Origin of the sequence: Enterococcus sp. 6D12_DIV0197 (genome assembly GCF_002174385.1) — a bacterium.
Lineage (GTDB): Bacteria > Bacillota > Bacilli > Lactobacillales > Enterococcaceae > Enterococcus_D > Enterococcus_D casseliflavus.
Window position 1 is genome coordinate 645687 of sequence record NZ_NIBN01000001.1, and the last position, 57671, is coordinate 703357.

Genomic DNA, 57671 nt, shown 5'->3' on the forward strand with positions numbered 1-57671 from the left:
TTGAAGCTTTGGCAGATGGAGCAGTGGCAGAAGGAATGCCGCGGCCGATGGCGTATGAATTTGCTGCTCAAGCGGTATTAGGCGCAGCGAAGATGGTACTAGAGACGAAGGAACACCCAGGTGTCTTAAAGGATCGTGTCAGCTCACCAGGGGGCACAACGATCCAAGCAGTCAAAACCTTAGAGGAAAATGGCTTTCGTGCGGCTGTCATCAAAGCAGTGCAAGCAGCTGCTGACAAAAGTCGGGAGATGTCTTGATCCCCAGTGAGTGAGGAAAAAATCTTAGCAAAACGAAGGAGCGTTTATGAAAGAACTTTTGATTTTTGATTTTGATGGATTGTTAGTCGATACTGAAAGAGTCTATTTTGATGGGTGGTTGGCGCTATTTAAAAAGTATGAGCTTCCGATTACAGCCGCTGATATTTTTGGTTGGCGTGGTCAAAGTTGGCAACAGACTGCCACTAAATTAGCCGACCTCGTAGGCGGTCAGCAGCGGGTGCAGGAATTACGAGCAGAACGGGAAGTCTATATTGCCCAGCAAATAACCGATGGCACCTTCAAAACCAAACCCTATGCGAAAGAAACCATCGCCTTGGCTCGTGAGAAAGGCTTCCAAACGGCATTAGCCACCTCGACGATGAAAAAAAGAGCCTCTGAATTGTTGGCGCATTTCGATTTGTTGCAGGCCTTTGACTATCAGACCTTTGGCGATGACGTCTCCGCCCATAAGCCTGATCCAGCACCGTACTTGCTGACTTTAGAAAAAGCGCAAGTCGCAGCAGAAAAAGCTTTAGTCATGGAAGATTCTCTTGTGGGAGCAACAGCCGCGACGCGTGCGGGCATCGATGTCGTGCTGATTCCCGATCAAAGTTTTGATCAAGTCTATTCCCCAGAGGAAAAAGCAGATCTTCAGTTATATGGCGAAGCTACCTCATTGAAGTATGTGTATGAGTTATTGGCAAAGGATCAACTGAAATAATACCTAAAAAAGCTTCCTTTTTCGTTGCAGAAAAAGGAAGCTTTTTTTGTATAGGAAAGGCCTGTAAAAAAACAGATCAAAGGATATGAGTGGTGTGTTTTTCGCCATCATGGTAAAGTTAAAGAAAGTTTAACAATAAGCGAAAAAAAACAAAAAGTAAAGGGGTTTCATTTTGACAAAAACGTCCATTTGTCAAAAGGACTTTTCTTGGTCGATCGTAGCCGTTGGCGGCGGGGGAAAAACATGGTAAATTATCCTTCGACGAAGAACTAGTGGGGGAAGAAAAAAATGAATAAACTAAAGAATGTTTTCTATTTATATAAACTGGACTGGAAACGAATTTTCAGCAATCCAATCTCTGCATTTTTGATCATTGCCTTAATGATTTTACCCTCGCTTTATGCGTGGTTCAATATCAAAGCCCTCTGGGACCCATACGGCAACACCAGTGAATTGCCGATCGCCGTTTATAGTGCGGATAAAGGGGCAGAATTTCAAGACAAGCACATCGATATCGGTGATGAAGTCATCGACACCCTCCATAAAAACAAGCAGTTGGGCTGGCGCTTCTTGGATTCAAAAGAGGACTTAGTAGAAGGGGTCAAGTCAGGAAAATATTACGCGGGTATTTATCTGCCAGCGGATTTTTCAGATGATCTGATCAGCTTTACCAGCGGGAAAATCGAAAAACCGACCATTGAGTATTACAGCAACCAAAAAATCAACGCCATCGCACCAAAAATCACCGAGAAAGGAGCTAGCAGCCTTCAAGAAGAGATCTCACAGAACTTTATTGAAACCGCCAGCTCTACGTTAATAAAAGTCTTCAATGAAATCGGCTATGACATTGATTCCAACTTAGTCAGCATCAACAAAGTCAAATCGATGATCTTAGATACCGATGACAATTTGGCTACGATCGACGGTTACACGAAAGAGATCGTCACCTTGCACGATAAGTTTCCAGAAATCAAAGAAAAGATCGCAAAAGCCGAAGAATTTACCGATTATATCCCGCAAGTGGATGCCATGGGGGAAAAACTGATTGGCCTAAACGACAAGCTGCCAGCATTGAAGAAAGAAGCCAGCATCATTTTGACCTTGCAAGAGAAGATCCCAGAGATCCAAAATGCCGGCAAACAATTGAAGATGATCGATGATGATTTTGATGACATTGCCAGCACCATGACGGACGGCATCGATACCGCCAAACAAGGACTGCAAGTCATTGAACAAGTGCAAGCCGCGTTACCACAGATCGAACAACTAGGCGACCAAGCCGCCAGCTTCGCCACCGCGACCAAAGATGGGGCGCAACAATTGCAAGATGCCCTGCCAAGTATTTCTAGCAGTGTGAAGGTGACAATTGAGTCGATTCGTCAAGTGGCAACAACTACTGCTGGGTTAACCAGCTGGATTAGTCAAGAACTAACCGATAAAAAATTAACAGATGAAGAACGCCAAGCAATCAGTGCAACGATCACTGACTTTCAAAAGAACATCCAACAACAACAAGCAGCCTTGGATTCCTTGATTGCCTTTTTAACCAATATTCAGAATTCTGGCAGTAACGCCGACCTAGAAGGTATCATTACGCAACTGAGCAATGCCAAAACATCGCTAGGTGTTTTATCTGACCGCTTATCGCAATTGAATAACCTTGTTCAAAATGGGTCTGTTGATGAAATTACAGCGTATCTCGATCAAGTCACCGCAGCTGCTCAAAATGTTACTGATCTTCTGGATCCTAAGAGTTTTAATGTTGATGCCATTACTAAAACCATCAACGACATCCTAACCAAACTAATCGAAACCATCACCACCGCCGAAGATGTCTTGAAAAAAGCCCAAGAGATCGATTTTGACTCGTTGCTGTCTTCCACCAAATCAGTGGTCAGCAATGCCGTGACGATTTTGGAAAAATACCAAAAAGAATTGCCTGCCATCAAGCAAGAATTGCATGATGCCAATACGATGCTGAACGGTCACATGGATGAAATCGTCAATGCCATCAACAAAGGAGCCGACCTATACAACAACGAATTGCCAGTGGTCGAAGAAAAATTAGGGTTGGCCGTAGACTTCTTGCAAAACGATTGGCCAACCATCAAATCAGAAATCAGCTCTACAATGGCGATGGTGGATGAAAAACTGCCAGAAGTTGAAAAAGCCTTGGATGCGGCCGTTGATTTGATCAACAACGATTGGCCGAGCATCAAAGCTGGCATCCACAAAGCCGCTGATGCGATCCGAGCAGGAGAAAATGAAGTCGATCTTGGGGAAGTCATCAAATTATTGAAACTTGATGCCACCGATGAAGCCGACTTCTTCAAACAACCAGTGGAATTAAAAAGCAATGAAATCTATCCAATCGCCAACAATGGTTCAGCTAGCACACCGTTTTATACCGCATTGTGTTTGTGGGTAGGGGCATTATTGTTGTCAAGTGTCGCTACAACGGAGTATCATTTAGAGAAGAAAGACAAAAAACGCTTTACACAACGTGAAACCTTTGTGGCACGAATGCTGACGTTCTTGACGATGGCAGTCGCCCAAAGTTTGATCGTGACCCTAGGAAATATGTTTTTATTAGGCGTTGATGTTCACAACCCAGTGTACAGTGTCTTCTTCGCATTACTCGTCGGACTCGCCTTTATGATGATCGTTTACGTACTGGCAGGACTGTTCGGCAACCTCGGGAAAGGGATCGCCATCATCATTTTGGTTCTCTCCATCTCAGGTGGGGGAGGAAACTACCCGATCCAAGTTTCTGGGAAGTTCTTCCAATTCATTAATCCGCTGCTGCCATTTACCCATGCAGTCAATCTGTTAAGAGAATCAGCTGGCGGGATCTATTGGCCAAATGCCGTGCCACAATTGGTTATTTTAACGATTTTGTTCCTGGTCTTTGGGATCGTCGGTACCTACGCGTATCCTTATCTAGTCAACTCTACGAAGAAATTAAGCGACATTTCCAAAGAAAGTCATTTCTTCCACTAACATCGAAAAGCAGAAAGAGCATTTGTTCTTTCTGCTTTTGTGCCATCACGTGAAATTTCTAATAATCAAAAGAGGGAAAAAGGGCCGTTTTTTCATCTGATTTTCATTGACTTTTCGCGGTTACAAGAGTAGCATACAGTCTTGATAATTCAATATTTGTGAGGATATCGTTACAAGTTTAACGAAGGATTTTTTCATGAAAAGGAGTGTAGAAAAAGTGGAGTATTTGAAACGTTTGTTGGTCGGACGTCCATTGAAATCCGCAGAGAATGATGAACAAAAACTGAGCCGGACGGCGGCCCTTGCGTTGCTATCTTCTGATGCTTTGTCTTCGATTGCTTATGGGACAGAGCAGATCGTTGTCGTATTAGTGGCACTTTCCGCTGCTGCCATCTGGTATTCATTACCGATCGCTGCTTTTGTTATTATTCTTTTGATTTCATTGACCTTGTCTTACCGTCAGATCATTCATGCATACCCTCACGGTGGTGGGGCGTATGTAGTAAGTAGTGAAAATTTAGGGAAAAATGCGGGCCTGATTGCCGGCGGCTCACTGTTGATCGATTATATGCTGACAGTAGCAGTATCCGTCTCAGCAGGGGCAGAAGCCATCACTTCTGCTGTGCCAGCGTTGTTCGGCCATCAAGTGGCGATTTCTGTCGTGATCGTGCTCTTGATCATGATGATGAATCTGCGAGGGCTGCGAGAATCAGCTAGCTTCTTAATGATTCCAGTCTACACCTTTATCGCAGTGATCACAGTCTTGATCGTGGTCGGCTTGTACAACATCGTAACTGGTGCGCAACCGTTGAATGCAACCGCACTGCCAGGCGCTGTCGTGCCTGGGGTATCCGTAGCCTTGATCTTACGGGCTTTCTCATCAGGTTCCTCTTCTTTGACGGGGGTCGAAGCGATCAGTAACGCGGTGCCATTTTTCAAAAAACCACGGGCGAAAAATGCAGCTGCGACCTTGACGATCATGGCTGCGATCTTAGGGTTCTTCTTCGTCGGTATCACTTTTATCAACTATTGGTACGGTATCGTACCAGAAGCAGAAGTGACCGTCCTATCTCAAATCGGCTCTGCTGTTTTTGGTCATGGGTTTATGTACTACGTTTTGCAATTTGCCACAGCGCTGATTTTAGCAGTTGCCGCAAATACAGGATTTTCCGCCTTCCCCGTGTTGGCGTATAACTTAGCCAAAGACAAATATATGCCACACATGTATCAAGACCGTGGGGATCGTCTCGGCTACTCAAACGGGATCATCACCTTAGCTGCTGGTTCCATCGTCCTATTGTTTATCTTCCAAGGATCGACCGAGCGTTTGATTCCGTTGTATTCCATCGGGGTATTCATTCCTTTTGCACTATCCCAAAGCGGAATGGTCGTCAAATGGAAAAAAGAAGGCAAAGGCTGGTTCTTTAAATCGATCGCCAACATCATTGGGGCTTTGATTTCTTTTGCGATCATTGCCATCTTGTTCGTGTATCGCTTAGGCGATATTTGGCCATTCTTCATTATCATGCCGATCCTCTTGTATATCTTTTACAAGATCCATGATCATTATAAAAAAGTCGCAGAACAGCTGCGATTGGAAAAACAAGAAGCACTGCATGTTTATGAAGGAAATACCGTGATCGTTCTCGTCGGAAATGTTACCCGAGTAAATATCGGCGCATTGAACTATGCCCAATCGATTGGTGATTATGTCGTGGCGATGCACGTCTCGTTGGATGAAGATGTGAAGAAAGAAAAAGAGATCGAACAAGAATTTAAGCAAAAATTCCCAGACGTGCGTTTCTCCGTCGTTCATTCTTCGTATCGTTCGATTGAAAATCCCATCTTGCGTTATGTGGATCTAGTCAGCCGCAATGCAGCCAAACACAATTACACAACGACCGTCATCATTCCACAGTTTGTCCCAAGACGTCGCTGGCAAAATATTTTGCACAACCAAACAAGCCTGCGCTTGCGTTTCAGACTCTCTTGGCGTGAGAACATCATTGTAAGTACGTACAGTTACCATTTGAAGAAATAACAAAAACGCTAGTTTAGCGACCTGATTCCCAAAAGAAATGTTTGGGTCAGCCGCTAAGACTAGCGTTTTTTTTTAGCTATAAAACATTTTCAGTTTGATATCCTGATCGTAATTCCCAAACCCCTTGCCAAAGAGGGTACAACCGCCGACATGCTCGGCATCTTCTTTGACTTCCACTTTTAAGTGCCACGTATCTTCGTAGGCAGGTATATCCTTGATCGTAATGTCGGAAAGAGGAACACCTTCCATGTAGGTTCCGTGATCCATGATGCGGATCGTCTTCAATAACCCGTACTGATTGAGATTGTCTGGATACCAATCCGGTGTATACTTGCCGCGAATATCTGCAAAATCCCCTGGGCTAGTCCATGTACCAAGCTCCACACCATTTAAGCTGAAGGTGATGTCTGACGGCCAGTTGTTATTGGAAAAAGGAAATTCAGACGAAACTTCCATTGAAATCTCCATCATTTCAAGTTTTTCTTCTCTTGCTAAAAAGTTTGGCGATTGGTATTCAACAAATCCTTTCGTAAACCACAAGATGCGGGCATCCATTCGTCGAGGATCCATGAAAAACTTCGGTTCATCTACCATTCCCACAAAATCAGCTGAAGTAGCAAGCCCGCACGTTGGTTCTACCGAATAATTTGTATAATGACCGATCGGTATCGCCGTTTCTTTCGTATCAAAGGCATTAAAGATTTTCTCAGGAAAGTTGATATCGATATGATCCACTCTCAAACTGGAAATCTTTTTTTGCCCCACACGCTCTGTTTTGATGATTTTGGCTTCTTCTAATTTTTTGATGTGCATCGTAATGATAGCGCTGCTTAAGCCCAACTCCTGTGCCAACTCTTTGACATTCATCTTGTTTTTAGCCAGCAATTGAATGATTTTGATTCGCACGTTACTGGCAAGTGCCTCATAGACAGGCAATGCTTCTTGATTGATTTCTAATTGCATCGTGTCACCTCCGCTTAAACTGTTTGATTTACTTGAATGTTAACATATTTGCTAATTTGTGTAAATAGCGTTGTTTATTTCGCTAGCTATTAATATATTTATTAATTAATATAGATATTATCCTAAATAAATTAATCAAAATATTGTTGACAGCGATTACAAATCAAGTTATGATTTATTTGTAAATTGAAAGTGTTTGCAAACGCTAGAAATGAATAATGCAATTATAAATGCTGGGATAGCAAATAAGAGAAGGAGGATAGGCGTGTTCGGCTTCAAAGACCAAAATTCAATTTCTATGAAAGAGGGAAAAACATGAAGAAGAAACTTATTATTATTGGTGCTTTAGTTGCAGTCGTTGCAGTTGCCCTTATTGGTTTTAATCGTTATCAGGCAGCGGAAAAAGAAAAATACACGATTAATTTTTGGTCACCCCTTACTGGTGATGATGGCGCTTATATGGATCAGATCGTAAATGAATTCAATGAACAATCAGGTTCCGATTATACAATCAATCATGTGATCACGTCTGATATGTACACTAAATTAAGTACGGTTGTAAGTTCTAAAAGTGGGATTCCAGATTTGACTTTGATGCATTCTTATAAAGTAGAGGAATTTGTCAATTCCGATATTATTGATCCGGTTGATCGTCTGGTTTCTTATCAACCTGAGTTAGAAGAAAGCAATTATTTAGATACGGCGTGGAATGCAGGGAAAATCGGCGATACTCAATATACGATCCCATTAGATATCCATGCCAGTGCCATGTATTACAATCAAGATCTTTTAGAAAAATACAATGTCACTTCTTGGTTAGACGATAACATCGTGACGTTTGATGAAATGATGTCATTAGCAGGGCAGATGGAAGAAGGCGATTATGTCGTAAATAATGCGTTACTTTCTTGGGTTATCTTAGCGCAAATCCGTAACTTAGGCGGCGCGATTTCTGACGATGCTGGGAACCCGACGGTGAATACGCCAGAAATGAAAGAAGCGTTAGAAAGAATTAAAGCGTTAACAGATGCGGGCCTGATGACACCTTATGGAGAAGATGGGTATTTGATGTTCCAAGGCGGAAACGTACTCTTATCAACAGATGGTACTTGGACTTCTACCGCTCATGATGCGGTTGAGGGCTTGAATTGGGGAGTAACAAATATTTATTCGACTTCAGATGACATCGCAACCAACCGAGCAGCTTCTCATATGTTTGGCATGTTGAAGAGTGAAAGCAGAACAGAAGAAAAAGAAGAAGTAATCGCACAATTTTTAGAATTTGTTCGTACAAACTCGATCGAATGGGCAAAAGCCGGTCAAATCGTTGCAAGTAAAGATATTTTAGAAAGTGATGATTACCAACAATACCCACAATCATTCTTTACTTCTACACCAGAGGAAGAAGAAACACTTTACATCTTTGACTACGTTTATTTCTCTTATGTCTTAGAAGCATTAGATGTTTATAGTACAGATATCGCTTACGGTGAATTAGATATGGATGAAGGATTAGAAACGATGCAACAATATGTCGAAGACAAGATTGCAGAAGTAGCTAGATAAGTGAAGGGGGATAATTCTATCCCCTTTTCCAATTTTTAGAAGGGAATGAAAGGAATGAAAAAAAAGAGCATTAACTGGGCATCGATCGCATTCATTGGACCACACATGGTACTCTTTATTATTTTTGTATGTATTCCAACGATCTATGGTATTTATGCTTCATTTACGCAATGGAATTTGATCTCTGATCCAGTCTGGGTCGGTTTTAACAACTATAAAACATTATTGTTTGATAGTTCCTCGACGTTCTATACCCAATTTTGGAATGGTTTGAAAAATACCTTTATTTTCGTTTTGATCATGGTGCCGTTACAAATCATCATTCCACTGATGATTGCAGCTGCATTGCAGCATAAAAAAGTGAAGCTGAAAGGACTTTTTCAAGCAATTCTATATATTCCAGGTCTTATCTCTGTTTCAGCAGGTTCTTTGATTTGGTCATTGATTTTCCACTCTCGATTAGGTGCCGTCAATAATATTTTTGGATTCGATTTCTCTTGGGCTTCGCGACAACCCTATGCTTGGATCTTAATTTTTGTTGTCAGCATTTGGGGAGCAATCGGTGGTAACATGATCATTTATCGCTCAGCTTTAGCGGGTGTCAATGAAGACCTTTATGAAGCGGCAGAGATCGACGGAGCGGGAGCATTCCAAAAATTCTTGAATGTGACCTTGCCATCTATTCGCTTTCCACTTTTATATACGATCGTGATGACAACTGCTGGAGCATTTAATGTCTTTGCACAGCCTTTGATGATGACAGGTGGAGGTCCAAACCAAAGCACGACTGTATTGATGATGTATATCCGCTCATTGGCTTTTAGTCAAGGAGAGTCAATTGCAGGAATGGCTTCGGCAATGGCAGTCATCTTAGGATTGATCATTATGTGTGTGTCCGTATTTCAATATTTTCTTTTAGATAGAAGCAATACTTAAGGGGGCAAAAAAATGAATACACAAAAGAAACATATACCTAGTATGGTCATCGCATATTTGTTTCTGATCGTTTTATGTATCATCTGGGTTATTCCATTGATTTTTAGCTTCGCCACTTCTTTTCGTTCTCAAACCGAAATCGTCTCCACTGGGTTTCGTTTATTACCCGTAAACTGGATATTAGATAACTATGTAGCGATTTTGACTAATACGTCTACTGCACCAATAATGCAGTGGTTATGGAATTCAATGTTTATCGCAGTCACGCACACTGTTTTAGTTGTGATCGTTGTTTCAGTGACCGCTTATGGCTATGGCAGAATGCGGTTTAAATACCGTGATCGTATCTTTTATCTTTTGATGGGGATCTCGATGTTTCCCGGTGTAGTGAATTTGATTCCGTCTTACAAAATCATTGAAACCTTCGGCTGGGTCAACTCTTCTCTTGCCATGATCATTCCAGGCTTAGCAGGGATGGGAAATATCTTTCTTGTGCGACAGTTTATGAAAGGTATCCCGCTTGAATTTGACGAGTCAGCACGAATGGATGGTGCAGATGAATTTACAATTTTTGCAGAGATCATCGTTCCTTTGATCAAACCTGTGTTGATCGTTGCAGGCCTCTTTTCTTTCACAGGTTCATGGAATGATTTCTTGTGGCCAGTGATCGTGTATACGGATGTTAGTAAAATGCCGATCACAGCCGGTTTACTATTACTACAAGACATTTATGGCAACTACCGAATGATTGGTCAATTGATGGGCTCGGCATTGATTGCGATCATTCCCACCGTCATGCTGTTTCTATTTGCTCAAAAATACTTCATTGAATCTATGAACTTAAATGCAGGAATAAAAGGATAGTGAAGATCATGAATCGAAAATTGGAAAGAAATTTACTACGTGCCAGTGCGGTCTGGGATGTCTGTATTGGTCTTGTAACGATGTTTGGGTATTATCCTTGGTTTGAAGAACAAGGGATCGCAGCATTTCAAAATCAAAATCAGTATGAATACTTGCAGTCAAGTCTGGTAGGAATGATATCGAAGGTAGTTATGATCGTTGCGTTAGCGACGATTTTGATGGGCGTTATCAGTTGGATCAACGCGAAGAATATGCGAGACAAACAAATAAACAAAGGAACGATACGTTGGATGATCGCCTGTGTCATCATCCATTTGATCATCTATGATGTGATCGGTGTTGTCCTCTATTTACTAGCTACGACGATGTATATGTCTAAAAACAAAGCAATAAAAATACTAAAAACGGAAAATGGAATTATTTAAGAAGGTGTAGAATTTATGGCAGAAAATTATTTGGAACCGATTGTATTAGAACGTGCAGACCCATGGATATACAAGCATACCGATGGATATTATTACTTCACTGGATCAAAACCAGGGTATCAGGAAATCGAATTAAGGCGTGCGAAAACCTTGAAAGGACTGGCTGACGGTGAAGTAAAAGTCATCTGGACGGCTCATGCCGAAGGCCCCATGAGTGAACTGATTTGGGCACCAGAGATTCATTTTATTCAAGGGAAATGGTACATCTATTTTGCTGCTGCAGATCATGGAGAAGTCAGAAATGATCAGCATCATCATCGGATGTTTGCGATCGAAAATGCGAATGAAGATCCCTTTGCAGGCGAGTGGGTAGAAAAAGGACAGATCAGGACGCAATTTGAGAGTTTCAGTTTAGATGCTACGGTATTCGAACACAGGAACCGATTGTATTATGTCTGGGCACAAGCAGATCCAAACATTCCAGGCAATTCCAATCTTTATTTATCAGAGATGGAAAATCCTTGGACATTGAAAGGAAAGCAGATTCTGCTGAGCATTCCTTATTATGAATGGGAAAAAATTGGCTTCAAAGTGAACGAGGCACCAGCTGCTTTGATTAGAAATGGAAAAGTGATCATTACTTATTCAGCCAGTGCGACGGATGAAAACTACGCGATGGGACTGTTGTGGGCAGATGAGGATAGTGATTTATTGAATGGATATTCTTGGCATAAGTTGAAGGAACCAGTCTTTTCAAGTTCTGAACAAAATTCCCTATACGGACCAGGACATAACTCCTTTACAGTCGATGAGGAGGGGAAACAAGAGATCTTAGTGTATCATGCAAGACCAGAAAAAAATGATTACAGTAATCCTTTAGAAAATCCCAATCGACATGCGTATGTCCAACCGTTTACTTGGAAAAAAAATGGATTACCTGATTTTGGCGAACCCGGTGTAGTCAAAGGATAGATAAAAGAGAGGGAAAAAATGAATACAAAAAGAAAAATGCTCTGTTTAACCATGTCCGTTTTTTTTACTAGTTTATTTCTTGCTGGCTGTCAAACAGGAGATGCTGCTGAGCAACTTTCACAAAAGGAGTGGGAAACAACGACAAAAAATCGAGTGTCGATTCATGACCCATCGATTACTTCTATTCATGTTGGTGACCAAGAGCTGTTTTACGTATTTGGTTCGCATCTCGCCCAAGCGAAAACAGAAGATTTACAAACTTGGGAAGTGCCTTTCACTCACGAATATGAATCAATGGAAGACAATATGATCTATGGTAACACAAAAGAAAATCTAGCTGAGACTTTTGAATGGGCAGGCTATGATGATGCCGATTCACAAGGTGGTTACAGCCTTTGGGCACCAGATGTCATTTGGAATGCTGATTATGAATGGTCAAATGGAGACAAAGGAGCCTACATGCTCTACTACTCAGCTAGTTCTACTTGGCGGCGTTCAGCGATTGGATTGGCCGTAGCTAAAACGATCGAAGGACCCTATAGCTATGCGGATACCGTGATCTATTCTGGCTTTACAGAAAAAGATTCGACAGATGGTAGTGAACGCAATACCAACTATCAAAATACCCATTTGGCCAAATTGATCAAAGAGGGGAAAATCAGTGGGTTCAGTGAAAACTGGGCGATCGAAGATGGTCTGACGTATAACACCGATTATGCACCAAACGCCATTGATCCAGCGTTGTTTTATGATGAAGAAGGGAAACTATGGATGACCTATGGTTCTTGGTCTGGCGGTATCTTTTTATTGGAAGTTGATCCAGCCACTGGAAAACCAATGTATCCTGGGGAAGATAGCACGACGGAAGATGGGCGTATCATTGATCGCTATTTCGGGATCAAGCTTTTTGGCGGCTATCATCAGTCAGGAGAAGGTCCCTATATTGTTTATGATGAGGAAACCGATTATTATTACCTATTCGTCACTTACGGTGGTTTAGCAGCAAAAGGTGGTTACAATATGCGACTATTTCGCGCTGAAAAACCAGAAGGACCTTACCTTGATGCCCAAGGAAATAGCCCAATCTTAGAACAAGGGGACCAAAATTCAAACTACGGCATCAAATTGATTGGCAACTACCAATTCTCGTTTCAACAAATGGGGTATCGAGCAGCGGGACACAATTCGGCGATCATCGATGAGAATGGTCAGTGGTCCTTGGTGTACCATACGCGCTTTAACAATGGAACCGAAGCCCATGAAGTGCGGGTCAACAGAATGTATATGAATGAGGAGGGCTGGCCAGTTCCAGCACCCTACGAGTATCGAGGCAATGAACAAGTAGCGGATGCTTTGACAGAAGATGACATTATCGGGCGCTATGAAATCATTAACCATGGTACCGACAATGGAACGACCATGCTAAAAACGCAGACGATCGAGCTTCAAAAAGATGGAAACGTTACTGGTGACTTGACCGGAACTTGGACGTACGATGCGGGATACTTGGCATTGACTTTTGAAGAAGCTACCTTCAAAGGAATTTTATTAACTCAGGAAATAACAGAATTTGAACAGCAAAAATTAACGTTCTCAACGATTGGCGATAATAATGAGTCCATTTGGGGAATCAAAGAATAGGAGTATAACAATGACGATTAATATTCAAAACACAAAATCAGGAACAACGATCAGCAAATATATCTACGGTCATTTTGCAGAGCATCTAGGCCGTTGTATCTATGAAGGATTATACGTTGGAGAAGATTCGCAGATCCCAAATAAAAATGGGATGAGGATCGATGTGGTTGAAGCACTGAAAAACATTCAAATCCCTGTGCTTCGTTGGCCTGGCGGCTGCTTCGCCGATGAATACCACTGGAAAGACGGGATTGGTCCTAAAGAAAACCGCAAAACGATGGTCAACACTCACTGGGGCAGCGTGACTGAAAACAATCATTTCGGGACCCATGAATTTTTTGAATTGATCAAGCAGCTGGAATGTGACGCGTATGTCAACGGCAATGTCGGCAGCGGAACGGTGCAAGAAATGTCGGAATGGGTGGAATACATCACGATGGATGGCATTTCTCCGATGGCTGATCTTCGCAGAGAAAATGGCCATGAAGATGCGTGGGAAATGAAATTCTTTGGCGTAGGAAACGAAAACTGGGGCTGCGGCGGCAATATGCGGCCAGAGTACTATGCGGATCTGTATCGCCGCTATCAAACCTATGTCCGCCAATACGGTGACAAAAAAATCTACAAAGTTGCTGGCGGAGCGAATGTCGCAGACTATCATTGGACAGAAACGCTGATGAAAAACGCCCATTGGTTGATGGACGGCCTAAGCTTGCACTACTACGTTCATCCGCAGGGCTGGGAAGAAAAAGGGAGCGCCTTGGAATTTGATGAGGCAGAGTGGCAAGTGACCTGTGAAAAAGCAGCCTACATGGATGAATTATTGACCCGCCACAGCGCGATCATGGACCAGTATGACCCAGAACAGCGTGTGGGAATCATTGTTGATGAATGGGGCACTTGGTTCTCAGCAGAACCTGGGACGAATCCAGGCTTCTTATACCAACAAAATACGATTCGTGATGCCATGGTCGCAGCGATCACCTTGAATATTTTCCATAAACATGCCAAGCGAGTGCATATGGCAAATATCGCACAAACCGTCAACGTCCTGCAGGCGATGATTTTGACAGATGGCGAACAAATGGTGAAAACCCCAAGCTATCATGTCTTTGATTTGTACAAAGTCCATCAAGATGCTGAAACCATTGATAGCCATGGAACTAGCAGTGATACCATTACGTATACGATTTCGAAAAAAGAGGATACGATCCATCTATCGGTTTGTAATTTTGCTACCCAAGGCACGGAAGAATTAACCTTCTCCCTGGAAACAGCGATCAATGAAGTGAAAGAAGCTCGTTATATCGTGGGGGACAAAATGAACGCACACAATGATTTTGATCATCCTGAAGATGTGGTGATCCAAGACTTCACCGCTTACGATGTTAAAGAGAACAAAGTCAGCTTGCGGGTGCCAGCAATGAGTGTTCTAACGATCTCATTGACAGTCTGATCCCATGACTTGTAAAGGATGCGAAGTGAAAGATGCTGCTGCAGCAGCACAGGAAGACATTGAATCCTTGATTGCAGAACAACTTTCTTTAGAAAGCGACTTGGCTTCGCCGGAGATCGTCAGTAGGAGAATCGTTGTTTGTGAGACTTGTCCATTGCGATTGAATCATACCTGTACCAAATGCGGCTGCTTTTATCGGTTTCGCGCAAATTTAGCTAAGAAAAACTGTCCTGCAGGAATGTGGGAACAAACAGGACAGCTCGTCAAGTAGCTGTCCTGTTTGTTTCAATTGGTCAAAAGGATTAACAGATAAACTATTTTTTTGATTACGCTTACATAATCGTTGTAGATACGCTATGATTAAACGAAAAACAATGTTAACAAAGTGGAAAGTGAGCGAGTGATTCAATGAAAATAAATCAACCTGCAGCGCTTGCTTATTATGAAGCTGCGAACCATGGCACGGAAGATTTCCCATTAGCATATTATCCTAATTTAGTGAGTGTTTGGCGAGAATTCTTTTTTGTGCCACATTGGCATAAAGAAATCGAAATTTTATGTGTCCATCAAGGACAGCTAGAATTAGTCGTTAATGGAGTCTCACGCAAGATTAAGGCAAATACGATCGTCCTGATTCCTCCCAACACTTTACACACTGCCTATCGAATCGCACAACAAAGCTGCCGTTTTTCGTGTATCGTTTTTTCTGAACAATTAATCACGAGTCGACAATCAGATAGAATTCAAAGCCAACAAATCGATCCTTTTTTGATACAAGAAGGTGTTACTTCTTATGTGGATTTTCCAGATAAAAGTCAACAAAGTCTCACCTTGTTTCAACTATTTGATCAATGCTTTATGGGGAAATCGTCCTATCGTGAATTACGTCTGAAAGGGATTGTTATCCAACTCTTGTCACATCTATTAGAAGTTGGGACCGACCAGCCAGCAAAAAAATCAAGCGAGCGCCTCCAAGAAAAACGGGAAAAAATAGTTTTATCTTATATTCATAGTAATTATCATGAAATGATCCAATTACAAGATTTGGCCGATTCTGTTTCCTTAAGTAAAGAGCAATTTACACGATTTTTTAAACAATCATTTCGAACTTCCCCAATGGCTTATCTAAATCATTATCGCTTGATCCGATCGGCAGAATTGTTGCGAGAGACTGATTTGACCATGGTGGCGATCGCTCAAGCTGTCGGTTTTTGTAATAGTAATCATTTTTCTGTGTGCTTCAAAAAGATGTTTGGTGAGACCCCTACACAATATCGGAAAAATGACATGATTACGATAGAACACGCCATAAAGTCGAAGGATAGCCCTCTGTAATCCAGCTATACTGAAAAAAAGGAGGGTTCAAAAATGTCGTTTTTTTCAATAGGTGAGAATTACCTCGAATTTCAAAATGGAAATGAAGTCGTGCGCATTATTGCTTGGGGCACGAACAGTTTGCGGGTGGTGAGTGCACCGTCTGGTGAACTAGATTTATCCTGCTGTGCATTATTAACACAAGATTCTAAGGCCGAGGTTGCGATTGAGGGGGATGTAGGATCTATCGGTAATGGAAAAATCCACGCAGTAGTCACCAAAGAGTCAGGCTGGAACAACTGTGGCAAGATCACTTTTTACAATCAAAAAGGTGAAGTGATTTTGAAAGAAGCAGCATCTGGCGGTGCGCTCTTGAAAAAGGCGCGGTTTTTCAAGTCGATTATTGGAGGAGATTTTCAACTAAAAGCTACTTTCGAAGCCAATCATGAGGAGAAAATCTATGGTATGGGGCAATATCAACAGGATATTTTTGATCTAAAAGGGTGTAATTTAGAATTAGCGCATCGAAATTCACAAGCTTCGATCCCCTTTTATTTATCAAACAAAGGATACGGCTTTTTTTGGCACAATCCAGCAATCGGTTCGGTCTCTTTTGGTAAAAATACGACCGAATGGCGTGCCGAAAGTACGAAGCAATTGGATTACTGGATCACTGCTGGAGAGACACCAGCTCAAATCGAAGAACAATTTAGCCAAGTGACAGGACGGGCACCTATGATGCCCGAATATGGTCTAGGATTTTGGCAATGTAAACTTCGCTATGCGACACAAGCGGAAGTAGTGGCGATCGCTAGGGAACACAAAGAGCGGAACATTCCCGTTGATGTACTAGTGATCGATTATTATCATTGGCCGCGCTGTGGTGATTTTCGCTTTGATGAAAATTTCTTTCCAGACCCCAAGGCGATGGCAGAAGAAGTACGAGATAAATATGGAATCGAGCTAATGGTATCGATCTGGCCCCAAATCGACACGCGTAGTGAGAATTTTCAAGAGATGAAAGAAAAAGGCTTATTAGTCAAAACGGATCGCGGCATTGATGTACAGATGTTGTTTCATGGGAATAACATTTTTTATGATCCAACAAATCCTAAAGCTCGAAACTATGTCTGGGAGAAAGCATCAAAAAATTATGTCAATAACGGCATTCGCTTGTTTTGGTTGGATGAGGCTGAACCAGAATTTGGTACGTATGACTATGATTCCTATCGTTATTATGTAGGGAGTGTGTTGCAAAAAGGCAATATTTATCCCCGTGAGTATGTTCGTGGTTTTGATGAGGGAGAAGCCTCCTCACAAAAAGAACATTCAATCAAATTGGTTCGTTGTGCTTGGGCGGGCAGCCAACGATATGGGGCATTGGTTTGGTCCGGCGATATTCATTCGACTTATCAAGACTTTCGCAACCAAATCGTTGCTGGCATGCAAATGGGGTTAGCAGGCATCCCGTGGTGGACAAGTGACATCGGCGGATTTCATGGTGGTTCTGTGACAAGTCTAGATTTTCAAGATTTATTGATCCGCTGGTTTCAATACGGGACTTTTTGTCCAGTCATGCGATTGCATGGTTCACGTACTCCCCATAAAAAAATCTTCAAGGCAGATGGTGAAGAAACAGAGCAAACCGGAGCAGCTAACGAAATATGGGCGTTGGGGGAAAAGAACTATGAGATTATGAAAAAATTTATTGGAATTCGTGAATTGATGCGGGACTACTCGCGTGAATTGATGCGCGCAGCTCATGAAAAAGGAACGCCAGTCATTCGCCCAACTTTTTATGAATTTCCAGAGGATCACCAGGCATGGGAACTGACAACACAGTATCTCTATGGTTCTGATATTCTAGTAGCGCCCATCGTTGTAGCGCATGCTACTGAGCGTGAGGTATATTTGCCAACAGGAGCAAAATGGACCGATGCTCGAGATGGAACTATCTATGAAGGTGGACAATGGATTGTCGCACAGGCACAAATTGATTCCTTACCAATCTTTTTACGAGAGGGAAAACAGAGTTACTTGATTCATGAAGTGTAACTGGAAATGGTTACGGTGAGTTGTTTGTAAGACTAGTAGGTACCTTGTTGAGAGGGGAAGAACCATATGAATAGAAAAGCAACACAATGTGCTCAGCACATTGTGTTGCTTTCATTGAGAGGACTATTGTAATGGGCTTTTGAGTAACAAGACACCATGAGTAGGAACCTCAGCATCGGCAATTGTTTGTTCTTTTTGTTGCCATAACTCAGTGCCGCTTTTAATTGGTAGTAAAGCAGCGATCGATTTTGGGATGGTTTGCGTTTGATCAGAAACATTGAAAATGGCATAGTAGACGGCTGTGTCGCTCAACGCCTCCCAAATGATCCACTCTTGATCACGATAGAACTCTTTTTTCGTATGAATTCTTCGATACATTTCTAAGACTTCAGTATTCGTCAATAAACGTAAGGTAAAGGGATCGATGTCTGGTAAAGTACCACCGAACATCAATGGAGATTGGAAGATCGTCCATAAACTCATCAATAAGTATTGCTCGTCTTCCGTAAAACGTGTCCAGCTATCACCACCGCCACCATCAACTGCCCGAATGCCGATATGACCCAACGGCAGCATATCACAGTCAGGCCAGTTACCTGGACGGACGAAAGGTGCCCACTCTGCTGCTCGGTCAAACATGGCGTAAAGGGCGTCCCAATGATCCCAAAAGTCATCCGTCAAGCGCCACATATTGGCATGATTTTGAAAGAAACTACCATTTTTGAGGGCAGCTGGTCCGGGAGACAAAGAAAGGACGATCTCTCGACCCGATCGATCGATCGCACGGCGAATCGCTTTGATTTCTGCTTTATGGGCATCACCGTAAATTTTCGAATCGCCGATATCATCCACCTTTATAAAGTCAACACCCCAAGAAGCATATAATTCGAGCAAAGAATCATAATAAAGCTGTCCTTCAGGCAAGGAAACATCGACCCCATACATATCGGAATTCCAAGGGCAGATTGAATTCATAGCAATGTCCCGTGCCCGTTTATCCGTTCCTTTGATCGGCGTATTTTGATGAACTGCTTGTCGTGGAATGCCGCGCATGATATGGATACCAAACTTCAGCCCTTTTTGATGCAGATAGTCACCAAGTCTTTTGAAACCAGCGCCATCTTTTGCTGAAGGGAAACGGTTCTCAGCAGGAATCAAGCGAGAATAGTCGTCCATACACAACGGATAAAAATCATTGTACCTTGTAGACTTTGCTTCTGGTTCGCTCCATTGAATATCCACGACGACGTACTCCCAACCATAAGCTTTCAAATGCTCTGCCATAAAATCGGCATGGGCGATCACTTCTGCTTCGGTTACAGAAGCGCCATAGCAGTCCCAAGAATTCCATCCCATTGGGGGTGTTTGTGCAAAATGTAAAAAAGACATTGATTTCCTCCTAGTACGTTTTTCTTATAGTATAGTAAGCAATAAAAAAGAGAGGGAAAGTTTTGTCTACTAGAAATAAAAAAGAAAGAAATCGTCAACGAATGAAAAAGGAGTTGATCAATGGTGTTTCCACAAGAAACAAACTATGCGAAGATTACAGCATACTATAGTGTTGCCCTTGAGCGTTTTTCCATGGATCCACATCAACACCCAGCGTGTGAGATCATGTTTGTGACCAAAGGGAAGTGTAAGATAAAGGTGCAAGATCAAGTAATTGTTCTGGAAAGAAATGATTTCGTTTTCATAAACGCGTTTGTGGAACACGCCTTACTCGTTGAAGGAGATTCCTGCACCTTACTGAATATTGAATTTCTTCTGAGTGAGACACCGTCCGGCCTTTGTGTTCGTGATGTTTTTGCATACATCAAAGCAAATGTACAATTGAATGAGCCTTACGCGAAAAGTCGCGATGTCCGCCAATTTGGACAAGCGATCAAGTCATTGCTGCAGCTGCTAATGATCGATGATACTCAAGAGCAACCGTCTGCTGAACGGCAATTTACGATCGAGCTCTTGTTTAAGCGGATGTTGATGGAATTAGCCTTTTCATTACGTACGAAAGAAACCAAACGGGGCAATTGCTATGTGAACGCTGCGGTCAACTATATTCAACAGCATTTTGATGAAGATATTCAAGTCTCTCAAATCGCAGCGGCTGTGGGGATTACGAAAGCCTACTTGCATAAACTCTTTCATGAGCAACTGGGAGTGACGGTCAACCATTTTCTCACTAGTGAGCGTCTGAAGCAGGCAGCATTTTTACTAAGCAATAGTCAGCTGCCAATCGTCGAAATTGCCGCTCAAGCAGGATTCAACAGTAGGCAGCACTTTACCAATACCTTTAAACAGAAAAAAGGCATGAGTCCTAAAGTCTATCGTCAAATCTACACCCATCAAATCAAAGAAGAAGCAGGACAACATATATTAGGGGAACATACAGCTTTTTTAAGAATGAAGTAAAGACATATAGTTAGAAAGTGTGAAGCGATTGAAGATAAAAATGAAACTTATGGTAACGATCATTATTGCGAATGTCGTTACTTCGTCACTGATCATTCTCTTTTTTTCTAATACCGCGAATAAGATCATTGATAAAAATATGGAGATCCAAGCGAAAGAGATCGAGGTCTCTATTTTACGTAATATCCATACGATCAGTACGGATCTTAATCATATCAATTATAAATTGATTATGGATGGCTACGACACGTTGAAAGAGGCCAGTGAACAACCACGGATTACGAGAGACACCTTTGAGAGCATCAAACTGACTATGGAATTGAAGGAGATCGTGGAACCATTGTATCAATTTCAATCTTATTTGCTGGGAATGGCGATTTATTCCAAAGAAAATCGGTTGATGTCGTTTGGGTTAGTTGATCCAGTTGTTGAAGAAACGTTGATTGGTTACACCAATGAGGCCGCTTATGCAAGAGAAATTGATGATTCGACTGTTTATATCAAAAATGAAATCAAAGTCGGACAAGTAGTCCTAGGGCACTTGGTGGGATTTCTTCATACAAGCGAGTTTCTTAATGATCAATTAGAAAACCTCCCAGCTGGGACGCAGATCGCCTTGTTAGATCAAAAGCAAACGGTGCTTGCTGAAGTTGGCACCATTGATGAAGACCAAGCCAATTTGTATGAGAAATCATTCTATAGTGAAGAAGTCGAAGCGTGGTTTCATCTCCATCTCCCCAAAAAACCATTTTTGGGACCGTTGACACAGAATTTGCGACTGATGATTTTCCTGTGTATCGTGATCGTCAGCATGAGTATTTTTGTGGCTACGCTGATTATATTAAAACTGTCGAAACGAATCGATCAATTAAACCAAGCAATGGAGCGGGTCAAGAATAAGGACTTATCGACCACTGTTGAGATTCAAGGAAATGACGAATTAAAACAAATGAGTATAGTCTTTAATTCGATGGTTGCCAATATCAATACTTTAATGGAAGAAAATAAAGCCAGAGAAAAAGAGAAAAAAGAAATTGAAATCGACTTTCTACAAGCTCAAATCAACCCCCATTTTCTGTCCAATACGCTAAACTCGATTACCTGGATGGCTGAATTACAACAGGCTAACAATATTGCCCATCTTTCGAAATCACTTGTATCATTGTTGCATGCCACGATGTATAAGGGACAAGACTTGATTCCTTTGTCTGAAGAAGTAGCCCATGTCAAAAGCTATGTTTCCATCCAAAAAGTTGCCTATATTGATAGCTTTGATGTTCATTGGGCGCTTGATCCAGCGATTTTATCTTGCCGTATCCTTCGATTTATTTTGCAGCCCATTGTTGAAAATAGCATTTTGCACAATTTTGTTGGAACGAATAGCGAAAAAGGGCAAATAAAAATAAGTGGAGAAAAAAAGGGAGATAAGCTTTGTTTAATGGTTGAAGATAATGGCAATGGACTAACAGAAGAAGCGATAAAACAGATAAATGAGCGAGAAAAAAGCAATGGAAAACACTATTCGAAAATTGGTATCCATAATATCGATAAACGAATCAAGCTCTACTATGGTCCAGACTATGGGATCACATATGAAACAGAGTTAGGGGTTTATACCCGGGTCATTATTGAGCTTCCTATGATTGGAGAAAAAGACGATGAAAAAAATAGCCCTCTTAGATGATGAGTTGATTTCACGCAACAAAATAAGTACTATTTTACAAAATTTCCCTCAATTTGAAATTGTACTCAGTACGGCAAATCCTTACGAGTTGTTAAATTATCTGGAGATTTATTCTGTAGATCTCATTTTTTTAGACATGAATATGCCAATTATGAATGGCTTAGCCTTTTTAGAACAATTGGAACTGATCGATCGCACGACTAAAGTGATCGTGATGAGTGGCTACGCCGACTTTAATTATGCGAGTGGTAGCATGAAATATGGAGTCGTTGACTATCTTTTGAAACATGAATTGAGCGAGGAAGTGATTTCGGAAGCGCTGAAAAAAATCAATTTTTTTACAGACGAGCCAATGGCTGCGCCTGCTTACGAGACACCCTCTCTACGAGACTTTTTTCATGGAAATACAAGCTTCTTGATGCAACAGTATCCGCATTTTGTAACTGAAAAAATGGTAGGACTTGTTATGATACCTATCTCTATCAGCAAAAATGTTTGGGACAAAGAAAAGTATAAACGAAAAGTGAGCGCTGTTTTAGAGCAATTGATTTTAGACACAAAGAATGAAACCATAGAAATGCTCTCTTTCGTGACTGATGATGGGAAGCTTTTTATGCTTTACTCGTTTGCAAAAATCAAATCCTATAAAGCGATCAATGATTACTTGGAAACGATCAAAACCAAGTGCTACCATGCTGCCAAGCGCTTACTAGATGTTGAACTTTTTCTCCTGCGATCCCCAGTAAGCAATCAACTGTCGGAGGTATTAGAACTATTTAAGAGCGATGAACGAATCTCAGATTTACTCTTTTTTTCACGTCCGAATGAGTTGCTGCATTTTTCAAGCCAAGAATGCAGTAAAAACGTCTTTCAACAGCATGAGATCGCTTTGTATCTGAAAAAAATCTATTTTTATACCAAATACATCGAACCAGAAAACATCGAATATTATAGTAAAAAACTGTTTGAGTATATAAGAGAAAAACGGGTCGCACGTTCGCTGGCCTTAGAGCTAATTGCACAAATTGATTTTCAAATCAGTTTAGCGATGAGTAATAGCTTTAGACAGCCGATGGAAACGATGATTCAAATCAATTATTATCAACAGTTCGATACGTTACTAAGAATCGAAGCAGATTTTTTTGAAGCCATTTCATTAAGTGTAAAAAATTTCCAAAAAGAAGTCTTTAAGCCTGTTGACGAGCCGGTAAAAAAATGTATTCTTTATCTTCATCAACACTTCAAAGAACCGATCAGCTTGCAGACCTGCGCCGAAGCGATTGATTTAAATTATTCCTATTTAAGTAGGGTGTTTAAGCAGCAATGGGGACAGTCTTTTTCAAAATACTTGTCTGAGTTGCGGATCGATTATGCAAAATTATTGTTGAGTACCTCGTCTTGTAGTGTCAATGAAGTCGCAAGGCAAAGCGGATTTGCGAACTATAATTATTTTTTTCGTGTTTTTAAAGAACGTGTAGGAATCTCTCCATATCAGTTTAACCGCAACATTATGGACTATGAATGAAGCGGATCATGTAAAAATGGTTGGCGAGTAAAAAAAAGAGAGTAGAAGTAAAAATTGTTAATAAAAGCGTTTTCATTTTCGACGTTATACTTAGTGTAACAAGAGTGAAAGGGATGAGAAAATGAAAAAATTAGGTTTGGTGTTTTGTTCTGCAGCATTGATCGGATTGCTCTCTGGATGCGGGGGAGGATCTTCAAGTGAGGGAGATGGAGAGTCGTCAAGCAACCAGTTAAATGTGTTAGTGGTAAAACATGGCTTGACGCAAAAGAACAAAGATATTGAGTGGTTGAACAAACTAGAAGAAGAACTTGAGCTGACCATAAAGTGGGAGGAAGTTTCCGCTGATTGGGATCAGAAAAAAGCCCCAATGTTGGCTTCTGGAGATATTCCCAATTTGATTCTGGGACCAAATGTTGTGACGGATGCGGAATTTGCGAAGTTTCCTGGCTTGTTCACCGATTTATCTGATCACTTAGATGCCCTGCCAAATGTTCAAAAGATGTTTGAAGAAAAACCAGAAACAAAAGCACTTGCTACTCAACTGAATGGAGAGATCTATGGCTTACCAAAATACCAGCGTTTTTGGCCTAAATCTGCTTCTCGTCAATATATCAATCAAACGTGGCTGGACAATCTTGGGTTAGACGTACCTGAAACATGGGATGAACTATTCGAAGTGTTGGTCGCATTCAAAGAAAACGATGCGAATGGAGATGGGGATGCCAGCGATGAAATTCCAATGGATTGGAGTCCAGTTGGAACCGGCGGTTTTGGCTATTTCCAACCAATGCAGCTTTTAGCAAGTACGGGTATCGTTGTTTCTGAAGGAGGAAATACCGGCTACTTTGCTGAAAATGGACAGGTAGGCAACTTCTTTGTTGATGAGCGTTACAAAGAAACAGTGGAATTTTTGAACAAGTGCTGGGAAGCTGGCTTGATTAATCCTAAGGCTTTTTCTCAAGATTATAGTGCCTATCAGTCCACTGGTAGAGGAGAAGGCGAGACGGCAAAAGTCGGTTTTACTTGGGGCTGGGAAGCTTCAGACCGATTTGGTAATCAGTTAGCAGATCAATATACATCAATGGCACCATTGATTCAAAAAGCTGGAGTGGAACCGACATGGAGCTATGAAACCTCGCTTAATTATGGGGTAAACTTTGCCGTTGTTTCCTCTCAAACCAAAAATATGGACGGAGCCTTAAAATTCGTCAATGCGCTATACGATCCAGAAATCGGAATCCAAGCATTGTTTGGGTCATTGGGCACTAACATCGAAAAAGACGGGGACACTTACCGCGTCTTGCCACCTGCAGATGAAAATGTCGATCCAGGGACATGGAAGTGGACAACAACTTGGGCGGACAATAGTCCAATGTATATTTCAGACGCTCTTGATGTCGAACTTGGCGCAGATATGAAAGCGAATGAGGTCCAAGATGAAGTGTTGCATCCTTACGTGGATAAAATCGTTCCTGAAGAACAAGTAGTACCATTCAATCTCTTGAAATTTAGTAATGAGGATGCCACAACACTAGCAAACAACAATACAACGATCCTCAATGAAGCAATGACAAAATTTGCTAAATGGGTGACAAAAGGCGGCATTGAAGATGAGTGGGAGCAATATGTCACAACCTTGCAAAATAGCGGCTTAGATCAAAATATCGAGATCGTTCAAAAAGGATTTGATCAATATTACGGGAATTAAGTGAGTGGTGAGGCTGGTCAGAGTTGAGTAAAGCAATCGCAAGTTCATGCTTGAATAACAAAGACCAGCCATTTACCTAAATCTATCAAAGGAGTGAAGATCATGGACACAGTTCTCGTGAAAAAAAATAATCGGCTACTTTCTCATTTCAGGCGACAATGGCAGCTATGGTTGATGGTTTTACCGGCATTAGCGATCATTTTGGTTTTTAATTACATACCAATGTATGGTATCCAACTAGCATTTCGGGAATTCGACTTTACGAAGGGACTCACTGGTGGCGAATTTGTCGGTTTCAAGTATTTCCAACAATTTTTCGAAAGCCCGATGTTCCAAACCGTGATAGTCAATACGTTGCGGATCAGTGTGACAACGCTGATTTTTGGGTTCATTGCCCCCATTTTATTGGCATTGATCATCAATCAAATCAGAAACCCTAAAAGAAAAAAAGTCATGCAAACTGCGGTTTATTTACCTCACTTCATTTCTACGGTCGTGATGGTAGGGATATTGCAAGTCTTTCTTTCACCAGAAACAGGTGTTTTAGTCAACCTCTTGAACTTGGATTCTTCTGTCAACTTAATGGGGAGCGACAGTACGTTCGTGCCCGTCTATGTCATTTCTGAGGTTTGGCAGCACTGTGGCTGGAACAGCATTATTTACTTAGCGGCACTTTCGAGTATCGATACGCAACTCTATGAATCAGCAGATATCGATGGCGCCAATCGTTTTCAAAAAATCCTCCATGTTGATATACCAGCATTAGTGCCAACGATGGTTATTTTGTTGATTATGAATATGGGTGGGGTTTTAAATGCTGGCTTTGAGAAGATTTTCCTGATGCAAAATAGTTTGAATTTGAGCGTCTCAGAAGTCATTTCTACGTATGTGTATAAAATTGGGATTTTAAACAGTCAATTTAGTTATTCAACAGCGATCGGGCTATTCAATAACATCATTAATTTTCTCTTTTTAGTTTTAGCAAATGGTCTTTCGAAAAAATACACGAACCGTAGTTTATGGTAAAGGGGTGGCTATATGAATCTATCACTAACAAACAAACCTAAATCAGATCTTCTTTTTAACCTAGCGATCATCATACTTTGCTTGAGTATCTTTTTGATTGTCGTCTATCCGCTCTTTTTTGTCGTCATCGCTTCAATTAGTGATTCCAACATGGTTTCTAAAGGATTAGTCACACTCTTTCCTAGGAATATCAGCTTTTTTGGTTTTGAAAAAATTTTACAAGATGCTAGGATCTGGACGGGCTATCGCAATACCTTGATTTATACGTTAGGAGGAACGGCGGTCAATTTAATTTTTACTTTGCCCGCAGCTTTTGCCTTATCAAGAAAGGAATTTAAACCTCGAAAACTTTTGATGTTTCTCTTTACCTTTACGATGTTTTTCAATGGTGGCTTGATCCCTACGTATTTACTTTATCGAGATGTGGGGTTGATCGATAGTATGTGGGTCTTTATTATTCCCTCGGCAGTCAATGTCTATAATTTGATCATTGCAAGAAGCTTTTTTGAGACAAGCATTCCGGATAGTCTCTATGAAGCAGCCGCTCTAGATGGTTGCTCCTATGCAAAATTTTTTGTTACTGTAGCGCTACCGCTATCCAAAGCAGTCATTTCTGTGGTGGGTCTTTACTATTTGGTCCAACATTGGAACGATTTCTTTACAGGACTCGTATTTATTCGCGACTACGAAAAACAACCTTTACAGATCGTTCTGCGAGATATTTTATTATCAAATCAAGCATCTGCAGGTGGTGCGGGCGCTTTGGGTGATGGCTACGGACAACAATATGCAGATCAGATCAAATATGGCGCCATCATTGTTTCGACCTTACCGATTTTGGTGATCTATCCTTTCCTACAGAAATACTTTGATAAAGGAGTCATGATTGGTGCAATGAAAGGGTGAGTACATGAATAAGCTAGTCGATTTACATGTGAGCATTGGGAAAAAAGGCTTACTGTTATTTCTGTTGCATTGCTATTGGCTGCTGTTTACCTTATTCGGCTTAGTTCTTTTCGGACTATTGCCAGCAACCAATGCGGTTTACGAACTTTGCAATGATGAAAAATATCAAGAAGCAAATGCGATAAAATTGTTTCAGTCCTTTGCAAAAAGCTTTCGAAAAAACTTTTGGAGAATGAATCGATTAGGACTCTTTATCCTTCCTTTAGCAGCCCTTTTTTCGATTGACTTGATGCTAATGAGACACTATGTCTTTACCGAAGCCGATACAACTGTTTATTTGTTGATCCAACTTCTGATAGTGATTAGTCTCCTTTTTTTAGCTAATCTCTTTTGGTTTTTTCAACACGAACGAGCTTGGAGACCCATGCTTAAAAAAAGTTTGATTCTAATGCTTGGCAAACCTGGATTGACCGGTCAAATTTTCGTCCTTATGGTCGGGATCAGCTGTTGCTACTACCTACTACCGGGTTTATTCTTCGTATTTGGTGTTACACCGCTGGTTTATTTTCAACTTAATTTGTTTAAACAAAAAGATGCGTATGTCTTTTTACCTAAAAAAAAGCATACGACTGTCTAAGCTCGTACATTTACCATAAAATCTTAAAATAAAAGAACAGGAGAACGAAATGAAAGAATTCGCATTAAACAAGATCCAGCTCACGGACGAGTTTTGGCAAGGATACCAAGAGCTTGTTCGCAAAGAAACGATTCCTTACCAATACCAAGTCCTAAATGATGAAATCGATGTAGATGTTCAAGCAGAACGGGAAGATCCCAATTTGCCAGCTGGGAAAAGCCATGCATTGGCGAATTTTCGCATCGCTGCAGGGCAAATGGAAGGGGAACATTTTGGCTGGTTTTTCCAAGATAGTGATGTCTACAAATGGATCGAGTCGGCTGGGTATAGCTTGTTGAATACTAGCGATCCGCAATTGGAAAAGACAGTAGATGAAGTGATTGACTTAGTTGCTGCTGCGCAAGAAGCGGACGGCTACTTAAATACCTTCTTTCAATTGACCCGACCGAAGTTAAAATACCGTCAGCTGTATTTCAGTCATGAACTTTATTGTGCCGGGCATCTAGTCGAAGCGGCTATCGCTTATGATCAAGCAACAGGCAAGGATAAATTACTGACCGTGGCAGAGAAAAATATCGCCAATATTTGCACGTATTTTGGGCGGGAGCCTGGAAAAATTCAAGGTGCTGATGGCCATCAAGAGATCGAATTGGCTCTGGTGCGTTTGTATGAATACACCGGTAAACAAACCTATTTGACATTAGCTGATTTCTTTCTTGAAGTACGTGGGGAAGATCCTGCCTTTTACGAAAAAGAAATCTTGAAAAACCAAGCGGATGGCTTATCGGATGAAACGCCAAGGGTAGACCTCACCTATTTACAAGCCTACGATCAACCTAAAAAGCAGCATGAAGCCAAAGGTCATGCGGTACGAATGCTGTATATGGCAAGCGGGATGGCAAAAGTCGCCCAGCATACCCAAGATCAAGCATTAAACGACGCTTGCGAAGCGATTTGGGAAGACATCGCCTGTAAGAAAATGTATGTGACCGGTGGCGTCGGCTCAACCGTTCACGGGGAAGCCTTTGTCGGTCCCTATGATTTGCCAAATGATACGATGTATTGTGAAACCTGTGCAGCCATTGCATTGGTCCAATTTTCTTTTGAGCTGTTCAAACTAACCAATGAACCAAAATATTTAGCGACGATGGAACGAGCGTTGTATAATAGCGTCCTTTCTGGTGCGGCAATTGACGGCAAACACTTTTTCTACGTGAATCCTTTGGAGGTCAATCCCCAACGAGATCAGGAAAATCCTGGCAAAGGCCACGTCAAAGCTCAACGACCTGATTGGCTCGGTTGTGCGTGTTGTCCGCCGAATTTTGCGCGGATGGTCGCTTCGCTGCAGCGCTTGGTTTACACTTGCGATCAAGAGAAGCTTTACGTGAATTTATTTGTAGCAAGCCGTTTAGAAGAACCTGATCAATTTACGTTTGAACAAACGGGCGGGTTTCCTTTTACAGAGGACCTCACGATTCGCTATCAAGGCATTCCAAAGACGCTCATCATCCACAAACCTAATGGACTAAGTAAGTTTCAAATCGATAGTGAACACGAATGGCAGGAGACGAACGAGGCAATCATCTTTGAGGCAGTCGAAAACGTGACGGCCAATATCCGTTTTGAACAACCATTGCAAATCTTGCGTGCGAATCCTCAAGTTATTCAAGACATCAATCAAGTCGCATTGCAACGTGGCCCATTCGTGTATTGCATAGAAGAAGCCGACAATGGTCAAGCACTCTGGCGTTGCCGCATCGACCCACAGGCGCTGGAGGCGACCTTTTCGAAAGAGGATACGTTGTTGCCAACTACTTTACGCTTGGCGATCAAAGGCTACCAAAGCGAAGAATGGTCGGGAACAACCCTTTACGAAGAACGAGCGGAAACGGTCATACCTCGTACGTGGCAACTGATCCCATACCATTTATGGGGCAATCGGGGCATAGGCGAAATGCGCGTTTGGCTGCCGCTCGTTGGAAAGGAGTAAGAAGTAAGCAGGGCCAAAGAGCTTCCCTAAACGAAGGCTCTTTTTTCTATGTAAAAATAACGGGGAAAGTTCGCTGTATATGAGTACGTTATTGTATTTTTGATGTACTCAATCAGGTACGCTATAATTATATCAAGAAAAGGAGGAGTGGCAATGGCTAAAACAACGATGAATCCTAGCACTGCTCGTAAAAATTTTTATCAGTTATTGAAAGATGTAAATGAAAAGCATACTGAAATTGAGATTATTAGTGATCGAAGTGGAAACAATGCGGTGTTGATTGGGCTAGGAGACTGGAGAGCGATTCAAGAAACCCTTTTTCTTGAGCAAACAGGTACTCTAGAAAAGGTACGAGACCGCGAAAAAGACGACAGTGGCTTTACGGATATCGATGATATTGATTGGCAAGCTCTTTGATGAGGAGCGATACGGTCACAATCAAAAACTCTGCGAAAGTGGATCTAAGGAAAATCAAACAATCGAATTTAAAAAAACAGTTTGAAGAAGTGATTCAGGCCTTGAAGGAAGATCCATATATGCCCACGCAGTCTTTTGAAAAGCTGAGACCTACACATGAAGGCAGATATTCACGTAGGCTGAGTAGGCAACATCGAGTGGTTTACAAAGTTGATGAGAAAAATAAAGTTGTGGAAATTTATTCTGCATGGACACATTATGAATGAAGTGTGAAGAGCTGATTTTTTAGCTAGTTGACCAAGAGCTTCCCAAAAAGGAGGCTCTTTTTTTTTCTAAACTCAACCTTCTTGGATTTGTTGCATGATTTCTTTAATTTGTTCCTATATTCCGATCTTTGAAAGCGTTATCGTTTTAGTGTAGGAATGTTGGCGAGTTTATGTAAAACAAGGAGGAAAAAGTGTGACAAGGAAAATCAGTAAAGTTGGCGCATCTTTGTTGGTATTAGCAGCGGCAACGGCAATCGGTGGCTGCACCCAAAGTGAGGCGAAGACAACTGGAAAAGTCGTTTACCAAGAAACAGCCAAAAGTACGTTGGAAAAAGCGATGGACAATCAACCGGAGTCGTCTTATTGGTTCCCAGAGGATTTGTTGGCATGGTCTTTTGAAAAAGATCCAGATGCGAAATACAATACCAGCGTTGTTCCATTAGCGGAGCGGGCAGCTAAAGAGACGTTGCCGAAGATGAATGACACGCAAACGGTAGAAACCAAAGTCGTGGCGCTTTCGATCATGAATAGCAGTACGAGCGGCAATGCACCACGAGGGATCAATACCTTTGATGCCAATGTCTTTTCTTATTGGCAATACATTGATCAATTGGTTTATTGGGGCGGCTCTTCTGGCGAAGGGATTATCGTACCTCCAAGTCCTGATGTGACAGATGCTGCTCATAGGAATGGCGTGCCGGTTTTAGGAACGATCTTCTTTCCGCAAACTGCCCATGGTGGGAAGTTGGAATGGCTAGATACGTTTTTAGCTAAGGATGAGGACGGCAATTTTCCGATCGTAGAAAAAATGATCGAAGTTGCCAATACGTATGGCTTTGATGGCTGGTTCATCAATCAAGAAACCGATACGGCGGTCACTAGTTTTGATGATGCAGCGGAAGGTGTCGAACAATCGGGGACTGATGGTAAAGGATTAAATGAAAGCCACGCCAAAGCGATGCAAGAATTGATTGCCCAATTCAAAGAACAAGCCGACGAGCATTTAGAGATCATGTGGTATGATTCCATGACGAGTGATGGGAAAATGGATTGGCAAAACGCTTTGACGGATAAGAACAAAGCCTATTTAGTGGATGCAGAGATGAACCCATTGGCAGATAGTATGTTCTTGAATTTCTGGTGGACCACTGACAAACTGGCGGACAAAGAGCTGTTGAAGGCCTCCAATGAAAAAGCCCGTGAAATCGGTGTCGATCCTTACAATCTTTTTGCTGGGATTGATGTGCAAGAAAATGGCTATTCAACGCCTGTACGCTGGGATTTGTTTACGGATGAAAAAGGCGTTCCTTATACCTCATTGGGCCTGTATGTGCCTAGCTGGACCTATTCTTCTGCTAGTACGCCGGATGATTTCCAAAGCAAAGAGAATGCTTTTTGGGTCAATAACACGGGCGATCCTCGGGAAAGCCAGCTGCCAGAAGCGACAGAGTGGCCTGGGATCTCCACCTATGCCCTGGAACAGACCGCTATCACAGAGCTGCCTTTTGTGACGAATTTTAGTCTGGGGAATGGCTACAACTATTTTATCGAGGGAGAAAAAGTGTCCAGCCGCAATTGGAACAACCGAAGCTTGCAAGCTGTTTTGCCGACCTATCGTTGGGTCTTTGACCATGGAAAAGACAATGATCTGGCTGTATCAATCAATTATGCGGATGCCTATAATGGCGGAAATGCACTGAAACTACGTGGACAGATGACAAAAGGCAGTACCAGTCACATGGCATTGTATCAGACAGCATTTCCTGTGACGAAAAAGACGAAATTGACGACGACTGTCAAAGCAACGGTACCGACAGCTCTTGATTTGGTCGTGACTTTAGCTGATGGTTCAACACAAACGATCAAAGGAGACAAAGAGGTCGCAACAGACTGGACGACGATCACTTACTCATTGAAAGACATCAAAGGGGAAGTGACAGCGATTGGTTATGACATAACCACGAAAGAAACCAGTGATGTCTATGAGTTGAATCTAGGGCAATTAACGATCGGAGATCAGAAAGCGGAGAAATTCGCTGCCGAAGCATTGACGGTTGAGGATGTGCTCTTTGATGAAGAAGAGGGCAACTATGCGGGGGTCCGTTTAACGTGGGAAGCTGCCAAGGACAAGACAGCTGCGGTTTATGAGGTCTACCAATTGAACGATGACGGCTCACGCTCCTTCTTAGCAGCTACGCCAGCAACCAACCACTATTTGAATGCCGTTGAACGACCAAAAGGGACGAAAACCAAGTTCGCGGTGGTGGCAGTGGATCGCTATGGCAATCGCGGCAAGCTATCCGATACGGTGGAGATCACTTGGCCAAACAATCAGCTGCCAAAAGCAGCCTTTACAGCCTCTAAAACCTTAGCGGCACCGGGGGAAACGATCACCTTCACGAATACCTCATCTGCGAATGCCGAAGCATTTGAATGGACGTTTGAAGGCGGCGATATCACAAGCAGTACAGAAGAAAATCCCCAAGTGACCTATTCGGAACCAGGTACCTACAAAGTCACGCTTGTTGCCAAAAACGAAGCAGGAGAGACCCCTCTGGAAATGGCGGGATTGATCACGATTTCTGCTGATGCGCCGAAAGAGTTGCTGCTGCTTTCAAAAGATGCCGAAGCAACTGCTTCATCGTTTGTCAATGATGCCGAAGCACCAGCTTTTGCCCTCGATGGTGATTTGAGTACGAAGTGGTGTGCGACAGGCAATGCGCCTCATGAGTTGATGATCGATCTCGGTCGACCACAAACGGTCAGTGAAGTACGCCTCGCCCATGCGGAAGCTGGTGGAGAAGGACCAGACATGAATACGCGGGCGTATACGGTGCTCGTCAGTGAAGATGGCAAAGACTATGAGCCAGTTTCACGAACGTTGAAAAATGAAGCGGGCACTAGCACCAATACGTTTGCCGTCAAGAAGGTGCAATATGTAAAAATCAGTATCGATAAACCAACACAAGGAGCAGACTCAGCAGCCCGAATCTATGAAGTCGAAGTATACGGAATGGATAAATAGCAAAAAAGAGCAGGGCGTTAACCCTAAAAAGGGAAGCGGCTGAAGCGATGCTTTTCTGAAAAATGACCGAACCAAAAAAGCCGTTGCGACCAATAAATGGTCACAACGGCTTTTGCTTTTTCCAAATAAGTTTAGCGTGAAGTACGGCTGGCGGGATCTAAGCGGCGTTCAATAAAGCTCAATCCAAGATCCGTAATGATCGCCATCAAGGCAGTTGGTAAAGCACCTGCTAAGATGATCGATGCACCATCCGTCGCATTGGTTCCGCGGATGATGATGTCCCCCAGTCCACCAGCACCAACGAAAGCGCCAATGGCGGTGATACCGATCGCCACGACTAAGGCGTTTCGAATCCCTGCCATGATCACCGAAACAGACAATGGCAATTCGATCATATACAATCGCTGCCAGCTAGTCATCCCCATCCCTTTGCCGACATCTAACGTATTGCGGTCGACTTGGCGCATGCCGGTATAGGTATTTTTGATGATCGGTAACAAAGAATAAAGGAAAATCGTTAAAATCACGACATTCACACCTAAGCCCATGCCGATCATTAAAATCGAGATCATCGCTAAAGATGGAATCGTCTGGATGATATTGGCGAAACGAATCACCCAATCTGCCAAACGCATTTTTTTAGAAATCAAGATCCCGATTGGAATCCCGACGATCGAGGCAAAAAGTACCCCGTAGATTGAAATCAAGAAGTGACGAATGAACTGAGCAAAAACATAGCCGCCATTTTCTTGGAAATAGAAAAGAAATTGTTGGAATAAATTCATGTCTGCCATTTCGTCACTCTCCTTCGAAGTAATTATTTTCTTCTAAGAAACGTTCGGCAACTACCGTTGGTTCTAGAAGGTCATTATCCACTTGGTAATTCAATTCTTGCATTTTTTCGGTATCGATTTTGCCTGCTAATTTGTTCAGGGCATCGCCGATTTCAGGTGTTTCTTGCAACAATTTGTCATCGACGATCGGTGCGGCATCATAAGGCGGGAAGAAGTTTAGATCATCTTCTAGCATCACGAGATCGTAACTGCCGATCCGGCCGTCGGTTGAGTACCCTAAAACGATATCCATTTTTCCGTTATCAACAGCATCGTAGACGAGACCGATCTGCATCGGTAGGATGTTTTGGAAAGAGAACCCATAGGCTTTCTGGAAGCCATCGTATCCATCGCCGACCCGTGTGATCCACGCGGTATCGACCCCTGCAACCAATTGATCTGCGACATCTTTCAAGTCACTGACTTTTTCCAATCCGTATTTTTCGGCAGTATCTTTTCTGACAAGAAAGACATATGTGTTATCAAAGCCGTAAGAAGGGAACCAAGTCTGTTGGTACCGTTGCTCAAATTCTGATTTGACTTTGTCAAAGGCGGCTTGCGGATCAGATTCTGGCTCCAACCCTAACGTCGTGGTCAAGTCAGTTCCTGTGTAGCGGGCAGCTGAGATCGACGCATCGCCATTCATCATCGCTTGGTGATTGATGGTCGTTGTTGCTAAGTTGTTAATGACGGTTGTGTTTTTATCCGTATAGTGTTCGACCATACCTGCAACCACTGCGCCAAGAATTTGGGCTTCGGAAGTGATGCCACCTGTGATCGCCACGGTATTCTCATCAGAAGTCGAGGCTAAACCGGGAAAGGAACAGCCGGACAGTAAAGCGACACTTAAGGAAAACAACAGCGCTAATTTTGAAGTTTTTTTCATTACGCATCCCCCCTTAAGGCAGCTGGTGTCAGTTTGTTTTCTAACAAACCCAGTAACCAGTCAGCTAATAAAGCAAAGATCGTCACTGGAATCGTCCCAGCGAAAATCAAAGGCGGTTGGTAGTTATTTAGTCCGCTAAAGATCAAATCACCAAGTCCACCGGCACCAATGTAAGAAGCCAAGGTAGCCCAGGCTAAAACATACACGGCCGATAAGCGGATCCCTGCCATGATCGTTGGGATCGCTAGAGGTAATTCCACACTGATGATCGACTGCAAGTTGGTCATCCCCATCCCTTTGGCAACATCGCGGTAATTCCAATCGACTTTTTTCATTCCAATGTAGGTATTTCGCAAAATCGGCAATAAGGAATAAATGAAAAGAGCGACGATAGCAGGGACTTTTCCGACACCTAAAATCGGGATCATCAATGCCAATAGTGCCAAAGAAGGCACGGTTTGCAACGCACTGGTGATGCCGATCACGACCGTTGCTGCTTTGGGGAAACGGGTCAAGATCACACCAATCGGTACAGCAACAAGAATCCCTAAGAGCAAAGCCGCAAAGGAGATATACAAATGTTCGAGACTTTTGGTGACCAATTGGCCGCCATATTCATTAAAGAAGCTTTGCATGCGCTAGACCTCCTCAGTTTCTTCAGGTTTCGCCGACTCAATGGCTTCCATGATCGATGGCTCATCGCCCCAAATCACGTCATAAACGATATCAACTAAGGAAGCACGGGTCAAAATCCCGACTAAATGTTTGTCGGCATCTACTACCGGCACATATTTTAAGCCGCGTTTTAAAATGCGTTGCAAGGTATCCCGCAACAAGGCGGTTTCACGAACGAAAAAGACATCTTTGTTCAAGATATCGCCGACACTAGTAACTTTGCCACGGTTGCGGTCGATGGATTCGACATCGATGTAGCCTTTTAGCACGTTGCTATTATCGGTAACCAGCAAGGTATCGACCCGTTTTTCCCGCATCAAGTGAATCGCTTCTTGTAAGGATTTTTCTGGTGTGATAGCGATCGGGGTATTCAACATCACGTCTTTGACTGGCGTTGTGTCAGGTTTTGCTTGCAACAAGCGGTCTTCACCGATCAATTCTTCCACAAACGGTGTTGCTGGGTGTTGCAGAATATTTTCTGGTGTATCAAATTGAATGACTTTTCCTTCACTCATGATCACGATGCGGCTAGCAAGCTTCAATGCTTCGTCCATATCATGGGTAACGAAGACGACGGTTTTTCCAAGCCGTTCTTGCAAGTCTTTGACCAAATCTTGTAAGGAGTCACGAGTGATTGGGTCTAGTGCGCCAAAAGGCTCATCCATTAAGATGACATCTTGGTCAGCTGCCAGGGCACGGACAACACCGATCCGTTGCTGTTGGCCCCCAGATAATTCGTTGGGGTAGCGGTCGAGCATTTCTCGCGGCAATTCCACCAAGTCGATCATGCGCTCGGCAGTTTTGTTGCGTTCTTCTTGGCTGACTTTTAACAATTTTTGAACCAGTGTAATGTTTTCCCGAATCGTCATGTGAGGCATCAAACCGATGCTTTGGATCACATAGCCGATTTGACGGCGTAATTCCACTGGGTTGATCTCTGTAACGCTTTTTCCATTGATCAAGATTTTTCCTTTAGAAGGATCCGTCATACGGTTGATCATCCGCATACAAGTCGTCTTTCCGCTACCACTTGTCCCGATGAAGCAAATGAATTCGCCTTTTTCAAAGGAAAGATTCACATCTTCAACAGCGACTTTACCACCTTTGTAAATTTTGGATACCTGCTGAAACTCAATCATGATGTCACCTCTATTTTTATTTAAGCAATCTGAATAATGGCTTAGAATCTGTACTAAGTATGCCGAAAAGTCCCTTGTTATTCAAATAATCTGCCCATTTTTTTCATAATTGTATAGACAAAACCGAAAATAGCGCCAGAAGCAAGTCCAAATTAAGGAGCGATGCATAGGGAATAGAAACGGCGAAGATCCCCCGTTATTTTTCATTGGGAAAAAGGGGGTTTTTCTGCAGAACGCCTTGGCAGCAGTCTCTTTATTTTTTTCTAAGAAAGGGCAGAATAAAAAGCTGTTTTTTCAATTTTTATAAAAACATGCTAGAATAGAGAAGAATTTAGGGAAAGAGAGGAACAACATGCTTACAACTGAAGATTTTGATTTTGAATTACCGGAAGAACTGATCGCCCAAACGCCATTAAGCGATCGCTCAAGTTCCCGTTTATTAGTGGTTGACCGTGAGACTGGCAAATTTGAGGACAAGCACTTCTATAACATCATTGATGAATTGGCACCAGGGGATGCTTTGGTGATGAATGATACGCGGGTATTACCAGCTCGTATCTATGGCGAAAAACAAGAAACAGGTGCCCATTTGGAAATCCTTTTACTGAATAATATTGAAGGGGATACGTGGGAAACCTTGATCAAGCCAGCCAAAAGAGCCAAAGTCGGCACGAAGATCACCTTTGGCGACGGACGATTAGAGGCAGTGGTGGAAGAAGAGCTCGATCACGGCGGCCGGATCATTCGTTTTCAATACAAAGGGATCTTTTTAGAGATTCTGGAATCACTTGGCGAAATGCCGTTACCGCCTTATATCAAAGAACGGCTAGAAGACCCAGACCGCTATCAAACGGTTTATGCCAAAGAAAACGGCTCAGCTGCTGCACCGACTGCCGGCTTGCATTTTACCCCAGAATTGCTGGAGCAGATCGCAGCAAAAGGCGTCAAGCTGGTTTATCTGACTTTGCACGTTGGTTTAGGAACGTTTCGTCCAGTGAGTGTCGATAATATCGCTGATCATGAGATGCACAGCGAATTTTACCGTTTGACAGAAGAAGCTGCCGCTCAATTGAACGAGGTTCGGGCAAATGGCGGCAAGATCGTTGCAGTCGGAACGACTTCGATCCGTACGTTAGAAACCATTGGGACTAAGTTTGATGGGCAAATCAAAGCCGATAGTGGGTGGACGAGTATTTTTATCACGCCAGGCTATCAGTTTAAAATCGTGGAAGCTTTTTCTACCAACTTCCATTTACCAAAATCAACCTTAGTGATGTTAGTCAGTGCCTTTGCAGGACGCGACCTAACACTTTCTGCCTACCAGCATGCCATCGATGAGCGGTATCGCTTCTTTAGCTTTGGCGATGCGATGTTCTTAAAATAAACAAAAAAACTGAGCGACGTAAGCGGCTCTTTAAGTTGAAACAATTTCTCAACTTTTAGAACTGCTTTTTTGTCGCCCAGCTTACTACTAGAGGAAGGTATAAGTGGTGGTCGCTTTTTGTGGTCCATGCAAAGCAATGTTTCTCGAAAATTTGTTTTCATTTACAAACTTACACATGTTTCGTGTATTCCGATACAAAATGAGACGTATCATTTTTCGATATGGAAATGTTCGATCCTTGTTACGTTTTTCTTCTTGTTACTTTACACGTTTGGTACTAGGTGAAACTTGTACGTTCAACAACTTTTAGTAGATTGAGTTTGCGATATTTACGAAAACCACCAACAGAGTTGCTACCTTCCTTACACGTATACTATAACACGAAACGGAAGCGTTTGCAAAAGAAAAAGGTCGTTTTCCTCAAAAAAAAAAGACCGGCGAACCGATCTTTTAAGCAAGTGCTCGTTTAGGCAGATTGTCATAAAACGCTGCTTTGGTTGCACTGATGTAAGGTGTCAGCCATAAGTAGCCGATTCCTGCAGTCATGATGGCCAAAATGTGCCAGCCAATGAAGCTCAGATCAAGGATGAACAGTTGACCTTTGTAGCCTCTCATTAAATGACGACTACCTGTGATGCAGCTGAGAAAATCTGGTCGCATGCCCGTTTCTTCATAGGTATCATAAAAGACAAAATATGCTTGAGAATAAGAATAAGCTTTAATGATCCCAGGAATGATAAACAGGAACGTCCACAACGTCGTGAAAATAGTCGACAGAATATAAATGACGATGATCCCTAACACGAAAGCACCACTGAAGCCACGAAAGACATCAGAAAAGGGTTGGATCGACTGTTTTTTACCGCGTAAAAGATCAAGGAAAGTCCAAGAGATCCCAGCACCGAATAAGGCAGAAAATAGACCGCTGATCAAACCGCCGCCGCCACTGCCACCACTGCCGCTAGCGGAATTGACTGCATCGGTAGAACCAAGATCATTGAACATACCGCTTTGATATAATGGAATAACAGTAAGGACGATAATGACGAATGCGATAGCGATCGAGATCAAAGTCGGTACAATACACATCAAAACACTGTCTTTCCAGCGTCCTCGCAGCATTGCTTTTGCTTCTGCTTTTAGTTCTCTATTTGATTTCATTTCAAAAAACCTCCCTTCAATATAAATAACATGATAGCAAACTTTCGCTAAATCTTCAAAAAAAAGTAATAGATGTTTCGCATGACTAGGAGAAAATACTCTTAGTTTCTTTAAACTTCCTTGCAAAATGTAAGGGCAACCCTTATCATAGATAGCGTTGCACAGTTAATCGAGTATAGAGAGAAAGTAGGGAAATGAATGACGGAACCAGCCATTCGTTATCGTCTGATAAAGAAAGAAAAGCATACCGGTGCCCGTTTAGGCGAACTGATCACGCCTCACGGAACCTTTCCAACGCCAATGTTCATGCCAGTCGGCACATTAGCAACGGTCAAAACCCTTGCCCCTGAAGAGTTGAAAGAAATGGGTGCAGGCGTCATTTTAAGCAATACCTATCACTTGTGGTTACGTCCAGGAGAAGACATTGTTGCAGAAGCAGGCGGCTTACATAAATTTATGAATTGGGATCAACCAATCTTAACAGATTCAGGTGGTTTCCAAGTCTTTTCATTAGCCGAAATGCGCAACATCGTCGAAGAAGGTGTCCATTTCAAAAACCATTTGAATGGGTCGAAAATGTTTTTATCTCCTGAAAAAGCGATTGATATCCAAAACAAATTAGGGTCAGATATCATGATGAGTTTTGATGAGTGTCCGCCATTTGATGAAAGCTATGACTACGTCAAAAAATCGGTGGAACGGACGTCTCGCTGGGCGGAGCGTGGCTTGAAAGCCCATGCCAATCCAGATCGGCAAGGCTTGTTTGGGATCATTCAAGGTGCAGGCTTTGAAGACTTGCGCAAGCAAAGTGCCCAAGACTTGATCAGTATGGACTTCCCAGGGTATTCCATCGGCGGCCTGTCAGTTGGCGAACCAAAAGCGGAAATGAATCGCGTGTTGGAATTTACGACTCCTTGGATTCCAGAAAACAAACCACGTTACCTGATGGGCGTTGGGGCAGCTGACTCCTTGATCGATGGCGTGATTCGCGGTGTCGATATGTTCGACTGCGTTTTACCAACACGGATCGCAAGAAACGGTACCTGTATGACTTCAAAAGGTCGTTTAGTCGTGAAAAATGCGCAATATGCCCGTGACTTTCGACCAATTGACGAGAAGTGTGATTGCTATACATGTAAAAACTATTCTCGTGCGTACATCCGCCACTTGATCAAATGTGATGAAACCTTTGGTATGCGTTTGACGTCTTACCACAATGTCTACTTCTTATTGAATCTGATGAAAAATGTCCGTCAAGCCATCATGGATGACAACTTGTTGGAGTTCCGTGAGCATTTTATTGAAGAGTATGGGTTCAACAAGGAAAATGCGAGGAATTTCTAACATTCTCTACTAAAATGGTGGGAATAATAGAGGAATTCTGATAAAGTATCTTATAGGAAAGAAAATAAATCGAGGTGAAAAAAATGGCACAATCTTTACCAATGCTCTTTATGCTGGTTGCTTTAGTGGCAATGTGGTTCTTTATGAGTCGTTCACAAAAGAAACAACAGCAAGAGCGTAAAAATCTTTTAGAAAATATGAAAGCTGGCGATGAAGTCGTAACCATCGGCGGACTCCACGGCGTTCTTTCTGAAGTCAACACAGAAAAAAGTACCGTGATCATCGACTGTGAAGGAATTTTCTTAGAGTTTGATCGTTCAGCGATCCGCACAGTGAAACCCGGAACTGTTGCATCCGTTGAGACACAAATCGAACCAGCTGATGTCGAAGACGCAACGAGCATCCAAGACGAAACCAAAGAATAAGCACAAACGCACCGTCGCTTTCTCAGAAGCGATGGTGCATTTTTTTAGTAGTCGGACAGTTTCTAAAGTAAAACAAGCACCGCAGCAAAACAGAGATCGCTCGTTTTGCTGCGGTGCTTTGATTGCCTTCGTTACTCGATCGGAATCAGTTTCTTTGACGCTTGTTTGCCTTGGTCTTTTGGCAACGTCAATTTCAAAATTCCTTCAGCGTAAGAGGCTTTGATTTCATCCTCTTTGACGTTTTCTAACAGGTATTGCCGCCGAACGCTTGTCAAGCTGCGCTCGCTGCGAACCAGACGTCCTTTTTCATCTTCGGTCGCATGATCCGTCTGGTGTTGTCCCGTAATCGTTAAAACCCCATTTTCATAGGTTACTTGAATATTTTCTTTAGGGATGCCAGGCAGTTCTGCTTCAACGAGAAATTCCTTGTCATTCTCGTGAATATCGGTTTTGATCAGGTTCGATGGAAACCCATCAAAAAAACTGCGGCCAAAATCTTCAAAGAAATCAAAAGGTGTCATACTGTATGAATCTGAGCGGCGTGGCACAATCTCATGTGTCATAAGAATCATCCTTTCTTTATTCTTTTGTTTTTACACTTTTTATTTTATTCATTTTTTAGCGAATTTCAAGTGATTTACTCGCTTTAAAAAAATCTTAAAAAACCTTTGATACCAACGTTTCACTCCTTGATTTTGGCGTGTTTTTACATTGCTTTATTCCTGTTTTCCCCCTCATTTCGCCTGCTTTTTCTGCGTGACAGTATATACTTAATGATATATACTAAAAGCGAAGTGGAGGAGGAAAAACATGGCACGTTATAGAAAACGAATGCTTGTTGCTTTGATCTATGCATTGCTGTCGTCGATTGCCCTAAATCTCTTTTGGCTGCCGGGAAATATTTATGCGAGTGGGATCACTGGTTTGTCGCAATTGCTGTCGCAGCTTTTAGATGAGCAGTTGAATCTGCAGCTTTCGATCCCGCTTTTGGTGCTTTTTTTTAATGCGCCATTGTTAGCGGTTGCTTGGGTCAAAATCGATCGAGAATTTACCATCATGACGGTTTGTACCGTCGTCCTGTCTTCTGTTATGATGAAGGTGGTTCCGGTCATTGCTTTAACGACCGATCCGGTGATCTGTGCCGTGTTTGGCGGATTGCTGCACGGGGTGTCGGTGGGCTTGACATTGAACGACGATTTTTCAACGGGTGGGCTTGACATTTTAGGGATTTTAGTGAAAAAAGCCACTGGTAGAAGTATCGGCAGTTTCTTTATCGGCTTCAATGTCAGTTTGCAGCTAGCAGCTGGGCTGATCTTTGGTTGGCCTTATGCTTTTTATAGTGCCATTTCCTTCTTCATCAGTGGGCGGATGGTCGACTACGTCAACCTGAAGCAGCGGCGTGTACAGCTGCTGGTCGTTACAGAAAAAGCAGAACCCGTCATTACGACGTTGCAATGTGCCTTGCAGCGAGGCATCACGGTCATCAACGATGTCGAAGGTGGATTTGATCATCAACAGAAAAAACTATTATTACTGGTCATTTCCCATAGAGAACTCAAGACCGTCGAAGGCATGATCCAAGGAATCGATGAACAAGCGTTTGTCAGTGTTTCTTCTGGCGTCAGTGCCAATCGATCGTTTTATGAATGGTAGCAAAGTGAAAGAAAGTAGGAGAGACGTTGAAAAAACAAGCAGTATTTCAAGAAGTTGCCCAGCAGATTGCGCAACGGGTTCATGAAGGTACGTACGTGACGAGCCAAAAGCTTCCTTCCGATTATGATTTAGCAGAGGAATTTCAGTGCAGCCGTTTAACGGTGCGCAAAGCCATCGATCTATTAATTGGCCAGAATTTGTTAGTGAAAGAAAAAGGCAAAGGAACCTATGTCATGAAACAGCCCAAGATCCAAAGCGGCTCTGGCGGGCTCCAAAGTTTTACCGAGACCGCCAAAATCCAAGGGAAAAAGACCCGTACGGAAGTTTTGCATATCGAAACCGTCAAAGAGCTCCCGATAGAGATTGGTCAGCTGTTTGGCGATTACGCCAAGGAACCGATCGTTTATTTGGTGCGCTTGCGTTACTTTGATGATGAGCCGATGACGGTGGAAAATCTTTACGTACTGAAACGCTATCTGCAAGAAGACACCGCAGAACTCACGAAAGCTCAATTAGAGTCGTCTTTGTATCAAGTCATTGAAGCCAACATTGAGATTGGTTATTCCCATCAAGAGGTGGAAGCTGTGAAAAGTCCTGCCGATATTGCGAAACTTTTACAGGTGCCTCAAGAGGAACCGATGCTTTTGGTCCATTCGATGACCTATTCCGCATCAGCCAAACCGATCTTATATGATATATCCTATTACCGAGCAGACAAATATACCTTCAAAAATACATTAGTGCGTCAAAAATAAAATCAATCCTTTAGAGGTGAAGACAATGGATCCACTCACAGCAAGTATTGAAGCCAATTGGTCAGAATTTCTCACGCTTTTGAGCGAGGTGATGCAGATCGCAAGCGTCAAAGGTGAGCCGGCGCCTCATGCGCCTTATGGCACAGGACCACGAGAAGTGTTAGCATACGTCATGGAAAAAAGCGCAGCATACGGGTTTCAAACAACGGTCATCGATGATGCGATCGGCTATGCCCATTGGGGACCAACGGATACCGACTATATCGGTGTGTTAGGACACTTGGATGTCGTCTCGGCAGGTTCTGGCTGGAGCTACCCACCGTTTGCACTAACTGAAAAAGACGGCAACTTTTATGGCCGAGGGATCTTAGATAACAAAGGCCCGATCATCAGCTGTTTGTTTGCCATGAAATTATTGAAAGACCTTGGTCATCAACCGCAATTACCGTTGCGGATCATTTTCGGTACAGATGAAGAAAGCGGCATGTCGGATATCCCGCATTATCTAGCGGTTGAGCAACCACCGCGTTTTGGTTTTACGCCAGACTGCAAGTATCCAGTGGTTTACGGCGAACGAGGTGTCGTCAATGTGCAACTTGATTTTCCATTGCCCACCCAAGAACAGCAGCTGTTAGCTGCGTTTTCTGGCGATCAATTCCGCGATCATGTGCCAGACCACCTATCGGTAACCGTAGGCAGCCAGTCCTTTGAAGCACTAGGCAAACGCTCCCCTAGCAATGCCCCTGAGCTAGGGGACAATGCCATTACAAAACTTGCGCAGCAAGCGGCACCGCAACTGGCTGCGACACCGTCATTGCAAGCAGCTTTGCAGTGGATCACCCAAAGTTTTCACCAGCAGCACTATGGCGAAGGCCTTGATTTGGTACTAGAAGATGCCGACTCAGGAAAATTGATCTTGACCCCTGTGGTTCTCCAAAAATCCGCCAGTGGACTAGCGTTAGAAGTGGCCTTTCGCTATCCTGTATCGGTAACGGAGGAACAAGTGCTCGCTGGGGTGCAAAAGGCATTGCCAAAAGGGGCAAGCCTTACGATCCTTCGCAGCATTCCAGGGTTCTGCCGATCAAAAGATGCCCCCGAAATCCAAAAGCTATCGACAATCTATCACCAAGTAACGGGCAATGATCCAACCCCCATGACGACTACAGGAGCAACCTATGCCCGCAAGATGCCAAACATCCTTGCTTTTGGTCCGTCTTTTCCAGGGCAAAAAGGGATCGCTCATAACCAAGATGAGTACATGGCGGTTGCCGATCTACGGACGAATCTTGAAATTTATTTGCGCAGCTTACAAGCACTGTCAAAATAAGCGAAGACACGAACGAAGAAGAGTTTTTCCAATTTTTTTGAGAAACTCTTTTTTTAGTATAGACATAGTAGTATATACCGTATAGAATATACTTGAAAGCGCTATGAAAGATGGAGGGATATTTATGTGGGGAATGATTGCTACATGGCGGATGGCACACGATGGCGTGCTCGCTGCTAAAGCAATATTAGAGCAACAAGGCTCCTGCCAAGATGCAGTAGAAACAGCTATTAAAGCAGTGGAAGATTATCCATTTTATAAATCGGTGGGGTATGGCGGACTGCCTAACGAAGAAGGCGTGTTGGAAATGGACGCTGCCTTCATGGATGGTGATACCTTCAAAATTGGTGCCGTCGCTGGGATCGTCGATGTGGAAAATCCTATTTCCGTGGCACGCAGCCTAAGTGAGGAGAAATTCAATAGTTTTCGGATCGGCCAAGGAGCGGTCGCTTATGCGCTTGCCGAAGGATTCCAGCCCAAAGAGATGCTGACACCGCGAGCCAAAACCATTTGGGAAAAGCGCAAAGCAGAGATCGCTGCCAACAACCTCGATCCCTATGACGGCCACGATACAGTGGGAGTAGTTGCGCTGGATGAACACCAAAGCATGGCAGCAGGAACCTCTAGTTCTGGTTTATTTATGAAAAAAAGCGGTCGTGTTGGCGATTCACCTTTGTCTGGATCTGGTTTTTATGTGGATAGTGAAATCGGCGGTGCCGCTGCCACAGGGTTAGGGGAAGACTTGATGAAAGGCTGCCTTTCCTACGAAATCGTTCGTTTGATGGGAGAAGGGCTAGCACCGCAAGAAGCATGTGATCAAGCCGTTTACGACTTTGAAGCGCGATTGAAGAAGCGCTACGGCAAAGCCGGCGCCTTCTCGCTGATCGCCTTAGATAAACAGGGTCGCTGGGGGGTGGCAACCAATGTAGAATTTACCTTTAGTGTCGCAACCACCAATCAAGAGCCTGCTATTTTTATGGCAACACCAGGACCTGAGCAGACAACCGTGATCGAACCCATCACGAAAGAATGGTTGGAGGCGTATGAAGAACGGATCAAAGCACCAGTTTGATCAAGGAATCAACCAGCTTTACCATGAAAGACACAAGATGAGAGGAAGAATGGAATGTTCAATAAAATTGAAAATATTTTGATGCCTCTGGCAGTCAAACTCGGACAAAATAAAGTCTTGATCGCTGTACGCGATGGTTTTTTAATCACAACGCCGCTGGTAATCGTTGGCTCGATCTTCTTGCTGTTTGCCAATTTCCCGATACCAGGATGGTCAGAATTTTGGGCAGGTCTTTTTGGCAGCGGGTGGGAATCATGGGTGACTAGAGTTTCCGGTTCTGTCTTTAATACGGTCGGTTTTTTCTCCTGCTTAGGAACAGCCTATGCCTACGGAAGAGAAAAGAAGACCGACCCAATCCAAGCAGCAGCCGTTGCCGTCATCGCCTTTTTGATCTTAACGCCGAATAAATTGGTAGTTGAAGGCGTTGCGGACCCAATAAGCGGGCTTTCTTTCAATCATTTAGGAACAAACGGTATTTTTGTCGGCTTGCTGACAGCGATCCTTTCTGTTGAAATCTATGCCTATACAACGAAAAAAGGGTGGACGATCAAAATGCCAGATGGGGTTCCGCCTGCTGTTACAAAATCATTTGCCGCATTGATCCCGAGTGCCCTCGTTATGCTTTTATTCTTTATTATCAACATTTTATTTGGATTGACCGCGTATGGTACCGTACATGACTTTATTTTTAATGTCTTGCAAATGCCTCTCAAGGGAGCGGGCAATACCTTGACTGCCCAATTGATTTACAGTCTGGCATGTACGATTTTCTGGTTCTTCGGCATCAATGGTCCAGCAGTCGCCAATTCCGTCTTTTCACCGATTTTGCGTATTTTAACGATGGAAAATCTAGATGCATTTCAAGCGGGACAAGCGTTACCGAATATCTTTACCGATCCATTTTCAAACTTCTTTACTAATTTTGGCGGCGGCGGTTCGACGTTGTCACTAGTCATCATCATGGTGCTGTTTTGTAAATCAAAACGAATCAAAGAATTAGGGAAACTTTCACTAGTGCCGGGGATTTTCGGGATCAATGAACCAATCATTTTCGGCTTGCCGGTCGTATTGAACCCAATTATCATTATTCCCTTTATTGCCGTGCCGATGATCAATCTTTTGCTGTCGACTCTCGTAACGAATCTTGGATTGATTCCTTATACAACAGGGGTATCTTTACCATGGACAACTCCGATCGGTTTTTCCGGCTACTTGAGTACCGGTAGTCTGGTAGCGTCAATCTGGCAGTTTGTTTTGTTAGCCATTGGATGCTTGATCTATTATCCGTTTATTATGACGCTGGACAAACAATATCTGAAGGAAGAACGTGAAGCAGAAAAAGCCAAAAATGACGCTTTGGAATTATCTTTTGATGATCTTTCCATCGATCATTTGCTTTAGAAAGGATGCAACCATGAAAATTATTTTTCTATTAGATCAGATTCAAGCAGGATTAGGCGGCAAGGAGCATGGTGATCAGCCGCTTGGCGGACAAAAAACGGCGATCGGATCAGTCAAAATGTTTGAGAAATTGCTGAAACAAAAGGAAATCGATGTTCTCGCCACTATTTATTGCGGAGATGACTATTATTTACAAAATCCGAAAGAATCGTCACTAAAAATTGCTGCTATGGCTCAAAAACTCGGAGCAGATGCGGTCTTATGCGGACCTTGTTTCAACTATGAAAAGTATGGCGAGATGGCTGCCCAAACAGCGCAGATCATTGAAGAAAAAGTACAGATCCCAGCAGTTGCCGCCATGTCGCCAGAGTGCCAGCAGGCAATTGAAACATATAAAGACCAAGTCACTATCGTGAAGATGCCGAAAAAAGGCGGTACTGGATTGACCGAGGCAATGAACGATATGCTGACGCTTTGCCAAATGAAAGCAGCACACCAAGAGATCACTGCCTTCGCTGAACAGCACTGCTATTAGAAAGGGCGAGAATATGGAAGAATTAATGCGTCAGTTAGAAGAAGTCGTTTATACACCTGGTGTTTCCGGACGAGAAAAGCCGATAGCCGCATTACTGGCAAAAAAGTATGCGCCTTATTGCGATGAAATCATCTACGATAATCTAGGATCTATTTATGCCGTCATTCGATCAGAAAGACCGGCGGCTCCTAAAGTGCTGGTGAGCGCTCATATGGATGAAGCAGGCTTTTTCGTGAAAAAAATCGAAGCAAATGGACTGATCCGCGGACTCATCATGGGAAAAATCGAAGCCAACAGCTTGCTGGGGCAAGAAGTTCGGCTAATCACCCGTAGCGGTGAAAAGTATTTTGGGGTGGTTTTAGGCATCGATAAAGACAATCATGGCAAAAGTCAAAAAGATGAAGTACTGTTGGATTTTGGTTTTTCATCAAAAGATGCGGTTTTAGCGGAGGAAATCACTTTAGGCGACATGGTGACCTTTGCGCCGAAAATGAAAGAAACCAGCAATGGACAAGCATGGATTGCGTCCAATTGGAACGGGCGCATCAATGTTAGTCAAACCATTGATTTAGTCAAAGCAATGGCAGCTGCTAGTGTCAAATTGCCCTACGATCTGATGATCGGCTGTACGGTGCAGGAACAAGTCGGTACCAGAGGAGCTCAGACAGCAGCCAATGTAACAGCACCGGATTTTACGATCGTTCTTGATACTGCCCAGGCAATGGATTACCAAAACGAACAAGAAGATCAGCAAGGTTTTTTGGGTAAAGGTCTTCTGCTGACGTATTACAATCCGACCGTTCTGCCAAATCGCTTGCCGCTGGAGCGGTTGAAAGCAGTTTGTCAAACTGCGAATCTACCCTGTCAGAGTTATTTTTCCTTTGAAGCATCAGATGGGGCTTGGTTCAACAAATTGCGTACCGGATGTCCTATTTTGTTAGCGAGTTTGTCTGTGCGAAACAAGAACACTGCTTCTCAAGTCGTTGCCCGCCGCGACTATGAAACAGCACTGCAAGCATTGGCGCGTTTTTTGACTGAGCTTGACGAAGAAGCAATCCGTTCTTTCAAAGAAGAAAACCGCTAGGAGACGATTTTAATGACAAATCAAACAATAGATATTCAGCTTCTGAAAGCCCTAAGTGAAGCTGATGGTATAGGCGGGCGGGAAAAAGAAGTGTCTCGTATCGTCAAAGCATATACACAGCCATATGTTGATGACTTGTTCTATGATGCCTTAGGTTCGCTGATCCTCGTCAAAAAAAGCACACAGAAAAATGCACCGAAAGTCATGCTTTCTGCTCACATGGATGAGGTAGGTTTTATGGTAAAAGAAATCACAGATGCGGGCTATCTAAAACTTCTGCCGGTAGGCGGATGGTGGGGACACGTCATGCCGGCACAGGAAATGCGTGTCACCACAGTATCTGGAGAGAAATTTGTGGGCGTCATCGGAAGCCGTGCGCCTCATGGTATGCCGACAGACGAGAAAAACAAAGTCATTCCGGCAAATCGTTTTTACTTAGACCTCGGTGTGGCCTCGGCAGAAGCTGTAAAAGATCTGGGGATCGCCATTGGGGATATGGTCACGCCGCATACGATGTTTCGTGAAATGAATGATCCTGATTTTTTGCTGGGGAAAGCTTGGGATGATCGCGTTTGCGTAGCAGCTTGTATCGAAGTAATGAAAAACTTAGCTTCTTCAGAATTGGCAGTGGATGTTTATTTTGCTGCTACAACTCAAGAAGAAGTCGGTATTCGCGGTGCACGCACGGCCGCACACCAAATCAAACCGGATTTAGCGATCGCATTGGATGTGACGACAGCTGAAGATACCTTGTTTGATCAGGGCGGATTGACATTAGGCGGAGGGACCGTGCTTTCCGTACTTGATTCATTGACGATCGGCAATCCCGGTCTTGTGGCAAAAATGGAAGAACTCGCTTTTGAGCAGCAGCTATCTTTCCGACACGATTTTATGACTGTTGGCGGCACCGATGCCTGCAATATCCATAAAGCAATGAAAGGCATCCCAGCAATGACCCTGTCGATCCCCACCCGCTATATGCATTCTTCCCGCTTGGTGATTCATAAAGAAGATTATCGTCAAACCATTCACTTGCTATGCGCCTTCTTGAATGTACTTTCAGCTTCCGATATTCGTGAATTTAAAGAATCAGCGGGGGTTTTTCCTTCAGGCGATTAGGCAATTAATAGAAGACTGCTGGCGATAGAGGATTCGTCAGCAGTCTTTTTGGTTCATCGACTAGGAATGCAAAAGCAGCGGATTAAGCCAAACTTGGCAATCTGTTGCTTCTTGCTTCTGGAAGATATATGATCAATAAAAGGAGTTGAGAAGATGTACCATACCGCATTTGGAGTATATGGAATTTTGTTTCAAGGCAACTGCTTGGCCGTTATCAAAAAGAAGGCGGGACCTTATCAAAACCGTTATGATTTACCAGGCGGCAGCATGGAGGCAGGTGAATTGCTGGAAGACACGCTGTGCCGAGAATTTAAAGAAGAAACCGGCATGACCGTCACTAGCTATCATCAATTAGGAACAATTAATTTTCTCTATCCTTGGCGATACAAAGAGACAACAATGAACAATCATATCTGTGTTTTTTATCAAATCGAAGAAACAGCAGGAGCACCAATTTCACATGCCCCGCAGTTTGATGGACAAGATTCGTTAGGCTGTGTCTTTTTGCCGCTGGAACAATTTCACGCCGCCAATGCCTCACCGCTAGTGTTGAAAGCTTGTGAGTATGGACGTAAAAAGCAATTCATTGAGAAAGGGCAGCGGATTACGGAATGGTCCGTTTTAAGTAAGCCACATGTTCACGAATCTTTATAAATAATTTAGATATTGTTCAATATAACACATTCATTTTTCTTACTGCCTAGGACAGTTTTTTTAAGGAATATTGCGGTGCAAAACGATGAAAACGCTTAATTAAATGGGAGTTTAATAAAACTGTGAAAAAAATCACAAAAACTATTTACAAACGAAAAAAGATGTTGTATGATCTGTATGTGAAGTAGTTAACAAACAAAACATGTTTAAAAACTAGGAGGACATACAATGGCTAAGACATTGGAAAAAGAAGTGACAATCGACGTACAAGCAATGATTGACGATTTAGCAACGAAGGCAAATGTGGCGTTAAAAGAAATGGAAAGCTTTGATCAAGAAAAAGTGGACCACATTGTTCATGAAATGGCAATGGCAGCATTAGACAAACATATGCCTTTAGCTAAAATGGCAGTAGAAGAAACTGGCCGTGGTATCTATGAAGATAAAGCGATCAAAAACATGTACGCTTCAGAATATATTTGGAACAGTATCAAACATGACAAAACAGTCGGCGTGATCAATGAAGACAAACAAAAAGGCTTGATCGAAGTCGCTGAACCAGTTGGTGTCGTTTGTGGGGTAACACCAACAACTAACCCAACATCTACAACGATCTTTAAAGCAATGATCGCTTTGAAAACACGTAACCCGATCGTTTTTGCTTTCCACCCATCTGCACAAAAATGTTCAGCAGAAGCTGCACGTATCGTTCGTGATGCAGCCATCGCTGCTGGGGCACCTGAAAACTGTGTGCAATGGATCGAACATCCATCAATCGAAGCGACTGGCTTATTGATGAACCACCCAGGAATTGCGATCGTATTAGCAACTGGTGGCGCTGGCATGGTCAAAGCAGCATACTCAACTGGTAAACCTGCATTAGGTGTTGGACCAGGGAACGTACCTGCATATATCGAAAAAACAGCGAAAGTGAAACGAGCAGTCAATGACTTGATCGTATCAAAAACTTTTGATAACGGAATGATCTGTGCCTCTGAACAAGCAGTGATCGTTGATAAAGAAGTCTATGCCTCTGTGAAAGCAGAATTTGAAGCACATCAAGTCTATGTTGTAAAAGCAAAAGAATTACAAAAACTTGAAGATGCCGTGATGAACGAAGGAAAATATGCCGTAAATCCAGCAATCGTTGGACATTCAGCAATGGAAATTGCGAAATTAGCAGGCATCAACGTACCAGAAGGAACAAAATTATTGATCGCTGAACTTGACGGTGTCGGTGCTGATTACCCACTATCAAGAGAAAAACTTTCTCCAGTTTTAGCAATGATCAAAGCAAACAACACAGAAGACGCGTTCGAAAAATGTGAAGCAATGCTTGATTTAGGCGGATTAGGCCATACAGCGGTGATCCACACTGAAAACGAAGACTTGCAATTAGCATTCGGCCTACGCATGAAAGCTTGCCGTATCTTAGTTAACACACCATCTGCAGAAGGTGGTATCGGAAATATCTACAACGAAATGATTCCATCATTGACACTTGGTTGTGGTTCATACGGGAAAAATTCTGTATCACGAAATGTTTCTGCTGTGAACTTGATCAACGTGAAAACTGTAGCGAAACGGAGAAATAATATGCAATGGTTTAAATTGCCACCAAAAATCTTCTTTGAAAAGAACTCTCTAATGTACTTGGAGAAAATGGAAAACGTTGAACGTGTCATGATCGTTTGTGACCCTGGTATGGTTCAATTCGGCTATTGCGATACGGTTCGTGAAGTACTTGCTCGTCGTAAAAATGACGTGAAAATCGAAGTCTTCTCTGACGTAGAACCAAACCCATCAACAAACACCGTTTACGCTGGAACAAAAATGATGGTTGATTTCAAACCAGATACAGTGATCGCCCTTGGTGGTGGATCAGCAATGGATGCTGCCAAAGGCATGTGGATGTTCTATGAGCACCCAGATACTTCATTCTTCGGCGCGAAACAAAAATTCTTAGATATCCGTAAACGGACATACAAGATCGACAAACCAGAAAAAACGCAATTCGTTTGTATCCCAACAACGTCTGGGACTGGTTCTGAAGTAACCCCATTTGCGGTTATCACTGACAGTGAAACACACGTGAAGTACCCATTAGCTGATTACGCATTGACACCAGATGTTGCAATCGTTGACCCTCAATTCGTAATGTCAGTACCTGCTTCTGTTACAGCAGACACTGGAATGGACGTTTTGACTCATGCGATCGAATCTTATGTGTCAGTAATGGCATCTGATTACACTCGTGGATTGAGCTTACAAGCAATCAAGTTAGTCTTTGACTACTTAGAAAAATCAGTGAAAACACCTGATATGGAATCTCGCGAAAAAATGCATAATGCCTCAACAATGGCAGGTATGGCCTTCGCCAATGCATTCCTAGGTATTTGTCACTCAGTAGCCCACAAAATCGGTGGTGAATATGGTATTCCTCACGGACGTACAAATGCGATTCTTTTACCGCACATCATCCGTTACAATGCCAAAGACCCACAAAAACATGCAATGTTCCCTAAATATGACTTCTTCCGTGCCGATACAGATTACGCAGACATTGCGAAATTCTTAGGCCTTAAAGGCAAAACAACGGCTGAATTGGTTGAAGCATTGGCAACAGCTGTTTACGAATTAGGACAATCTGTTGGTATCGACATGAGCTTGAAAGCGCAAGGCGTCACTCAACAAACACTAGATACAACAGTTGATCGCATGGCTGAATTGGCTTATGAAGACCAATGTACAACAGCAAATCCAAAAGAACCACTAATCTCTGAATTGAAACAAATCATCGTTGATGCCTATAACGGCTAAACAATGAATCAAGAACACCCTGCGGTATCTTAGCTGCCGCAGGGTGTTCTTTTGTCGTCTCTTTTTTTGGAAAAGTAAGCCGACAGTTGCCGCCTTTTTGCCCAGATCAGTTAAGAATGCGAAAAATAGCAATTGAACAGGGGGGATCATAAAAAAGGAGTGGATTTCTCCACTCCGTAAAAGTCTCGTTTTTTCAGGATGTCACCAAGGCTGCTGCTTTTTTTGCTTAAACAGATATACTCGTTACTTGCTGACGTTTTTCTTCAAGCGTAGCATCTGGAAGCTTTGTTTTTCTAAGACGACACGCAAAATGCCGTCATTCAATTCCGCTGTTTTTCCATTGACGGGCACAACGTTGTTCGGGGTTGCTTCGGTATTGACGGCATGCAAGTCTGGGTGGTGCAAGACTTGATGGGTAGCGATTTGCAATGAATCATATTGACGCAAGTCGCAAGTGAATTCGTTGGCATCCTGCAAATCCTTATTTACTAAGAAAAAGGTCAAATAGTCATCTTCGTTTTCGATCGCAATGGCATCCACATAAGAAGCTTTTCCGTGGCTGCTATCGAAATCAGCTCCTCGAAGGATGCTATGCAACACGTGACCGCGACCATAGTTGCTGATCATTTCATAGGGATAAAAAATCGTTTGTTTCCAAGCGGCAGTATCGGAAGTCATGATCGGTGCGATCACGTTGACCAGCTGTGCCATGCAGGCGATTTTGACGCGATCTGCGTGATGAAGCATCGTGATCATCATGCTTGCGACGAGTAACGCATCTTCAAAGTGATAGACGTCTTCTAATTGTGGTGGGTGTTGACTCCAAGGTTCAATTTTTTGATCCTGTTCATTTGAGTGATACCAGACGTTCCATTCGTCGAAGGAAATATTGATCGTCTTCTTGCTTCGGCGTTTGGCTTTCACTGCATCACAGATTGCTGCGACTTGACTGATGAACTGATCCATTGCGACATTGCTTGCTAGATAATCTTGGCTATCGCCATTACGGTTGCCATAATATTGATGCATGGAAATGTAGTCGACTTGATCGTAACAATGACTTAATACTGTATCTTCCCACATGCCAAAGGTCGGCATCGTGAGAGAAGAACTACCACAAGCGATGGTTTCGATCGTTGGGTCCACCAGACGCATCGCTTTGCCAGCTTCTTCTGCGAGACGGCCATATTCATCGGCTGTCTTATGTCCTTCTTGCCAAGGACCGTCCATTTCATTGCCTAGACACCAAAGTTTGATGTCATGAGGATCGGCCACCCCATGGGCACGACGGAGGTCACTATAATAGCTGCCGCCTTTTAAATTGGTGTATTCGATCAAGTTTTTTGCTGCTTCGATTCCTCGTGTCCCAAGATTGATCGCCATCATCGGTGCCGTATTGACTTGCTTGGTCCAATCCATAAATTCGTTTAAGCCGAACTGATTGCTTTCGATTACCCGCCAGGCCAAATCGATTTTTGCTGGCCGTTGCTCTTTAGGGCCGACGCTATCTTCCCATTTATACCCAGAGACGAAATTGCCTCCTGGGTAACGGACGATCGGCACATTCAACTGCTTGATTAAGGCAGCGACATCTTGACGAAAGCCTTGCTCATCGGCAAAAGGACTTTCTGGTTGATAAATCCCTTCGTACACACAGCGCCCTAAGTGCTCCACAAAAGAGCCGTAGATCCGTTCGTCGACTGGTGCCAAAATAAAGTGTTTGTCTAAATACATCGTAGTTTTCTTCAATTTTGCAACCCCTTTCTTTTCTTTCATTGTAGCGATAGTCCATGAAAATAAACACTACATTCTGTCTTATTCTATTGACGTTTTGTCCGTTTTCTTTATACTAAAGGCAAGTAGGAAGGAGTGAGAAGTTGAACGTAACCTATTCAGGATTTCAAATGCACAATGCTGTTTCCGATCATATTTATCGCCCCTCTGGCTTAAAGCATTATCTTTTCGTGTTGACGTTGTCTCCAATGGTTTTCACTTTTGAAGATGGTCATCAAGAAACTAGTGAAAAAGGTAGCTGCATTCTTTTTCCTCCAACCGTCTATCAAGATTATCGTGGCAAAGAAGATTTTTTTAATAGCTTTGTTGAGTTTCAAACGGATCAGGTGATCGAAGAAACCTATGCGATCCCTTGTAACCAACTGTTCCAGCCGAAAAATATTCAACAAATCAACAAATTAATCCAAAAGATCAATCATGAATCCTTGTTGCCACAACGGCACACGGAAGAATTGATCGCGGCGTATATGACAAATCTATTGGTCTTACTTGAACGCAATTTTGAAGAAAGCATCCCGCAACCACAAAACGAACACTATCAACTGTTTCAAGCGATGCGGTTGAAAATGTTAGTCAATTGTGAACAGCAATGGGATTTTTACCAGTTTAGCCGAGAGCTTTCCATCGGTAAAAGCCAATTCTATAAGCTCTATCAACAATTTTTTCATACCACGCCCAAAGAAGATTTATTGCAAGCTCGGTTTCAAAAGTTTTTTTATTTACGCAGCAACGAAACACTGACGATTCGAGAGGCGGCGTTTCAATCTGGGTTCCAAAACATCAACCATTTTAATCGGCTCTTTGCGAAGCGCTATGGCTGTGCACCGACAAAGTACCAACAGGAGCAATAGGCAGGTCTTATCGGTAAAAACGCAGAAAAAAGTCCGACGAATTCTTGACGGATGAAAGAGAAAACGGGACAATGTCATTAGGAGGTGGCATATGGATACAGAAACGATCGTAAGCGAACTTTCTAAACGTTCAAACGAATTGGAAGCGCTACAAATAAAATTGAGTCAAAGCCAATTAATGAACAATGAAGCGGCACAAACGTTCATTTTTGACTTAAAGGATTATTTAGATAGCTTAAAGCTCGTAACGGATTTAGTACCGTCAGCGGCAACTACAGCAGCGGAAGTTGACCAGTTGTCGTACGTCTTAGGTGAACAAAATCAAAGCATCCAACAGCTGCTGGTTATTTTGGAAGAAGCCGAAGCAAATGACGACCAGCGCTTTTTCGGTAAAAGTGCGGGAGAGGTGCGGCGGATGATTGGCAGTCTGACTGGGATTTTGGAACTAAACGGTCTGTTGCTGCAAGACAATCGTGGTTTTCAGCAAGTCGTGAAGGAAACTGGACCGCTTCAGGTGACTGAAACAAAGGAAGTCCCTGAGAAAAAAGGGTTTCTCCAAAAGCTTTTTGGGAAATAAGCACTGATCGTCGATCAAAACATGAATCACTTGTACCCAAAAAACGGCACTTCACAATACGTGAAGCACCGTTTTGTGGTACAAGTATTTTTTTGCTTTTTGCCAATAGAGACGGAGGGATCAGAAGGTATTGATGCTGAAACCTTAGACTGAAATCGAACTTCTGGGGGGACATTCTTCAATCCCGTAAATCAGAAAGGGGTTTTCGGTAGCTTTTCTACTAGCATTTGCCAGTAATTTTTTGCTAGTAGCTAAGCTGAATGGTTTTTCTCTGATCCCCTTGGCTCATTGCTACTTTGTCCGCTGTGATAGTAACATCAAAGGGTGGAATCTGATCAGAAAAGGCATTGCCTAAACACGCAACGAGCCATTCCTGTT

At 42.9% G+C, this 57671-nt stretch carries 50 protein-coding genes (2 of these 50 cut by a window edge); 40 read left to right on the forward strand and 10 right to left on the reverse strand.

Going from position 1 to position 57671, the window contains the following annotated elements; genetic code table 11:
- The 4 genes from proC to A5867_RS03160 form a co-directional block, all read left to right on the forward strand.
- A protein-coding gene (gene proC, locus A5867_RS03140) for a pyrroline-5-carboxylate reductase (protein ID WP_087626838.1) crosses the window boundary here: on the forward strand, nt 1-257 show its final stretch. 544 nt of this gene lie to the left of the window's left edge; 257 of the gene's 801 nt are visible here — the last part of the coding sequence; its start codon lies off the left edge, out of view; the stop codon is at nt 255-257.
- A gap of 46 nt (nt 258-303) precedes the next feature.
- Nucleotides 304-978: an HAD family phosphatase gene (locus A5867_RS03145; RefSeq protein WP_005227279.1), complete on the forward strand. Its 675-nt coding sequence runs from the start codon at nt 304-306 to the stop codon at nt 976-978.
- A 288-nt stretch (nt 979-1266) separates the two neighbouring features.
- Nucleotides 1267-3978: a YhgE/Pip domain-containing protein gene (locus A5867_RS03155; RefSeq protein ID WP_087626839.1), complete on the forward strand. Its 2712-nt coding sequence runs from the start codon at nt 1267-1269 to the stop codon at nt 3976-3978.
- Between the two features lie 217 nt (nt 3979-4195).
- Nucleotides 4196-6019: an APC family permease gene (locus A5867_RS03160; RefSeq protein WP_005227281.1), complete on the forward strand. Its 1824-nt coding sequence runs from the start codon at nt 4196-4198 to the stop codon at nt 6017-6019.
- A 72-nt stretch (nt 6020-6091) separates the two neighbouring features.
- Here A5867_RS03160 and A5867_RS03165 read toward each other — a convergent pair whose 3' ends face one another.
- Nucleotides 6092-6982, reverse strand: a complete 891-nt coding sequence (locus tag A5867_RS03165) for a metalloregulator ArsR/SmtB family transcription factor (RefSeq protein WP_005227282.1) — start codon at nt 6980-6982, stop codon at nt 6092-6094.
- A gap of 315 nt (nt 6983-7297) precedes the next feature.
- Between A5867_RS03165 and A5867_RS03170 the strand changes: the two genes are divergently transcribed.
- The 10 genes from A5867_RS03170 to A5867_RS03215 all read left to right on the forward strand — a co-directional run bounded on the left by A5867_RS03170 (nt 7298) and on the right by A5867_RS03215 (nt 18211).
- The gene (locus tag A5867_RS03170) at nt 7298-8548 is read left to right on the forward strand and encodes an extracellular solute-binding protein (protein ID WP_005227283.1); all 1251 of its coding nucleotides are present in this window, start codon (nt 7298-7300) and stop codon (nt 8546-8548) included.
- Nucleotides 8549-8593: 45 nt separating this feature from the next.
- Nucleotides 8594-9484 (forward strand): sugar ABC transporter permease, encoded by an 891-nt coding sequence (locus A5867_RS03175; protein WP_005227284.1) that lies wholly within the window; start codon nt 8594-8596, stop codon nt 9482-9484.
- A 12-nt stretch (nt 9485-9496) separates the two neighbouring features.
- Complete coding sequence (locus tag A5867_RS03180; protein WP_005227285.1) at nt 9497-10348, forward strand: carbohydrate ABC transporter permease; 852 nt, start codon at nt 9497-9499, stop codon at nt 10346-10348.
- Complete coding sequence (locus A5867_RS03185; RefSeq protein ID WP_005227286.1) at nt 10348-10773, forward strand: hypothetical protein; 426 nt, start codon at nt 10348-10350, stop codon at nt 10771-10773. The genes A5867_RS03180 and A5867_RS03185 overlap by 1 nt, the downstream gene beginning before the upstream one ends.
- 15 nt (nt 10774-10788) lie before the next feature.
- A complete protein-coding gene (locus A5867_RS03190; protein ID WP_016609615.1) occupies nt 10789-11745 on the forward strand; it encodes a glycoside hydrolase family 43 protein in 957 nt (318 codons plus the stop codon).
- 18 nt (nt 11746-11763) lie between these two features.
- Nucleotides 11764-13386 carry a glycoside hydrolase family 43 protein gene (locus A5867_RS03195; RefSeq protein WP_016609616.1) on the forward strand — a complete coding sequence of 541 codons (1623 nt, stop codon included), beginning with the start codon at nt 11764-11766 and terminating at the stop codon, nt 13384-13386.
- Nucleotides 13387-13396: 10 nt separating this feature from the next.
- A complete protein-coding gene (locus A5867_RS03200) occupies nt 13397-14842 on the forward strand; it encodes an alpha-N-arabinofuranosidase (protein ID WP_087626840.1) in 1446 nt (481 codons plus the stop codon).
- A 4-nt stretch (nt 14843-14846) separates the two neighbouring features.
- Entirely contained in the window at nt 14847-15113 is a 267-nt protein-coding gene (locus A5867_RS03205) for a DUF6171 family protein (RefSeq protein ID WP_005232191.1), read from the forward strand.
- 137 nt (nt 15114-15250) lie between these two features.
- A complete protein-coding gene (locus tag A5867_RS03210; RefSeq protein WP_016609618.1) occupies nt 15251-16177 on the forward strand; it encodes an AraC family transcriptional regulator in 927 nt (308 codons plus the stop codon).
- 33 nt (nt 16178-16210) lie between these two features.
- Nucleotides 16211-18211, forward strand: coding sequence for a TIM-barrel domain-containing protein (locus A5867_RS03215; RefSeq protein ID WP_087626841.1), 2001 nt, complete (start codon nt 16211-16213; stop codon nt 18209-18211).
- Between the two features lie 123 nt (nt 18212-18334).
- On the opposite strand, the gene A5867_RS03220 is transcribed toward A5867_RS03215, so the two are convergent.
- Entirely contained in the window at nt 18335-19600 is a 1266-nt protein-coding gene (locus A5867_RS03220) for a glycoside hydrolase family 27 protein (protein WP_087626842.1), read from the reverse strand.
- A 120-nt stretch (nt 19601-19720) separates the two neighbouring features.
- On the opposite strand from A5867_RS03220, the gene A5867_RS03225 reads away from it, so the two are divergent.
- The 11 genes from A5867_RS03225 (at nt 19721) to A5867_RS03275 (ending at nt 33804) form a co-directional block, all read left to right on the forward strand.
- A complete protein-coding gene (locus tag A5867_RS03225) occupies nt 19721-20620 on the forward strand; it encodes an AraC family transcriptional regulator (protein ID WP_087626843.1) in 900 nt (299 codons plus the stop codon).
- 40 nt (nt 20621-20660) lie between these two features.
- Entirely contained in the window at nt 20661-22304 is a 1644-nt protein-coding gene (locus A5867_RS03230) for a sensor histidine kinase (RefSeq protein ID WP_087626844.1), read from the forward strand.
- On the forward strand, nt 22279-23829 hold the full coding sequence (locus tag A5867_RS03235) for a helix-turn-helix domain-containing protein (RefSeq protein WP_016609624.1): 1551 nt from the start codon (nt 22279-22281) through the stop codon (nt 23827-23829). The genes A5867_RS03230 and A5867_RS03235 overlap by 26 nt, the downstream gene beginning before the upstream one ends.
- 121 nt (nt 23830-23950) lie before the next feature.
- Nucleotides 23951-25537, forward strand: coding sequence for an extracellular solute-binding protein (locus A5867_RS03240; protein ID WP_087626845.1), 1587 nt, complete (start codon nt 23951-23953; stop codon nt 25535-25537).
- 102 nt (nt 25538-25639) lie between these two features.
- Nucleotides 25640-26563, forward strand: coding sequence for an ABC transporter permease subunit (locus A5867_RS03245; RefSeq protein WP_060792628.1), 924 nt, complete (start codon nt 25640-25642; stop codon nt 26561-26563).
- A 12-nt stretch (nt 26564-26575) separates the two neighbouring features.
- A complete protein-coding gene (locus A5867_RS03250; RefSeq protein WP_016609627.1) occupies nt 26576-27469 on the forward strand; it encodes a carbohydrate ABC transporter permease in 894 nt (297 codons plus the stop codon).
- Between the two features lie 4 nt (nt 27470-27473).
- On the forward strand, nt 27474-28106 hold the full coding sequence (locus A5867_RS03255) for a DUF624 domain-containing protein (protein WP_087626846.1): 633 nt from the start codon (nt 27474-27476) through the stop codon (nt 28104-28106).
- Nucleotides 28107-28155: 49 nt separating this feature from the next.
- On the forward strand, nt 28156-30096 hold the full coding sequence (locus tag A5867_RS03260) for a beta-L-arabinofuranosidase domain-containing protein (RefSeq protein WP_087626847.1): 1941 nt from the start codon (nt 28156-28158) through the stop codon (nt 30094-30096).
- 153 nt (nt 30097-30249) lie between these two features.
- Nucleotides 30250-30513 carry a type II toxin-antitoxin system Phd/YefM family antitoxin gene (locus A5867_RS03265; protein WP_087626848.1) on the forward strand — a complete coding sequence of 88 codons (264 nt, stop codon included), beginning with the start codon at nt 30250-30252 and terminating at the stop codon, nt 30511-30513.
- Nucleotides 30513-30779: a Txe/YoeB family addiction module toxin gene (locus tag A5867_RS03270; RefSeq protein ID WP_087626849.1), complete on the forward strand. Its 267-nt coding sequence runs from the start codon at nt 30513-30515 to the stop codon at nt 30777-30779. The genes A5867_RS03265 and A5867_RS03270 overlap by 1 nt, the downstream gene beginning before the upstream one ends.
- Nucleotides 30780-30972: 193 nt before the next feature.
- On the forward strand, nt 30973-33804 hold the full coding sequence (locus A5867_RS03275) for a discoidin domain-containing protein (protein WP_087626850.1): 2832 nt from the start codon (nt 30973-30975) through the stop codon (nt 33802-33804).
- Nucleotides 33805-33935: 131 nt separating this feature from the next.
- On the opposite strand, the gene A5867_RS03280 is transcribed toward A5867_RS03275, so the two are convergent.
- Genes A5867_RS03280 through A5867_RS03295 form a run of 4 tightly spaced genes read right to left on the reverse strand, consistent with a single transcriptional unit; the run spans nt 33936 to nt 37337 of the window.
- Nucleotides 33936-34598 (reverse strand): ABC transporter permease, encoded by a 663-nt coding sequence (locus A5867_RS03280; RefSeq protein WP_005227316.1) that lies wholly within the window; start codon nt 34596-34598, stop codon nt 33936-33938.
- Between the two features lie 4 nt (nt 34599-34602).
- A complete protein-coding gene (locus A5867_RS03285; RefSeq protein ID WP_087626851.1) occupies nt 34603-35523 on the reverse strand; it encodes an osmoprotectant ABC transporter substrate-binding protein in 921 nt (306 codons plus the stop codon).
- Entirely contained in the window at nt 35523-36158 is a 636-nt protein-coding gene (locus tag A5867_RS03290; RefSeq protein WP_016609633.1) for an ABC transporter permease, read from the reverse strand. Before A5867_RS03290 ends, A5867_RS03285 begins: the two co-directional genes overlap by 1 nt.
- A gap of 3 nt (nt 36159-36161) precedes the next feature.
- Entirely contained in the window at nt 36162-37337 is a 1176-nt protein-coding gene (locus A5867_RS03295; protein ID WP_005227327.1) for a betaine/proline/choline family ABC transporter ATP-binding protein, read from the reverse strand.
- Nucleotides 37338-37689: 352 nt separating this feature from the next.
- On the opposite strand from A5867_RS03295, the gene queA reads away from it, so the two are divergent.
- A complete protein-coding gene (gene queA / locus A5867_RS03300; protein WP_010748742.1) occupies nt 37690-38721 on the forward strand; it encodes a tRNA preQ1(34) S-adenosylmethionine ribosyltransferase-isomerase QueA in 1032 nt (343 codons plus the stop codon).
- A 450-nt stretch (nt 38722-39171) separates the two neighbouring features.
- On the opposite strand, the gene A5867_RS03305 is transcribed toward queA, so the two are convergent.
- Nucleotides 39172-39882: a DUF975 family protein gene (locus A5867_RS03305; RefSeq protein ID WP_010748743.1), complete on the reverse strand. Its 711-nt coding sequence runs from the start codon at nt 39880-39882 to the stop codon at nt 39172-39174.
- Between the two features lie 198 nt (nt 39883-40080).
- On the opposite strand from A5867_RS03305, the gene tgt reads away from it, so the two are divergent.
- Both tgt and yajC read left to right on the forward strand, forming a co-directional pair.
- The gene (gene tgt / locus A5867_RS03310; RefSeq protein ID WP_005227333.1) at nt 40081-41226 is read left to right on the forward strand and encodes a tRNA guanosine(34) transglycosylase Tgt; all 1146 of its coding nucleotides are present in this window, start codon (nt 40081-40083) and stop codon (nt 41224-41226) included.
- Nucleotides 41227-41309: 83 nt separating this feature from the next.
- Nucleotides 41310-41651, forward strand: a complete 342-nt coding sequence (yajC, locus tag A5867_RS03315; RefSeq protein ID WP_005232170.1) for a preprotein translocase subunit YajC — start codon at nt 41310-41312, stop codon at nt 41649-41651.
- Between the two features lie 131 nt (nt 41652-41782).
- Here yajC and A5867_RS03325 read toward each other — a convergent pair whose 3' ends face one another.
- The gene (locus tag A5867_RS03325) at nt 41783-42214 is read right to left on the reverse strand and encodes an Hsp20/alpha crystallin family protein (RefSeq protein WP_005227339.1); all 432 of its coding nucleotides are present in this window, start codon (nt 42212-42214) and stop codon (nt 41783-41785) included.
- Between the two features lie 247 nt (nt 42215-42461).
- On the opposite strand from A5867_RS03325, the gene A5867_RS03330 reads away from it, so the two are divergent.
- From A5867_RS03330 to adhE, 10 genes are all read left to right on the forward strand, one after another.
- Nucleotides 42462-43304, forward strand: coding sequence for a YitT family protein (locus A5867_RS03330; RefSeq protein ID WP_005227341.1), 843 nt, complete (start codon nt 42462-42464; stop codon nt 43302-43304).
- A gap of 26 nt (nt 43305-43330) precedes the next feature.
- Complete coding sequence (locus A5867_RS03335) at nt 43331-44059, forward strand: GntR family transcriptional regulator, LSA1692 subfamily (protein ID WP_005227344.1); 729 nt, start codon at nt 43331-43333, stop codon at nt 44057-44059.
- Between the two features lie 25 nt (nt 44060-44084).
- Nucleotides 44085-45386 (forward strand): Sapep family Mn(2+)-dependent dipeptidase, encoded by a 1302-nt coding sequence (locus tag A5867_RS03340; RefSeq protein ID WP_087626852.1) that lies wholly within the window; start codon nt 44085-44087, stop codon nt 45384-45386.
- A 124-nt stretch (nt 45387-45510) separates the two neighbouring features.
- Complete coding sequence (locus tag A5867_RS03345) at nt 45511-46458, forward strand: N(4)-(beta-N-acetylglucosaminyl)-L-asparaginase (protein ID WP_005227347.1); 948 nt, start codon at nt 45511-45513, stop codon at nt 46456-46458.
- A gap of 54 nt (nt 46459-46512) precedes the next feature.
- Nucleotides 46513-47859, forward strand: a complete 1347-nt coding sequence (locus tag A5867_RS03350) for a PTS sugar transporter subunit IIC (protein ID WP_010748749.1) — start codon at nt 46513-46515, stop codon at nt 47857-47859.
- Between the two features lie 13 nt (nt 47860-47872).
- Nucleotides 47873-48394 (forward strand): GrdB-related putative oxidoreductase, encoded by a 522-nt coding sequence (locus A5867_RS03355; protein ID WP_010748750.1) that lies wholly within the window; start codon nt 47873-47875, stop codon nt 48392-48394.
- 13 nt (nt 48395-48407) lie between these two features.
- The gene (locus A5867_RS03360) at nt 48408-49478 is read left to right on the forward strand and encodes a glutamyl aminopeptidase (RefSeq protein ID WP_087626853.1); all 1071 of its coding nucleotides are present in this window, start codon (nt 48408-48410) and stop codon (nt 49476-49478) included.
- A 12-nt stretch (nt 49479-49490) separates the two neighbouring features.
- Entirely contained in the window at nt 49491-50597 is a 1107-nt protein-coding gene (locus A5867_RS03365; RefSeq protein ID WP_061053712.1) for a M42 family metallopeptidase, read from the forward strand.
- A gap of 153 nt (nt 50598-50750) precedes the next feature.
- Nucleotides 50751-51251, forward strand: a complete 501-nt coding sequence (locus A5867_RS03370; RefSeq protein ID WP_087626854.1) for an NUDIX hydrolase — start codon at nt 50751-50753, stop codon at nt 51249-51251.
- A 228-nt stretch (nt 51252-51479) separates the two neighbouring features.
- Nucleotides 51480-54071, forward strand: coding sequence for a bifunctional acetaldehyde-CoA/alcohol dehydrogenase (adhE, locus tag A5867_RS03375; protein WP_087626855.1), 2592 nt, complete (start codon nt 51480-51482; stop codon nt 54069-54071).
- A gap of 243 nt (nt 54072-54314) precedes the next feature.
- Here adhE and A5867_RS03380 read toward each other — a convergent pair whose 3' ends face one another.
- Complete coding sequence (locus tag A5867_RS03380) at nt 54315-55847, reverse strand: alpha-N-arabinofuranosidase (RefSeq protein WP_087626856.1); 1533 nt, start codon at nt 55845-55847, stop codon at nt 54315-54317.
- Between the two features lie 101 nt (nt 55848-55948).
- Here A5867_RS03380 and A5867_RS03385 point away from each other — a divergent pair, with 101 nt between their 5' ends.
- Together A5867_RS03385 and A5867_RS03390 are read left to right on the forward strand one after the other, a co-directional pair.
- Nucleotides 55949-56716, forward strand: coding sequence for a helix-turn-helix domain-containing protein (locus A5867_RS03385; protein ID WP_015508907.1), 768 nt, complete (start codon nt 55949-55951; stop codon nt 56714-56716).
- Between the two features lie 91 nt (nt 56717-56807).
- Nucleotides 56808-57293, forward strand: coding sequence for a hypothetical protein (locus A5867_RS03390; RefSeq protein WP_087626857.1), 486 nt, complete (start codon nt 56808-56810; stop codon nt 57291-57293).
- 244 nt (nt 57294-57537) lie between these two features.
- Here the strand turns inward: A5867_RS03390 and A5867_RS03395 are convergent, their stop codons facing one another.
- Nucleotides 57538-57671: the 3' end of a DUF2264 domain-containing protein gene (locus tag A5867_RS03395; protein WP_087626858.1), read on the reverse strand. The gene runs 1702 nt beyond the window's last position; only the last 134 of its 1836 coding nucleotides appear in the window; the start codon falls outside the window, past its right edge — the gene reads right to left on this strand; its stop codon occupies nt 57538-57540.

Coding starts and splice junctions, on each gene's coding strand:
- A5867_RS03215 (WP_087626841.1), top strand. CDS start 16,211: ATGTCGTTTTTTTCAATAGGTGAGAATTACCTCGAATTTCAAAATGGA.
- A5867_RS03390 (WP_087626857.1), top strand. CDS start 56,808: ATGGATACAGAAACGATCGTAAGCGAACTTTCTAAACGTTCAAACGAA.
- A5867_RS03175 (WP_005227284.1), top strand. CDS start 8,594: ATGAAAGGAATGAAAAAAAAGAGCATTAACTGGGCATCGATCGCATTC.
- A5867_RS03225 (WP_087626843.1), top strand. CDS start 19,721: ATGGTGTTTCCACAAGAAACAAACTATGCGAAGATTACAGCATACTAT.
- A5867_RS03380 (WP_087626856.1), bottom strand. CDS start 55,847: ATGAAAGAAAAGAAAGGGGTTGCAAAATTGAAGAAAACTACGATGTAT.
- A5867_RS03360 (WP_087626853.1), top strand. CDS start 48,408: ATGGAAGAATTAATGCGTCAGTTAGAAGAAGTCGTTTATACACCTGGT.
- A5867_RS03165 (WP_005227282.1), bottom strand. CDS start 6,982: ATGCAATTAGAAATCAATCAAGAAGCATTGCCTGTCTATGAGGCACTT.
- A5867_RS03290 (WP_016609633.1), bottom strand. CDS start 36,158: ATGCAAAGCTTCTTTAATGAATATGGCGGCCAATTGGTCACCAAAAGT.
- A5867_RS03170 (WP_005227283.1), top strand. CDS start 7,298: ATGAAGAAGAAACTTATTATTATTGGTGCTTTAGTTGCAGTCGTTGCA.
- A5867_RS03245 (WP_060792628.1), top strand. CDS start 25,640: ATGGACACAGTTCTCGTGAAAAAAAATAATCGGCTACTTTCTCATTTC.
- A5867_RS03235 (WP_016609624.1), top strand. CDS start 22,279: ATGAAAAAAATAGCCCTCTTAGATGATGAGTTGATTTCACGCAACAAA.
- A5867_RS03340 (WP_087626852.1), top strand. CDS start 44,085: ATGGATCCACTCACAGCAAGTATTGAAGCCAATTGGTCAGAATTTCTC.
- yajC (WP_005232170.1), top strand. CDS start 41,310: ATGGCACAATCTTTACCAATGCTCTTTATGCTGGTTGCTTTAGTGGCA.
- A5867_RS03365 (WP_061053712.1), top strand. CDS start 49,491: ATGACAAATCAAACAATAGATATTCAGCTTCTGAAAGCCCTAAGTGAA.
- A5867_RS03220 (WP_087626842.1), bottom strand. CDS start 19,600: ATGTCTTTTTTACATTTTGCACAAACACCCCCAATGGGATGGAATTCT.
- A5867_RS03255 (WP_087626846.1), top strand. CDS start 27,474: ATGAATAAGCTAGTCGATTTACATGTGAGCATTGGGAAAAAAGGCTTA.
- A5867_RS03305 (WP_010748743.1), bottom strand. CDS start 39,882: ATGAAATCAAATAGAGAACTAAAAGCAGAAGCAAAAGCAATGCTGCGA.
- A5867_RS03205 (WP_005232191.1), top strand. CDS start 14,847: ATGACTTGTAAAGGATGCGAAGTGAAAGATGCTGCTGCAGCAGCACAG.
- A5867_RS03325 (WP_005227339.1), bottom strand. CDS start 42,214: ATGACACATGAGATTGTGCCACGCCGCTCAGATTCATACAGTATGACA.
- A5867_RS03155 (WP_087626839.1), top strand. CDS start 1,267: ATGAATAAACTAAAGAATGTTTTCTATTTATATAAACTGGACTGGAAA.
- A5867_RS03280 (WP_005227316.1), bottom strand. CDS start 34,598: ATGGCAGACATGAATTTATTCCAACAATTTCTTTTCTATTTCCAAGAA.
- A5867_RS03285 (WP_087626851.1), bottom strand. CDS start 35,523: ATGAAAAAAACTTCAAAATTAGCGCTGTTGTTTTCCTTAAGTGTCGCT.
- A5867_RS03240 (WP_087626845.1), top strand. CDS start 23,951: ATGAAAAAATTAGGTTTGGTGTTTTGTTCTGCAGCATTGATCGGATTG.
- A5867_RS03270 (WP_087626849.1), top strand. CDS start 30,513: ATGAGGAGCGATACGGTCACAATCAAAAACTCTGCGAAAGTGGATCTA.
- tgt (WP_005227333.1), top strand. CDS start 40,081: ATGACGGAACCAGCCATTCGTTATCGTCTGATAAAGAAAGAAAAGCAT.
- A5867_RS03145 (WP_005227279.1), top strand. CDS start 304: ATGAAAGAACTTTTGATTTTTGATTTTGATGGATTGTTAGTCGATACT.
- A5867_RS03355 (WP_010748750.1), top strand. CDS start 47,873: ATGAAAATTATTTTTCTATTAGATCAGATTCAAGCAGGATTAGGCGGC.
- A5867_RS03330 (WP_005227341.1), top strand. CDS start 42,462: ATGGCACGTTATAGAAAACGAATGCTTGTTGCTTTGATCTATGCATTG.
- A5867_RS03200 (WP_087626840.1), top strand. CDS start 13,397: ATGACGATTAATATTCAAAACACAAAATCAGGAACAACGATCAGCAAA.
- adhE (WP_087626855.1), top strand. CDS start 51,480: ATGGCTAAGACATTGGAAAAAGAAGTGACAATCGACGTACAAGCAATG.
- A5867_RS03350 (WP_010748749.1), top strand. CDS start 46,513: ATGTTCAATAAAATTGAAAATATTTTGATGCCTCTGGCAGTCAAACTC.
- queA (WP_010748742.1), top strand. CDS start 37,690: ATGCTTACAACTGAAGATTTTGATTTTGAATTACCGGAAGAACTGATC.
- A5867_RS03210 (WP_016609618.1), top strand. CDS start 15,251: ATGAAAATAAATCAACCTGCAGCGCTTGCTTATTATGAAGCTGCGAAC.
- A5867_RS03370 (WP_087626854.1), top strand. CDS start 50,751: ATGTACCATACCGCATTTGGAGTATATGGAATTTTGTTTCAAGGCAAC.
- A5867_RS03250 (WP_016609627.1), top strand. CDS start 26,576: ATGAATCTATCACTAACAAACAAACCTAAATCAGATCTTCTTTTTAAC.
- A5867_RS03230 (WP_087626844.1), top strand. CDS start 20,661: ATGAAACTTATGGTAACGATCATTATTGCGAATGTCGTTACTTCGTCA.
- A5867_RS03295 (WP_005227327.1), bottom strand. CDS start 37,337: ATGATTGAGTTTCAGCAGGTATCCAAAATTTACAAAGGTGGTAAAGTC.
- A5867_RS03190 (WP_016609615.1), top strand. CDS start 10,789: ATGGCAGAAAATTATTTGGAACCGATTGTATTAGAACGTGCAGACCCA.
- A5867_RS03260 (WP_087626847.1), top strand. CDS start 28,156: ATGAAAGAATTCGCATTAAACAAGATCCAGCTCACGGACGAGTTTTGG.
- A5867_RS03180 (WP_005227285.1), top strand. CDS start 9,497: ATGAATACACAAAAGAAACATATACCTAGTATGGTCATCGCATATTTG.
- A5867_RS03195 (WP_016609616.1), top strand. CDS start 11,764: ATGAATACAAAAAGAAAAATGCTCTGTTTAACCATGTCCGTTTTTTTT.
- A5867_RS03265 (WP_087626848.1), top strand. CDS start 30,250: ATGGCTAAAACAACGATGAATCCTAGCACTGCTCGTAAAAATTTTTAT.
- A5867_RS03345 (WP_005227347.1), top strand. CDS start 45,511: ATGTGGGGAATGATTGCTACATGGCGGATGGCACACGATGGCGTGCTC.